The 57671-nt window shown below is 32.6% G+C and carries 56 protein-coding genes and 7 pseudogenes (1 of these 63 cut by a window edge); 21 read left to right on the forward strand and 42 right to left on the reverse strand.

The window, feature by feature from the left end:
* A pseudogene (locus B5P40_RS16455) lies at nucleotides 1-173 on the reverse strand (exosporium leader peptide-containing protein); the annotation flags it as partial.
* Nucleotides 174-496: 323 nt separating this feature from the next.
* Between B5P40_RS16455 and B5P40_RS16460 the strand changes: the two are divergent.
* Nucleotides 497-947: pseudogene (locus B5P40_RS16460) on the forward strand (BclA C-terminal domain-containing protein).
* Between the two features lie 322 nt (nucleotides 948-1269).
* Here the strand turns inward: B5P40_RS16460 and B5P40_RS16465 are convergent.
* Nucleotides 1270-1827, reverse strand: a complete 558-nt coding sequence (locus B5P40_RS16465) for a helix-turn-helix domain-containing protein (RefSeq protein ID WP_113709479.1) — start codon at nucleotides 1825-1827, stop codon at nucleotides 1270-1272.
* Between the two features lie 118 nt (nucleotides 1828-1945).
* Here B5P40_RS16465 and B5P40_RS16470 point away from each other — a divergent pair, with 118 nt between their 5' ends.
* Both B5P40_RS16470 and B5P40_RS16475 read left to right on the forward strand, forming a co-directional pair.
* Nucleotides 1946-2530: a LysE family translocator gene (locus B5P40_RS16470; protein WP_078176188.1), complete on the forward strand. Its 585-nt coding sequence runs from the start codon at nucleotides 1946-1948 to the stop codon at nucleotides 2528-2530.
* Nucleotides 2531-2704: 174 nt separating this feature from the next.
* Complete coding sequence (locus B5P40_RS16475; RefSeq protein ID WP_002031983.1) at nucleotides 2705-3565, forward strand: hypothetical protein; 861 nt, start codon at nucleotides 2705-2707, stop codon at nucleotides 3563-3565.
* Nucleotides 3566-4282: 717 nt separating this feature from the next.
* On the opposite strand, the gene B5P40_RS16480 is transcribed toward B5P40_RS16475, so the two are convergent.
* Both B5P40_RS16480 and B5P40_RS16490 read right to left on the reverse strand, forming a co-directional pair.
* On the reverse strand, nucleotides 4283-4813 hold the full coding sequence (locus B5P40_RS16480; RefSeq protein WP_003189202.1) for a hypothetical protein: 531 nt from the start codon (nucleotides 4811-4813) through the stop codon (nucleotides 4283-4285).
* A gap of 271 nt (nucleotides 4814-5084) precedes the next feature.
* Nucleotides 5085-6182: a YheC/YheD family endospore coat-associated protein gene (locus B5P40_RS16490; protein WP_002165834.1), complete on the reverse strand. Its 1098-nt coding sequence runs from the start codon at nucleotides 6180-6182 to the stop codon at nucleotides 5085-5087.
* A 123-nt stretch (nucleotides 6183-6305) separates the two neighbouring features.
* On the opposite strand from B5P40_RS16490, the pseudogene B5P40_RS16495 reads away from it, so the two are divergent.
* Nucleotides 6306-7525, forward strand: a pseudogene (locus B5P40_RS16495) (ATP-grasp domain-containing protein).
* A gap of 262 nt (nucleotides 7526-7787) precedes the next feature.
* On the forward strand, nucleotides 7788-8075 hold the full coding sequence (locus B5P40_RS16500) for a tyrosine-type recombinase/integrase (RefSeq protein WP_206772143.1): 288 nt from the start codon (nucleotides 7788-7790) through the stop codon (nucleotides 8073-8075).
* Nucleotides 8076-8140: 65 nt separating this feature from the next.
* Here B5P40_RS16500 and B5P40_RS16505 read toward each other — a convergent pair whose 3' ends face one another.
* From B5P40_RS16505 to B5P40_RS16520, 4 genes are all read right to left on the reverse strand, one after another.
* Nucleotides 8141-9937 (reverse strand): ABC transporter ATP-binding protein, encoded by a 1797-nt coding sequence (locus B5P40_RS16505; RefSeq protein ID WP_002165835.1) that lies wholly within the window; start codon nucleotides 9935-9937, stop codon nucleotides 8141-8143.
* The gene (locus B5P40_RS16510; protein WP_016092610.1) at nucleotides 9930-11684 is read right to left on the reverse strand and encodes an ABC transporter ATP-binding protein; all 1755 of its coding nucleotides are present in this window, start codon (nucleotides 11682-11684) and stop codon (nucleotides 9930-9932) included. Before B5P40_RS16510 ends, B5P40_RS16505 begins: the two co-directional genes overlap by 8 nt.
* A 593-nt stretch (nucleotides 11685-12277) precedes the next feature.
* The gene (locus B5P40_RS16515; protein WP_113709480.1) at nucleotides 12278-13162 is read right to left on the reverse strand and encodes a GNAT family N-acetyltransferase; all 885 of its coding nucleotides are present in this window, start codon (nucleotides 13160-13162) and stop codon (nucleotides 12278-12280) included.
* Nucleotides 13163-13422: 260 nt separating this feature from the next.
* A complete protein-coding gene (locus B5P40_RS16520; RefSeq protein WP_113709481.1) occupies nucleotides 13423-14109 on the reverse strand; it encodes an MOSC domain-containing protein in 687 nt (228 codons plus the stop codon).
* A gap of 154 nt (nucleotides 14110-14263) precedes the next feature.
* Here B5P40_RS16520 and B5P40_RS16525 point away from each other — a divergent pair.
* Nucleotides 14264-15173: pseudogene (locus B5P40_RS16525) on the forward strand (LysR family transcriptional regulator).
* Nucleotides 15174-15268: 95 nt separating this feature from the next.
* On the opposite strand, the gene B5P40_RS16530 reads toward B5P40_RS16525, so the two are convergent.
* The 5 genes and pseudogenes from B5P40_RS16530 to B5P40_RS16545 form a co-directional block, all read right to left on the reverse strand.
* Nucleotides 15269-15532 (reverse strand): hypothetical protein, encoded by a 264-nt coding sequence (locus B5P40_RS16530; RefSeq protein WP_078176183.1) that lies wholly within the window; start codon nucleotides 15530-15532, stop codon nucleotides 15269-15271.
* A 54-nt stretch (nucleotides 15533-15586) separates the two neighbouring features.
* A pseudogene (locus B5P40_RS34370) lies at nucleotides 15587-15712 on the reverse strand (C45 family autoproteolytic acyltransferase/hydrolase); the annotation flags it as partial.
* 95 nt (nucleotides 15713-15807) lie between these two features.
* Complete coding sequence (locus B5P40_RS16535; RefSeq protein WP_002085644.1) at nucleotides 15808-16413, reverse strand: PRK06770 family protein; 606 nt, start codon at nucleotides 16411-16413, stop codon at nucleotides 15808-15810.
* Between the two features lie 256 nt (nucleotides 16414-16669).
* Nucleotides 16670-17311, reverse strand: a complete 642-nt coding sequence (locus B5P40_RS16540; protein WP_113709573.1) for a DEAD/DEAH box helicase family protein — start codon at nucleotides 17309-17311, stop codon at nucleotides 16670-16672.
* Nucleotides 17312-17328: 17 nt separating this feature from the next.
* Entirely contained in the window at nucleotides 17329-18225 is an 897-nt protein-coding gene (locus B5P40_RS16545) for a CPBP family intramembrane glutamic endopeptidase (protein ID WP_113709482.1), read from the reverse strand.
* A 382-nt stretch (nucleotides 18226-18607) separates the two neighbouring features.
* On the opposite strand from B5P40_RS16545, the gene cspD reads away from it, so the two are divergent.
* Together cspD and B5P40_RS16555 are read left to right on the forward strand one after the other, a co-directional pair.
* Entirely contained in the window at nucleotides 18608-18811 is a 204-nt protein-coding gene (gene cspD / locus B5P40_RS16550; RefSeq protein WP_002012849.1) for a cold-shock protein CspD, read from the forward strand.
* A gap of 85 nt (nucleotides 18812-18896) precedes the next feature.
* Nucleotides 18897-19082, forward strand: a complete 186-nt coding sequence (locus tag B5P40_RS16555; protein WP_000286202.1) for a cold-shock protein — start codon at nucleotides 18897-18899, stop codon at nucleotides 19080-19082.
* Nucleotides 19083-19125: 43 nt separating this feature from the next.
* Here the strand turns inward: B5P40_RS16555 and B5P40_RS16560 are convergent, their stop codons facing one another.
* Nucleotides 19126-19677 (reverse strand): GNAT family N-acetyltransferase, encoded by a 552-nt coding sequence (locus B5P40_RS16560; RefSeq protein WP_002031946.1) that lies wholly within the window; start codon nucleotides 19675-19677, stop codon nucleotides 19126-19128.
* 230 nt (nucleotides 19678-19907) lie between these two features.
* Between B5P40_RS16560 and B5P40_RS16565 the strand changes: the two genes are divergently transcribed.
* Nucleotides 19908-20456 (forward strand): hypothetical protein, encoded by a 549-nt coding sequence (locus tag B5P40_RS16565; RefSeq protein WP_016092619.1) that lies wholly within the window; start codon nucleotides 19908-19910, stop codon nucleotides 20454-20456.
* A 65-nt stretch (nucleotides 20457-20521) separates the two neighbouring features.
* On the opposite strand, the gene B5P40_RS16570 is transcribed toward B5P40_RS16565, so the two are convergent.
* The 5 genes from B5P40_RS16570 to B5P40_RS16595 form a co-directional block, all read right to left on the reverse strand.
* Entirely contained in the window at nucleotides 20522-21922 is a 1401-nt protein-coding gene (locus tag B5P40_RS16570; protein WP_002031950.1) for a protoporphyrinogen oxidase, read from the reverse strand.
* Between the two features lie 60 nt (nucleotides 21923-21982).
* A complete protein-coding gene (locus B5P40_RS16575; RefSeq protein ID WP_113709483.1) occupies nucleotides 21983-22711 on the reverse strand; it encodes an alpha/beta fold hydrolase in 729 nt (242 codons plus the stop codon).
* Between the two features lie 114 nt (nucleotides 22712-22825).
* Nucleotides 22826-22975: an aspartyl-phosphate phosphatase Spo0E family protein gene (locus tag B5P40_RS16580; RefSeq protein WP_002012842.1), complete on the reverse strand. Its 150-nt coding sequence runs from the start codon at nucleotides 22973-22975 to the stop codon at nucleotides 22826-22828.
* Between the two features lie 241 nt (nucleotides 22976-23216).
* Nucleotides 23217-24167 (reverse strand): hypothetical protein, encoded by a 951-nt coding sequence (locus B5P40_RS16585; protein WP_113709484.1) that lies wholly within the window; start codon nucleotides 24165-24167, stop codon nucleotides 23217-23219.
* A 486-nt stretch (nucleotides 24168-24653) separates the two neighbouring features.
* Nucleotides 24654-25271 carry a helix-turn-helix domain-containing protein gene (locus tag B5P40_RS16595; RefSeq protein WP_002031957.1) on the reverse strand — a complete coding sequence of 206 codons (618 nt, stop codon included), beginning with the start codon at nucleotides 25269-25271 and terminating at the stop codon, nucleotides 24654-24656.
* Nucleotides 25272-25385: 114 nt separating this feature from the next.
* Between B5P40_RS16595 and B5P40_RS16600 the strand changes: the two genes are divergently transcribed.
* A complete protein-coding gene (locus B5P40_RS16600; protein ID WP_113709485.1) occupies nucleotides 25386-26276 on the forward strand; it encodes a DMT family transporter in 891 nt (296 codons plus the stop codon).
* A gap of 201 nt (nucleotides 26277-26477) precedes the next feature.
* Here B5P40_RS16600 and B5P40_RS16605 read toward each other — a convergent pair whose 3' ends face one another.
* From B5P40_RS16605 to catA, 5 genes and pseudogenes are all read right to left on the reverse strand, one after another.
* Nucleotides 26478-27383, reverse strand: coding sequence for a DUF2935 domain-containing protein (locus B5P40_RS16605; RefSeq protein ID WP_002109881.1), 906 nt, complete (start codon nucleotides 27381-27383; stop codon nucleotides 26478-26480).
* A gap of 305 nt (nucleotides 27384-27688) precedes the next feature.
* A complete protein-coding gene (locus B5P40_RS16615) occupies nucleotides 27689-28201 on the reverse strand; it encodes a GNAT family N-acetyltransferase (RefSeq protein ID WP_113709486.1) in 513 nt (170 codons plus the stop codon).
* A 186-nt stretch (nucleotides 28202-28387) separates the two neighbouring features.
* On the reverse strand, nucleotides 28388-29332 hold the full coding sequence (locus B5P40_RS16620; RefSeq protein ID WP_003189157.1) for a GNAT family N-acetyltransferase: 945 nt from the start codon (nucleotides 29330-29332) through the stop codon (nucleotides 28388-28390).
* 37 nt (nucleotides 29333-29369) lie between these two features.
* Nucleotides 29370-29894 (reverse strand): GNAT family N-acetyltransferase, encoded by a 525-nt coding sequence (locus B5P40_RS16625; protein ID WP_113709487.1) that lies wholly within the window; start codon nucleotides 29892-29894, stop codon nucleotides 29370-29372.
* 224 nt (nucleotides 29895-30118) lie between these two features.
* A pseudogene (catA, locus tag B5P40_RS16630) lies at nucleotides 30119-30769 on the reverse strand (type A chloramphenicol O-acetyltransferase).
* A gap of 201 nt (nucleotides 30770-30970) precedes the next feature.
* Here catA and B5P40_RS16635 point away from each other — a divergent pair.
* Nucleotides 30971-31153, forward strand: a complete 183-nt coding sequence (locus B5P40_RS16635) for a DUF4021 domain-containing protein (RefSeq protein ID WP_002012828.1) — start codon at nucleotides 30971-30973, stop codon at nucleotides 31151-31153.
* Nucleotides 31154-31201: 48 nt separating this feature from the next.
* Here B5P40_RS16635 and B5P40_RS16640 read toward each other — a convergent pair whose 3' ends face one another.
* Nucleotides 31202-33433 carry an MMPL family transporter gene (locus B5P40_RS16640; protein ID WP_113709488.1) on the reverse strand — a complete coding sequence of 744 codons (2232 nt, stop codon included), beginning with the start codon at nucleotides 33431-33433 and terminating at the stop codon, nucleotides 31202-31204.
* Between the two features lie 122 nt (nucleotides 33434-33555).
* On the opposite strand from B5P40_RS16640, the gene B5P40_RS16645 reads away from it, so the two are divergent.
* A complete protein-coding gene (locus B5P40_RS16645; RefSeq protein WP_078176174.1) occupies nucleotides 33556-34179 on the forward strand; it encodes a TetR/AcrR family transcriptional regulator in 624 nt (207 codons plus the stop codon).
* Nucleotides 34180-34305: 126 nt separating this feature from the next.
* Here B5P40_RS16645 and B5P40_RS16650 read toward each other — a convergent pair whose 3' ends face one another.
* Both B5P40_RS16650 and B5P40_RS16655 read right to left on the reverse strand, forming a co-directional pair.
* Nucleotides 34306-34959, reverse strand: a complete 654-nt coding sequence (locus B5P40_RS16650) for an MBL fold metallo-hydrolase (protein WP_078176173.1) — start codon at nucleotides 34957-34959, stop codon at nucleotides 34306-34308.
* Between the two features lie 82 nt (nucleotides 34960-35041).
* Nucleotides 35042-35449: a GNAT family N-acetyltransferase gene (locus B5P40_RS16655; RefSeq protein WP_002127326.1), complete on the reverse strand. Its 408-nt coding sequence runs from the start codon at nucleotides 35447-35449 to the stop codon at nucleotides 35042-35044.
* A gap of 673 nt (nucleotides 35450-36122) precedes the next feature.
* Between B5P40_RS16655 and B5P40_RS16660 the strand changes: the two genes are divergently transcribed.
* Nucleotides 36123-36563, forward strand: coding sequence for a MarR family winged helix-turn-helix transcriptional regulator (locus B5P40_RS16660; RefSeq protein WP_002127325.1), 441 nt, complete (start codon nucleotides 36123-36125; stop codon nucleotides 36561-36563).
* A 45-nt stretch (nucleotides 36564-36608) separates the two neighbouring features.
* The gene (locus B5P40_RS16665; protein WP_078176172.1) at nucleotides 36609-37430 is read left to right on the forward strand and encodes a class I SAM-dependent methyltransferase; all 822 of its coding nucleotides are present in this window, start codon (nucleotides 36609-36611) and stop codon (nucleotides 37428-37430) included.
* A gap of 376 nt (nucleotides 37431-37806) precedes the next feature.
* Here the strand turns inward: B5P40_RS16665 and B5P40_RS16670 are convergent, their stop codons facing one another.
* The 6 genes from B5P40_RS16670 to B5P40_RS33510 form a co-directional block, all read right to left on the reverse strand.
* Nucleotides 37807-38310, reverse strand: coding sequence for a GNAT family N-acetyltransferase (locus B5P40_RS16670; RefSeq protein ID WP_002012819.1), 504 nt, complete (start codon nucleotides 38308-38310; stop codon nucleotides 37807-37809).
* A 154-nt stretch (nucleotides 38311-38464) separates the two neighbouring features.
* Nucleotides 38465-38935, reverse strand: a complete 471-nt coding sequence (locus B5P40_RS16675; protein WP_002127321.1) for a DMT family transporter — start codon at nucleotides 38933-38935, stop codon at nucleotides 38465-38467.
* A gap of 19 nt (nucleotides 38936-38954) precedes the next feature.
* On the reverse strand, nucleotides 38955-39647 hold the full coding sequence (locus tag B5P40_RS16680) for a Crp/Fnr family transcriptional regulator (protein ID WP_002127320.1): 693 nt from the start codon (nucleotides 39645-39647) through the stop codon (nucleotides 38955-38957).
* Nucleotides 39648-39665: 18 nt separating this feature from the next.
* Nucleotides 39666-40091 carry a DMT family transporter gene (locus tag B5P40_RS16685; protein WP_002127319.1) on the reverse strand — a complete coding sequence of 142 codons (426 nt, stop codon included), beginning with the start codon at nucleotides 40089-40091 and terminating at the stop codon, nucleotides 39666-39668.
* Between the two features lie 181 nt (nucleotides 40092-40272).
* Complete coding sequence (locus tag B5P40_RS16690) at nucleotides 40273-40722, reverse strand: DUF2798 domain-containing protein (RefSeq protein WP_229180808.1); 450 nt, start codon at nucleotides 40720-40722, stop codon at nucleotides 40273-40275.
* On the reverse strand, nucleotides 40640-40876 hold the full coding sequence (locus tag B5P40_RS33510; RefSeq protein WP_232301881.1) for a hypothetical protein: 237 nt from the start codon (nucleotides 40874-40876) through the stop codon (nucleotides 40640-40642). Before B5P40_RS33510 ends, B5P40_RS16690 begins: the two co-directional genes overlap by 83 nt.
* 111 nt (nucleotides 40877-40987) lie before the next feature.
* Between B5P40_RS33510 and B5P40_RS16695 the strand changes: the two genes are divergently transcribed.
* Both B5P40_RS16695 and B5P40_RS16700 read left to right on the forward strand, forming a co-directional pair.
* Entirely contained in the window at nucleotides 40988-41590 is a 603-nt protein-coding gene (locus B5P40_RS16695; protein WP_113709489.1) for a DUF2441 domain-containing protein, read from the forward strand.
* A 33-nt stretch (nucleotides 41591-41623) separates the two neighbouring features.
* Entirely contained in the window at nucleotides 41624-42577 is a 954-nt protein-coding gene (locus tag B5P40_RS16700) for a nucleoside hydrolase (protein WP_088032936.1), read from the forward strand.
* 163 nt (nucleotides 42578-42740) lie between these two features.
* Here the strand turns inward: B5P40_RS16700 and B5P40_RS16710 are convergent, their stop codons facing one another.
* Entirely contained in the window at nucleotides 42741-43622 is an 882-nt protein-coding gene (locus B5P40_RS16710; protein WP_113709490.1) for an MBL fold metallo-hydrolase, read from the reverse strand.
* A gap of 376 nt (nucleotides 43623-43998) precedes the next feature.
* Nucleotides 43999-45312 (reverse strand): hemolysin family protein, encoded by a 1314-nt coding sequence (locus tag B5P40_RS16715; protein WP_016092639.1) that lies wholly within the window; start codon nucleotides 45310-45312, stop codon nucleotides 43999-44001.
* 473 nt (nucleotides 45313-45785) lie between these two features.
* Here B5P40_RS16715 and B5P40_RS34375 point away from each other — a divergent pair.
* Nucleotides 45786-45887, forward strand: a pseudogene (locus B5P40_RS34375) (ArsR/SmtB family transcription factor); the annotation flags it as partial.
* An 11-nt stretch (nucleotides 45888-45898) separates the two neighbouring features.
* On the opposite strand, the gene B5P40_RS33515 reads toward B5P40_RS34375, so the two are convergent.
* A complete protein-coding gene (locus tag B5P40_RS33515; protein WP_242473741.1) occupies nucleotides 45899-46597 on the reverse strand; it encodes a DUF7003 family protein in 699 nt (232 codons plus the stop codon).
* Nucleotides 46598-46946: 349 nt separating this feature from the next.
* Nucleotides 46947-47717, reverse strand: a complete 771-nt coding sequence (locus B5P40_RS16735; protein ID WP_113709491.1) for a class I SAM-dependent methyltransferase — start codon at nucleotides 47715-47717, stop codon at nucleotides 46947-46949.
* 141 nt (nucleotides 47718-47858) lie between these two features.
* Between B5P40_RS16735 and B5P40_RS16740 the strand changes: the two genes are divergently transcribed.
* On the forward strand, nucleotides 47859-48596 hold the full coding sequence (locus B5P40_RS16740; RefSeq protein ID WP_088292253.1) for a ZIP family metal transporter: 738 nt from the start codon (nucleotides 47859-47861) through the stop codon (nucleotides 48594-48596).
* A gap of 82 nt (nucleotides 48597-48678) precedes the next feature.
* Nucleotides 48679-50379, forward strand: coding sequence for a pyruvate oxidase (locus B5P40_RS16745; protein ID WP_113709492.1), 1701 nt, complete (start codon nucleotides 48679-48681; stop codon nucleotides 50377-50379).
* A gap of 44 nt (nucleotides 50380-50423) precedes the next feature.
* Here B5P40_RS16745 and B5P40_RS16750 read toward each other — a convergent pair whose 3' ends face one another.
* The 4 genes from B5P40_RS16750 to B5P40_RS16765 all read right to left on the reverse strand — a co-directional run bounded on the left by B5P40_RS16750 (nucleotide 50424) and on the right by B5P40_RS16765 (nucleotide 55188).
* Complete coding sequence (locus tag B5P40_RS16750; RefSeq protein ID WP_113709493.1) at nucleotides 50424-51428, reverse strand: ABC transporter permease; 1005 nt, start codon at nucleotides 51426-51428, stop codon at nucleotides 50424-50426.
* A gap of 1 nt (nucleotide 51429) precedes the next feature.
* Nucleotides 51430-52296: an ABC transporter permease subunit gene (locus B5P40_RS16755; protein WP_002031892.1), complete on the reverse strand. Its 867-nt coding sequence runs from the start codon at nucleotides 52294-52296 to the stop codon at nucleotides 51430-51432.
* Between the two features lie 227 nt (nucleotides 52297-52523).
* On the reverse strand, nucleotides 52524-54407 hold the full coding sequence (locus B5P40_RS16760) for an ABC transporter permease (protein ID WP_002168431.1): 1884 nt from the start codon (nucleotides 54405-54407) through the stop codon (nucleotides 52524-52526).
* Nucleotides 54408-54420: 13 nt separating this feature from the next.
* A complete protein-coding gene (locus B5P40_RS16765) occupies nucleotides 54421-55188 on the reverse strand; it encodes an ABC transporter ATP-binding protein (RefSeq protein WP_113709494.1) in 768 nt (255 codons plus the stop codon).
* Nucleotides 55189-55576: 388 nt separating this feature from the next.
* On the opposite strand from B5P40_RS16765, the gene B5P40_RS16770 reads away from it, so the two are divergent.
* Entirely contained in the window at nucleotides 55577-56059 is a 483-nt protein-coding gene (locus B5P40_RS16770) for a DUF2975 domain-containing protein (RefSeq protein ID WP_016102056.1), read from the forward strand.
* Between the two features lie 10 nt (nucleotides 56060-56069).
* A complete protein-coding gene (locus B5P40_RS16775) occupies nucleotides 56070-56288 on the forward strand; it encodes a helix-turn-helix domain-containing protein (RefSeq protein ID WP_002141696.1) in 219 nt (72 codons plus the stop codon).
* Between the two features lie 165 nt (nucleotides 56289-56453).
* Here B5P40_RS16775 and thrS read toward each other — a convergent pair whose 3' ends face one another.
* Nucleotides 56454-57671: the 3' portion of a threonine--tRNA ligase gene (gene thrS, locus B5P40_RS16780; protein WP_113709495.1), read on the reverse strand. Its footprint extends 702 nt past the window's final position; only the last 1218 of its 1920 coding nucleotides appear in the window; its start codon lies beyond the right edge, outside the window; the stop codon is at nucleotides 56454-56456.

The following is a 57671-nucleotide window of genomic DNA, read 5'->3' on the forward strand; positions in this document are numbered from 1 at the left end:
CCGGTTGCTCCGGTTGCTCCGGTTGCTCCGGTTGCTCCGGTTTCTCCGGTTGCTCCGCTTTCTCCGGTTGCTCCGGTTGGAAAATTAATAGACGGAAGAGGTGGAAATGTAGGACCAATATTTTTAGAATCCATAACTTCCTTAGACATTGGTAATTTGTCATATCGATTCAAATTTGCATCTCCCTTCTATAGTATTTATTAAATGTTAGATGTTCCGAAATGTTAAAAGAATTATCTAAAAAAATACTATTAATCTCTCGATTAAAATCTTTGTACAAAATCAAATTTAATGTAATTTACTAAAAATGAATGTATTTTAAACAGCATGCCGTTACTATAAAAAATATTATTAATAGAATATATGAAAAGTATCTCCTTTATCATAAAAATGAGGTGATTTTAATTAAAAATAAAGATAGAGAAAATCCCCAAAATAATGACATACAATTATCCTTCCTTATAGACTAACTAGTCCTACTGGTAGTACTGGACCCATGAGTAATACCGGACCCACGGGTAGTACCGGCATAAACGTTACAACAAATTCTATGTTTGCAAATAATACAGTGGATGGAACAGTTTCAGTTGTACTAGGGTGGTACTAACATACTACTCTCAAACAATCAAAGCCTTGATAGCTTTGCAGTCAATAGTGCAAATGATTTATTTACAGTCCCTGTAACGGGACGTTATTATCTTTCTTATCAAATTAATACTACAATTGCACTTCTTGCGGGTTCAAGACTACTTTTAAACGGATCTACATCACTTCTGAGCTCAATTCTATCTCCTGCCCTATCTACTTCAAGTTATAATAATAATTTAATTACAATATTAAATGCAGGTAATACTATTTCTCTTCAATTATTCGGTCTCTTATCAATTGTCAATTTAATCGGTGGTGGATCAACTGGCGCCTCTCTAACAATTATACGAGTTGATTAATAAATGATTCATTTTTTCTTCTTAGCTTTAAATGCCATTCCCCTATATAGATAGTAGAAACTATCTATACTAAATATTCCGGATAAACATTATCAATTTACTCTATACGCTATCAATGTTAAGTTATTTATGAAGACGGTTTCTCCTTTACGAACCATCTCAATACGTATTTGAGAAATATTCTCCAATCCTATACGCGAGAGCAATACTGTGTTGACACTCAAATGAGTGTCTTTTTTTTAAAATTGTAATAAATAAAACCATCTCTTATAGATGGTTTTATCAAAACATATCTCTTTATATTCTAAATAAAATAGCAAGTTTATGAAGCTGGATAATAAATGGTCATACTTAACCGAGTTAGCGTTCGTCCGGAATTATGATAAGAGTGCGGTCTATCCGCCTTAAAGCGAATTGAATCTCCGCTATTTAATGTATATTGACAATTATTTATTTCAATTGTCAATTCTCCCTCAAACACCGTTATAAATTCTTCGGTCCCTTCTTTATGGCCTTCCGAACTTAATTTTCCTTCCGTTTCAATTTCAACAGTATAGATTTCAAAATGTCTATCATCTTGAAAAGGAAAAGAAGGATACACTTTATATCTCCCATTGTCTTCTGATAATACTTGAACATCGTTTCGTAAAACCACTTTCGTATCAGGCTGTGGATTATTAATTAAAGACGTAAAAGACACTTTTAAACCATTCGCTATCTTCCATATTGTTGTTAGTGTCGGGCTTGAATCTCCTCTTTCAATTTGTCCAATCATCGTTTTACTCACACCTGTTAATTGGGAAACCTTTTCTAAACTTAATTTTTCTTTCTCACGTATTGCCTTTATATTTTTCGCCAAAATAAGTTGAATTTCTTCCATAAAAAAACACTCCTACACTATATACAATATAACGACCGTTATGTATAATAAAAAGCACACGTTATATTGTTCTTTTCGGTCATTATAACATACAAAAAAATACTTAGGGGGTTTTGAAATGCCTTTATTTTCTTTTTTATTATTTGTTTTTATTAGTAGCTTCACACCCGGTCCTAACAATTTTTTAGCTATGACATACGCAAATCAACTTGGTTTGAAAAGGAGCATGCAATTTTGCTTTGGAGTAGCTTTCGGTTTTTTCCTCCTCACTTCTTTATGTAGTTTCTTTAATATAGTACTAATTAATATTTTACCTAAAATCGAATTACCTTTAAAAATTTTAGGAGTAGCATACATGTTATATTTAGCTTTTAAAATACTCACTAGTAAAGGCAGTACGGATCCCGATGAAAAAGATAATAAAAACTTATTTACAGTGGGGATTTTTCTTCAGTTTGTTAACCCTAAAGGGATATTATTCGGACTGACTGTAGTTTCTACTTTTATTCTCCCTTACTACAATTCATATTCAAGTTTTCTACTTTTTTCATTATTTCTAGGTGTAGTCGGTTTAATGAGTACATTTAGTTGGAGCCTGTTTGGTTCAATGTTCCAAAAACTATTATTAAAACATACTCAATTATTTAACATCATTATGGCTGTTTTATTGGTTTTCAGTGCTATATCAATCGTTATAAGCTAGCTCTATACTCATTCTAATTCTTATATTTTGTTTAACTGAACCAAACGCTACAGTACGTATATCTTAAGCTTTTTCTCTTATTCTCCTAAATAAAACTTTTTTCTACCTTGTACAAACAGTTTTTATCCTCATTAAATACAATATATAGACAAATAAAAGATAGGAGATTAAAGAATGGCTGATTTTTTTTATAAACATGGTAAAAAGTACTATAAAAACTATTCATATTCTCACAATAAAAAAGAGAACTGTTTCACTAAAACGCATACGATTGCTGGCTCAAATATACCGTTAGATATTATTGTACCAGCTAACACTTCAAGAATAGTTTTTGAAGATGCTACTAATAATCACAATAAAACATTACTGCAGTTTCATGTTCCTGGTACTTCTGCACCAATTGTTGTAACTATTCGTACAAGAAATTCTCGTAGACCGATTACCGCTACAATAGCTTCAGGTGAAACAAGAATTCTTCAAGTAGAAAATTTTGAAAGCCTCACTCTCACAAATAATAATAATACAAGTAGCGACATTGGTATTTTTATTCAAAAAACGTTTTGCATCTGCTGTGATGACCAAAATGATTACTATGCAGAACAATCACATTCTCTTAACCAAAAGAGTAACTGTTTTATTGAGACTCATACCATAGCCGGTTCGGGAACTTCCTCAACTGGAAATGTACCTCTAGATATTATCGTACCCCCTAACTCTTCAAGAGTGGTTTTTGAAGATCTTACTATTAATCACAACAAAACATTACTTCAAATATCTGTTCCTAACGATTCCGGTCCCATTGAAGTAACTATTCGAACAAGGATTTCTAACACACCAATTATCGCTACGATAGTTCCTAATGAAACAAGGATTTTTCAAGTAGAAGATTTCCAAGAACTTACCCTCACAAATAATTCCGATTCCTTTGATTTTATTGATATATTTATCAATAAAACGTTTTGTATTTGCTGTGATGACCAGAACAACCCTTGCGATGAATGTAACCATGAATACGACAATGATTATGATTGTTAATTTTAATGAAAAAGAAACCTTTTTATAAAGGTTTCTTTTTCATTAAAACAACTAACATCCGATAATATACGTACGTACGTACTTACTTATCTACCGTTTCTCGTTTCTTAATAAAATAGCATTTTTGTTTATAAATTTTACACATTTAAAGTAGACAAGCATATGTTATTATATGGAGATTTCCTCCACTCATAAGTTTCTTATCTTTCTAAGAGTACGTTTATAGGCGTGCTCTTTTGATTTTTTATCCAATAACGATTTTTATATCCACACGCTTCTTACTAAGCTTCATTGCTAAATAAGGTTGGATTTATTTTTTCTATTTTTGAATGTATAATCCAAAACTTATTACTAGAAACTGTACAAATACTAATAGCTCTTCAAAAAAAGAAGCACATGCTTCTGTGGCAAAAGACAATTCGAGTTGACGAATTTGATTTTTCGCATCATCAAAATCAGAAGCTACAACTTTTTATTAAATACAACTTCAGCCTTATGACCTTGTAGTATATATTGACAATACTTTAGCTAGTCATAGAAAACCTTATGGATCAATCGCAGTATATAAAAATCCAAATACTTCTCAACGGATAGGATTATGGACAGTATATGATCCATCAAGATATTTAATATATTCCTAATTTGGTTGGGTAAGTAATAGACCAATTAATCCATAATAAGAAAAAGAGGCTGCGAAATAATTACAGCCTCTTTTCTTTAATCGCATTTTTCTATTTGGTCGCCTTCTTCACCTGCATTTTCTGCCGAACTATCCGTTCCGCCTCCTACTGCATGTTGCTGTTTAGTATTAGAACTTTCGATGGCAGCGTTGGTTCCCGCTGCACTGTCTTCTCCACCACCACTTGCCACTTGAGTAGCACTAGCCTGTTCCTTACGGGTTTTATTAATTTGATTATTGATGATAAGTACAAATTCTGCCTCTTCATCCGAAGTTTCTTTTTTCATTTTATGCGGCTCAATCTGGTCCCCACTAATTCCTTTATTTATGGCTTCGCCTCCAGCGCCCACCGTTTCTTGCTGTCGGGTATTCGATGAATCGATTGCTGCATTACTTCCTGCTGCACTATTTTGTCCGGCTCCACTGGCAATTTGTGTTGTATTCGGTGCAAATGTAATCTGATTATTAATGACAATGACAATTTTTCGTTTATCAGCAAGATTTCCCAAATTAATTTCTTCTCCATCTTTTTTTACAAATCGAAACGTGATTTTTTCATTGTTTTCCATATTCTCCCCCCTTTGTAGTATTAAATGACTGGAGAATGATAATGGATTGGACAAGCGTATTTTTTTATAAATATGTGACCCCGCCCACAATGAAGGATGTATTACCAGGTTCCGGTATTTACCTCATATTAGGTACGTTGGCTTGGCGACAGTCCAGCATCCGCCGAATTTCGGAATGCATGGAGAAAAACCTTATAGGAGATATAGAAAGAGAGATTAGTAGAAGCATTGGTATATAAAGGTTTCTAGGTTTCATTATATTTTCCTTTTCTTATTTATATTTATCAGCCAAATATCTAGCATAGTGAACTAAATTTCTAGCTACATCTAATTCAAGATTAAATATATTAGGTACCCCTGGTCTCCAATTCACCTCAAATAACCACAATTTTTGATCCTTATCAATCCCTACATCAATTCCTAACTCATCAAATAGTATATCCTTATATAAAGAATTAAAATGGTTAGAAAAAGTTACTGCAAATCGTTCTAAATACCTTTTAATATTATACCAATCGTTATCAAACTCCGCTTTTAAAAAAACATCTAAATACGTACTATAACCACCCTTAGCCATATTTGATACAATACTTCCTAATGGACCTATTCTCGGGAATATAGAAGTAACAACCCACCTGCCTTCCCCATTTCTTTGAACATGCAATCGAAAATCATAAACATGACCAGATTTCATTTGACATGAAATAAACTGTTGAATTATGTAACCTTGCTCTTGAATCTTATCAGATATAAAGCTCCGTAATTGTTTTTTATTAATAGATGAAATTTGTTCTGACTCATTCATACTGTAATTCATCCCATTTTTTTCAATGAAAATTATACCACTACCTTGATGTCCAGAAATTGGTTTAATAATAAGTTTTTCATAACGATTAATCATGTCAAAAAACTTATTAACATCATTTAATTCATAAAAAGGAATAAGATATTGCTTAAATTTTTTCGCTCTATTTATTCTGTTATATACACTTAATTTATTTCCAATTGAATGACTTGTAAAAGGAACTTTTTCATGTAGATAATCATAGATTTGCTGATTTTTATCACTAACATGAACACTTGCATTGTAAATAACATCTGGAAAAGAAAATTCTTGTTCAATCCACTTACCATTTTCATAAGTTTTACCTAAAATCTTCTTCGTTTCTATATTTACTTTTCCTAAAGTAAAATAAAAAAATTCCACACCTTCAGCTTTAGCTACAGCAGCATAAGTATATGCTTTCTTTACGTCATTCGGATCTTTCCGATGATGAAGCATACCAATTATAGTCATGTTAGTTCTTCTTCCCTTCTTTCTAAAGATTTTTTTCAAAACAAATATCAAATTCATTATATATATATTCATGTTCTTCCTCATTCAACCATTTTTCGAAAAATCCAGAACAAGCTTAACCTCATTTTAATATTCTACCTATAGAAATAATAAACCTGAGATTTTATAAAATGATAAAGGTTAAGGTGACATAAAATGGATACTATCGTTTTCATTGAAACAAATAAATCTGGATCAAGTAGGGAAGCAATCAAAGCAGCTGAAAAACTTAATTTCTTTACTGTTTTATTAACTAAAAAAACAAAATTTATTAATGAACGCACTATATTCCCTGATGTACATCAGATGATTTTCACTGATATAAATGATTATGATAATATAATTACAACAATTGAAAAATTAAATACATCAGGAAAAAACATAAAGGGGATCTTTAGTTTTATTGACCCTTTTGTTTATGTGGCTGCACGTTTATCAGAAAGATTTTGCTCAAATATTGTATCTACTAAAGCTATCCATCATATGGAAAACAAAATATTAACTCGTAATGTACTTAAAGAATTACCAATCTCACTCAACTATTTAATTTACAAACCAACAGAATCATTATCATCTTTTCTTGAAAAACTAAAGAGATAAATTTCCCGCTTATTGTAAAATCCCCTAAATCAACAGGATCCAAAGATGTATTATTAGTAAAAAATAAAGATCAATTAATCTTATCTATACAAAGTCTTTTAAAAAAACTACCTAATGAAGAAATTCTACTTGAAGAATATATAGATGGACCTCAGTACTTAGTTGAAATTTTAGTTCAAGATGGAAAAGTCCATATTATAGCAGTAATTGAACAAGAAATTACACTTTTTGAACGTTTTATTGTTACTGGTTATTCTTTACTAGGACAGGTAGACAAAAGACTATATAATAGTCTTTTCAATGCAGTTAATTCTGTTATTCAGGCCTTTAATATGAAAAATGGAGCGTGTCATCTAGAACTCCGGAGAATAAAAGATGTTTGGAAATTAATTGAGATAAATCCCAGAATATCAGGTGGAGCAATGAATGACATAATTGAAATTGGACATGGAATCAACTTAGTGCAAGAGACTATTCAGTTAATGTTAGGAAATAAACCTTCACTAAATAAAAAACATTATAAATATGTGTACGCTCATTACCTAACAGTTAAATCTAAAGGAAAACTAATTCGAGTTACAGGGAAAAACCGTAGTTCTAAATATCCTGGTGTAGAGAAAGTTTATATAAAACCTAAAAAAGGAACTATCTTAAAACCACCTACATCAATGGGACATCGATGTGGATACGTTTTAGCTGCAGCCTATTTTAAAACAGAAGCTAAAAAAATAGCTTTAGAAGCAGCTAAAGAAATTTCATTTGAAATCCAAAAATAATAAATACGACATATATACACCAACTGATGAAAATATACTAAAAATCATATTTCTTATAATTTTAATTTCTTTACTAAATAGACGACTCCAAAATGTTTTAATTTATATATGATAAAATATATCCATCGCCGATATGTCCAAACATGTAATTTTCATAGCAGAAAAATTACAAATATACTTTTACAACATGATTCAAAAATCAATGAAGGAATGTTTTAAGTGAAAGGACATATTCGAAAAAGAGGAACAAAGTGGTGTATTATTGTCGATATCGGAGCTGATTCAGAGACAGGAAAAAGAAGACAATAGTGGTTTTCGTGATACATTTAAAGCCTATTTGAAAAAATCCGAATTAAAAAACATTAGATTTCATGATTTACGCCATACTCATGCAACGCTTCTTTTAAAACAAGGAGTACATCCAAAGATTGTAAGCGAACGATTGGATCATAAGGACGTTTTCATAACCTTAAATCGCTATTCACATTTTTCACCTAGTCTGCAAAAGGACGCTGTTAAAACATTTAGTGAAAGACTATTCGGATGGTAATGTTTGCAAATATAAAAAATGAGGTTTCTCTTTTCTAGAGAAACCTCACCACATCAATGTTTTTGTTAAATTTTAAACTGACTCGTATACAAATCAAAGTAAAACCCACCATCTTCCATGAGAGTTTCATGATTTCCTCTCTCTAAAATACTTCCATCTTTTATTACAAGTATTTGATCTGCTTTTTCAATCGTTTTCAGCCGATGAGCGATTACAAAACTTGTTCGCCCTCTCATTAAATTATTTAATCCAGATTGAATTTGTAATTCTGTTCTCGTATCAATATTAGATGTTGCTTCGTCGAGAATTAATATATCTGCATCTGCTAAAATCGCTCGTGCAATCGCAAGGAGTTGTTTTTGTCCTTGACTTAAATTCGAACCTTCTGAAGCAATTTCCGTTTCATATTGATTCGGTAGATGTTTTATAAAAGAATGTGCTGATGCTGCTTTTGCTGCTGCAACTACTTCTTCATCACTTGCATCTAAACGTCCATATCGAATATTTTCCATAATCGTTCCTGCAAATAAATACGTATCCTGTAAAACAACCCCTATTTTACTCCGTAAAGAATTAATATCATAATCCTTTATATCTTTTTCATCAATGCTAATTTGCCCTTTTTGAATGTCATAAAAGCGAGTTAACAAATTAATAATTGTTGTTTTTCCTGATCCAGTTGGACCGACTAAAGCGATTGTCTCCCCAGGATTCGCCTCGAGACTCACATCTTTTAAAATCATGTTGTCCTGTGCGTATCCAAATGAAACTTTCTCAAGCCTAACATGTCCTTGTAAATTTTGTACAAGTACTGCATCTTTTTTATTTTGAATTTCTGGTACTTCATCCATAATTTCAAAGACACGTTCTCCTCCAGCAACTGCCGCTTGAATCGTATTCATTAAAGTTGCAAATTGACTAAGTGGTCTTGAAAATTGTCGAGAATAATTAATAAAAGCTGCAATGACACCTACTGTTGTCATTCCGTTTAATACCATTACCGATCCAGTTCCAATTACAAGCCCCATTCCTAAGTTATTAATAAAGTTCATACTTGGAAAAATAAATGCTGAAAACGTTTCAGCCTTCGTTGCTGAAATTCTTAGCTGTTCGTTAATTTCATTAAAGTTATGTACGGTTTCTTTTTCTTTTCCGTATAACGTAGTTACGTCTGCGCCTGTAATAGCTTCCTCAATAAATCCATTTAATTCTCCTAAATCCTTTTGACGTTTCGCAAAGTTTTTCCCACTATAAGCAACTAGTTTTTTCGTAACGAAAAACATAATAGGTACTGTAATTAAAGTTACAATCGCTAAAATCCAATCTAATGAAAACATCGCAATTGTTACACCTATAAACGTTAACGCTGATGAAATGATTTGCACAACACTTTGTGTCAAAGCTTGATTTAAGTTATCAATATCATTTGTCACACGGCTCATTAAATCACCTTGAGAACGTACATCAAAGAATCGTAGAGAAAGTGTTTGGATTTTTTCAAAAATATCTTGTCGTATTTTTTGTATAGTCTTTAATGCAACATTAATCATTACAAATGTTTGTAACCATGTTAATAATACGGTTATCCCATATATTGCAATGAGTAGCATGCACATTCTGGCTGTCCCGCTTAAATCCTTCGGTACAATGTATTCATCAATGATGACCCCCATATAATATGGCCCAAGTAAACCTAGTAATGTCGTGATAAATACAAGAATAATAACGAACATAAGAGATGCTTTTTGATACCCCATATAGTTCCATACTCGCATTATAGTTCCTTTAGTATTCTTAGTTTTTCCCGTTTTCGGATTGTTACGTCCACCTTTATTTCCAAATTGTCCTTGAAAATTACGCACGCTCTTCCCCTCCTTCTTGCTGCAGGCTACCACCTTGGGAAAGATAAATTTCCTGATACACTTCACAAGTTGCCAATAAATCCTCATGCGTACCATTTCCAACTAATTCACCGTTATTCAAAACGAGGATTTTATCAGCATCTATAATAGAAGATATTTTTGATGCAATTAAAAATGTCGTTGTGCCACTATATCTTGTCCTTAATGCTTCCTGTATTACAGCTTCTGACTTCGCATCAACTGCCGATGTAGAATCGTCTAATACAAGAATAGATGGCTTTCTCACTAGGGCTCTTGCAATAGATATACGTTGTTTTTGACCACCAGATAGATTGGTTGCACCTTGTGTTAAGTTATATTCATAAGAGTCTTCCAGCTTATTGATAAACTCAGTCGCACAAGCAGATGAAGATGCTAATTCCAATTCATCATAAGTTGCATCTTCTTTGCCATAACGTAAATTCTCTTCTATACTGCCTGAAAAAAGAAGTGCCTTTTGTGGAACGAAGCCAATGGAAGCACGAAGTTTTTGCAAATCGTATGCTTTCACATTAACATCATCTATACATATTTCACCTTGATCAACATCGTAAAGTCGTGGCAATAGTTTCGCCAATGTAGATTTACCACTTCCGGTCGATCCAATAATCCCTATTTTTTCACCTTTACGTACAGTAAAGGAAATATCTTTTAAAACATATTCATTATTTTTCGTATAACTATAGCTAACATTTTTAAACTCTACATTACCACCCACTTGTTTTGGTTCATATACGTCGCCTTCAGTTGTAATATCAACTTCAGTATGTAAGACTTGTTGTACACGATCAGCTGATGGAAAAGCACGGGCAATTTGAATAAATACCATACTAATAGACATAAGTGACATTAAAATGATATTTAAATAGTTAATAAAAGCTAAAATGGCCCCTACTTGGAGTGTACCGTTAAAAACTTTCTCGCCACCAATCCATAAAGTTGCTACAATTCCGCTATTTACAACTAGCATAATAATTGGCATCATCAATGAAATAATTTGTATTGCACGAATATTTATTTCAGTTAAACTTGTATTAACTTTCTCAAACTGTGCGATTTCATATTTTTGTCTTACATATGCTTTTATAACACGTACACCGGATAAATTTTCTTGTAGCTTTGTGTTTACTTTATCTAATGCTTCTTGTACTCGCTTAAATGAACCGCTCGATTGACCTGCAATCAATACAATTGCAACTAATAATACGGGTACCACAACAAGTAAAATTGGAAATAGGTCTCTCGCTGTTACAAAGACTATAATGATACTTCCAATAAATAATAACGGTCCACGGACAAGTACACGTAACGTCATCGTCATTGCCGATTGAATAGATGTAATATCATTTGTCACGATTGTTAATAATTTACCTGTTCCAAATGAATCACGATTTTTGCTAGAAAATGTTTCTATTTTTGCAAACACATCTTTTCGTATGTCTGTAGCGAAATTAACAGCAGCTTTTGTAGAATACATCATACAACCAAGTCCTCCAACTAAACCGATTGCTGCTGCTCCTATCATAAGAAGCCCCATTTTTATTACATAATTCAAATCCCGGTTTGCAATTCCAACATCAATAATATGTTGCATTATTGTCGGTTGAATTAAGTCCATCGCAACCTCAAGTACCATAAATAGCGGTCCAATAATAGCGAAGAACATGTATGGTTTTAAATACTGTAACAACTTGCGAAATGATTTCATACACAATCTCCTTTTTTCATGAAATTACCATCGAATAATTTATATTCCTCCTTATTTGAGCGATATAGTCTGTAATTTCTCCATTAGTCCTATTATATTAGGTAAATTAATATTTAACATTATTAAATGATAAGCATTTATGACTTCCCGGTCAATAAATGTGCTTTATCTTACGTAAATAAAAAACCACATTCTTAATAGAAAGAATGTGGTTTTTTATTTATATTTGTTCAATTGTAAAATTCAATCGCGAATCATTATTTTAGATGAATTTCGGTTTGGCATAGCCAAAAACTTTTGCTAAACTAGCTTTATGGAGTTCTTTGATAACTTGATATAGAATAGAAGGTTGCAGGAAGAAAATAGCGTGCGAAAACCAAGCCATTCGGTTCCTGCGTAAAATATCAACCGTATAAAGAGAGCATCCAAGCGTTGGACATCTAGGGGTGGATCGCCCCGAAGTAACGCTCATGGAGACGAAAGGTTACTTTCGTCGTGGAACTGAGAAGCTCCCACTTCTAGCTTTGCTAAGTGGTGAGTAGTTCACTAGGATTATTACCTTTATCCTCCATCAAAAGCATCTATATAAACATTTAAAACTCCGTTAAAACTGGGAATTTATGTCCTTTAAAATCTAATTCTTTATTACTTCGAACCATCAAATATTTACTAGACTGTAATTCTGTATATTGTACATCATCAATCCCTAATTGATCTGGGCAAAAATAAAATTCAATCTCTGTAAATGATTCAGAGATTTCCTCACATAGTTCATCTAAAATCGGAAGTACTGGAGCAAATACTCCATATAACTTTAGCTTTTCATTTTCTACTTCATAAACAATAATCGCATCTAGTTTCTTAGAATAATACAGTTTCTCATTCCATTTTAAGTCATACATTTTCAAATAAAATGAAGATTGATAATTTATTGTCGAAAACATATTAGAAAGTCTTTGACTATTTTCAATGATTTCATTTATTAAACTTCTATCCTCTTCATTATAAAAATCTAGCTTTCTAAGTATAGAATCTTTATTATTCTTTATATCATACGGTATAGTCATCAGATATTCCTGCACCACTTGAAATCCAAATGATTTATATAGTTCAGGGGTTTCAGTAAACAAGAAAGCACATTCACATTGCTTATCTATTTCTTCTAGCATCTTATTAAGCAATTGTGTCATTAGCCCTTGTCTACGAAAATCCGGATGTGTCATTACCGATTGAATACCCGCTGCATTTATTTTTTTACCGTTAATTAGTAACGGGAGTGAAAATACCGCAACATTTGCAATCGCATTACCATCTTGTAAATATGAGAATGCTTTAAATGTATTATCCCAATATCCTTTCTCTGAAAAATCATGTAATGTTTGACTCGTAATCCCAAACACTTTTTCAAATAAAGGAAATAACTGCTCTCTGTTCGGTTCTTCAAATAGAATATTTGCAATCTTTTCAACATTACCCATGTTGTACCTCCATACGTCGATTCCATTAAATTATATAAGCTTATAAGACCTACCCAAAAAATAGTCCTTATAATTCAATATAATATCATAAAACATAAAAAAATCATCTAATTAATTTTATGTTTTGACTCTTTAAAACTAAGTCGAATAAACCAATATTGAGATTGCTGAATATTAATAAGTTTATTATATAAAAATAATGCTTTCTAACTAGCTTTTACTAATAGAAATGCACCATTTATAAAAATATTATTCACTTATTATTTCGTTCCTTCAAGTCGCTCCTTCGTACTAATTTCTTCGCCCCTAATACGCTTTTCAAACGTCTTTCTCCAACTAGTAGACAGTGCATTTACTTCTAAAATCCTTTTTAATCCTTCAGAGTTTTGTTTTTCTTTATGCATTATGCGATTCGCAAACGAAACTGACACACCTTTTGGATCAGGCTTCAACAATTTCAAAGTATCTACCGGTAATATCCATCCTTCTTTTAATACTCGAAAATAAAAACCTGTGTATCCTGTATCTTGAAAATATAATGGTAGCTTTGGAATATTATATTTCTTTGCTAATTTAAAACAAGGTTGTCTTGGCTGCGTTACTTGTACAATCGCTTCTCCGAGGTGAAACGTGTCACCAATACAAACATCTTCTTCACACATTCCGCTTACTGTTATATTTTCACCGAAAGCCCCATATACAAGTTCCTGATTCAATTCTTTTTCCCAGTACGGATAGTGATCACCAGTATAAACACAAACCGCTTTATCTACCCCTCCATGATGAACTAAATCCGCCTGTCCATCTCCATTAAGCTTTAAAAACGATAAAAAAACAGGTTCCTTTACTTGCTTTTTATTTATCCCTGTTTGAATTAACTTCCCACCATACATAACCTCTTTTGGCAGTCCTATATTTAGAGATAGGACTTCATATGCTTTAGTCATTTTAATCCCTCCTCTTACTCACGACACAACTTTTCAAACTGATAGATAACTTGAGAATCCACTTCTGATAAAATGATTATAAATCCTACAAAACCATTGTTCAATTCAATTATTTATATAATAATGATAGGTATATCCTATGATTAAACTTGAGGTGATTTCAATCGAATTACGACAATTAGAATACTTTTTAGCTGTTTCGAAAGAATTACATTTCACAAGAGCAGCCGAGAAATTAAATATTTCACAACCTTCACTAAGCCAACAAATACGTGCATTAGAACATGAAGTAGGAATGCCACTTTTTGATCGAATTGGTAAAAAAAATATCTTTAACTGAAGCAGGAAAAGTTTTATTATCGCACAGTAAAACAATCTTCCACGAAGTCGAACAAGCCCGCTCTACCATTCAAGATTTAAACGGATTACAACATGGATCCTTAACAATCGGCTCATTGTTAACCGTCGTAAATTATTTACTGCCACCAGCCATTTTAAATTTCAATAATTTATATCCGAATATTGAACTTTCTGTATTAGGTCTTCGTACAGGGGAAATTCGTGAAAAATTATTACAAAATGAATTAGATATTGGCATTACATTTCTTCCAGTGCAAGATAAAGAGATTGTTTCTATCCCACTATATAAAAGTGAACTTACATTAGTCGTGCCAACCGGTCATACTTTAACTGAACATGATCGTGTATCTATTGCAGAATTACAGAACTATCCTCTAATTCTTTTACCTAAAAATTTCTTTTTAACTGAACTAATTACATCCCATTGTCAAAACTTTAACTTTAAACCAAAACCAATTTTAGAAATTAGTACAATGGAATCTTTAATTCAAATGGTCTCAAAAGGAATGGGAATTACAGTGTTACCAAAACCGTATATAGACTTTTTGCAAAGTGAGCACATACAAGCTATTAAAATTGAAAACCCCACTCCAACAATAGATATAGGACTTATTTATAGAAAAGATAAATATATGTGCGCTTCTACCCGGGGATTTATTGAGCAACTAAAAATAACAGTACATTCTCTACAAAAAAAAGCATAAAAAGAGATTATCCAATGAAGCCGCTGCACAACGACCTAATAGAATAATCTCTTTTCATTATGAAATAAAATCGATACGTATAAACTCATATAATTTTAGTGTACCTTTTTTGAGATTGGAATATATTTTGTAAAATATGCCCCTACTAGCAACAATACAATTGAGACTAACCAAGTAAAAATACCGCCAAAACGAAACCAATATGCAAACAAATTTAAGATTGCAATTAAAAAGCAACAAATAGAAGTTAATGCACTTTTTAATCCTTTTATCCCTGCTTTTTTTCTTTTTTGATATGTTATATACATCGAAACGACTAGAAAAAGGATTAGAACAATTGGTAACATAGCTTGTAGCAATGGCAATCCCTCCTGTCTATTTCCGCTCCTTCAACTTTACCACATTATCCCTTTTTAATCTTTAGGAATCAACTCACTTTTCTCTTCTTTCCAAAAATCAGTATATTCACTATTTTTAAAGTTGACATTCACTTGAGAAAACGTAAGGATTAGAGAAACTAGAAAAGTAAGCGAGTAATAACAAAAATGAGTAACTGCTCTAAAAAGCAATTACTCATTTTTGTTAAAACATTTGTGTTCATAACAATACAGGTGTTTCAAAATCAATATGTATATTATTTATTAGCTTGTACCTCACCTGCAATTAATTTACTACCTGAATATGTACCTTTTTGTATAAAAACTTGATTAATTAATTCTTTTTGCTCCTTTTCTGACATTACTCCTTTCCCTTCTCCTAAATTCCCACTTTGTAATTTCCAAATCTTGTTGTGGTCCACATCAACCTTTTCATATTTTCCTTGTTTCCATCGTTCTAAAATATCCACATATGTACTTTTTTGTGCAACATCATTACTATTTATAATTTCAAGTAAACTTTCAATACGTTCTTGTGTAATAAAAATATAGCCCCATTTTTGATCAGCTTTCGTTTTTTGATGTGCCATTTCATGTAGTGCTGTCTGTATGTTCTCATCTGTCCACTTAAAATTTTTATTAAAACCACTATTCGGTAATGAATGATTGCCATTTTCTAAAAGCTTTGCATCTTCAGCTTTTACATTACTATCAGCTAGCACTTCTACTGCCGGAGCGGCTGGTGATGCCTTTTTCGCAGCTGGTTTACTATTATTCAGATAATACAGCATACCATACGTTACACCTACCCCGATTACCGCCATACCAGCTATAATTCCTATGATTTTAAATAATGTTTTCATCTTGCTTGTTTCCTCCCAAATATCTCTGTTCTTACTACCTCATTATTTCTTATATAAAACAGTTCCTTCATTCAAAATAGTTCATCCCATCCCCTATCATATTATTTATATATATTTCCTTATATTGTATTTCTTTTTTCGTGAAATTGAAAGATTATTCTGTTAAAAAATAAAGATATTCTACAAAATTTCCCTTTATATTTATATGGAAACAAAAAAACAACGAGCGCCTTCTAAAACACTCGTTGTTTTTACTTTATGCACGATTTTCTTTTAACCACTTCGTAATAACATCTAACCTCGAAACATCAAAACGTCTTTCTTCACACATGTTTAAGCTGTTTAAACTTTTCACAATTTCTAATTCATTCGACTTTATACTTTTTGCTTCAATCAATTTACAGTACCCGTCTGTGACGGTATTGAGATTTTCATAATAACGCTGAAATGCTTTAGATATATGTAAATGTTTTTCAAAGTTTCTTCTTTTTTTCGTCCCATCAGACTCTTTCCGTTTTCTAAGCTCTTCATCACTTGTATATAAATAAAAATATTGATCTGGAAAACCAATTTCTCTATTTATCATCTTTTCTTTATAAAAGTTTTCTATTAAAGATAACGGCTGATTAAATATATCAAAATGAAAACACCAATTATAACTAAGTGGCTGATATATATCCCCATCGAGTATTACTAATTCATATTGCTGCGACTTCTGCACTGCTATTTTCCAGCGCTCTACTTGTTTTTCAAAATACCATGTTCTATGTTCATTTTCTGGTCTTTCAAATAAAAAATTCACTTCAGGTATAATATAAGCACCATAATTTTTTTCCAATTCACGACACGTGCTGCTCTTACCAACGGCACTTGCTCCCTCGAACGCTATAATCCCCATTGTTTCTCCCACTTTCATTAACTAAAATCTCGTTGTTTCGCTCTTCTCCCCCATAACTGTCTCCATAAAACGATTGAAGCGATAGAAAGCATTATTGTTGTAATGATACTACCTTCAATACCAAATGAGCCTCCATGAAGCACTTCTGACCCATTTGTTACAGGTTTAAACAGTGGTGTAGAATACATTACCATTCCACTTACTGCAAAACCATAAATATTAAATTGCGCCCAATTCCACAGCGAATGCCACGCGCATATCCCCCAAAGACTACTGTCTTTCAAAGCGTAAAAAGCTGCAAATACACCAACTAATATTATATTCGATATTGAAAGAATTGTAATACCTGGATTAAGTAAATGAAGAAAACCAAATAAAAAGGACGTCACTATAATCCCAACCCATATACGACTTCTAACAGAAATAACTGGAAACAACCAGCCTCGTACAATAATTTCTTCCGTTGCACCTTGTATTAAAAAAGCAATTAAAGATCCTACAATACCAAATATGGCGGTTGCCGTAATTTGTTGCATTTGTAGTTTTACACTCCCTGTTAATATAAGCACAATTACTGGTATTGAAATGAAGACAAATCCTATTAACGCACCTCTCAAATACTTTCTCATCCATTGCACTTTCCAAAAACCAATGGATGAAAATGACCTTTTCTCTACAAACCTAATCCATAAAAAAATAAAAAATATAGCCCCACCAAACGTTAATATCATCTCAATATTATTATAAATTGCCTTTACAAATGATGTATCCGCTTTCGGTAAAAACAGCATAAACAACATGAAAAATTCACCTAAAGTTAAAAATACAATTGCAAGTATAACAGCGAAAATAGGATGAACTTTTCTTCTTCCTTCTTTTGCTGCTTCAATTATTTTAAATTGTTTATTTAGCAATATTCTATCCTCCTTATTATTGTAATCATCTGTATTCTTAAAATATATATCGTTTCCCTTAAACATATTTTTTAAAATAAATGATTTCTGTTTGGAATAAATTCAGATTAGGAATAATATATAAATAAAAGAGATGTCTTCGTGCCTTTTACCAGTATCACCCAATTCATTCACTGATATTACCAGCACTTGCTATTTCCCACCATTTGTTGTAGGATAGTAATTAAGGTCAATTTAGTACTATATTTTCTTTGCATATTATCAAGTATCAATCAGGAATGTTTTGTACTCCTTATGGATTTTTGATAATATGTGAACTTTTATTTTCAATCGAATAAGGCCGATCATATTGTAATCTTTTTAAATTTTAGGAGGCATTACCATGACATTAACAGGTAAAGTAAAATGGTTTAACAGCGAAAAAGGTTTCGGTTTCATCGAAGTTGCAGACGGTAGCGATGTATTCGTTCACTTCTCAGCTATCACTGGCGACGGCTTCAAATCTCTTGACGAAGGTCAAGAAGTTAGCTTCGAAGTTGAAGACGGTAACCGTGGACCTCAAGCTAAAAACGTTGTAAAGCTATAATTCAATCAATAAAAAGGTTGTTACCAGCTCGGTTAACAACCTTTTTAATATATAACTAAAATTTTTACATAAAAGGAGTGGTTACATGTATCGCAATCGAAAGAACGATGTAGCAGAAGTACCACCAGAACAAACCCCTGTTTGGGAATGTGAATCAGAGGATTGTTTAGGATGGATGAGAAAGAACTTTTCATTTGAAGAAGAGCCTAAATGCCCTTTATGTAAAAGTAGTATGAAAAGCGGAGAACGTTTATTACCTAAAATAGGTTGATTTTTACAAGCCCCTCTTATTTAAAATAAGAGGGGCTTTTTTATTAATAATGAATATCCTCTACATCTGTTCGTACAATAGAATACATTAATGCATCGTGTTGTTTATTTCCTTGATGAATGTATCCACGTAACAGCCCTTCTTGTTGAAAACCTAATTTAGATAACATATTACACGAAGTTATATTTTCAGGATATGTAATAGCTCCAATTCTAAATAAACCTAAATCTCGAAATCCATAAGTAATAATTTCTCGAGCAGCTTCAGAAGCATAACCATTCCCCCAATAACGAGGATGCAAATCATATCCAATCTCTGAGCGTTTACTCCAAAGTTGTAAATTATTTAATCCAATTGTTCCTACTAAATTATTTGTGTCTTTTAATACAATCCCCCAACGCATTGCCTTTTTCTCAAAGTAATTTTTTGAAAAAGATTCAATCATACGTGAAGCTTGTCCAAACTCAGTAAAAGAATTCATACCGTAATAACACGTTACCTCATCTAATGAGAATATTTCATATATTTTTTGACAATAAGATTGTTCTATTTCAACTAAGCGCAAGCGTTCTGTTTCTAACATAGGAAATACCATAGGATCACTCCTTTCTCTCTACTCATTTATTATAGCAGAAAAAATATTTATAATTAGGAAAGTCCTTAATGTCCCACAAATCAAATATTTCTAGCGATGTTTATCCTATTAATAATATATAACTTCGTTGTATTTATTAATTCCCCTCTAAAAACCACCCCTAATTTATACCTTCTCATGTTAAAATATAGAAAAACAGTAAATATTTCTTACGGAGGTGCTTAAACTTTATGTATATTTTCATTGGCTTATCCCTCTTGCTCATTTTACTCATTTTTTTATTCGCAAAAAAATTCACACCAAACTCATTTATGATGACAAGTTTTAAAGGAAATAGCTTTAAGACATTTTCAGTTGGTATATTAATCGCTGCTACACTCTCTCTTTCATACGGAATGTATCACGCAGCAACATATCAACCTAGATATTTAGATATTAAATTGCAAAATCAAAATTTCACTGTTTTTGGTAATGTTGGTGAGTTTGGTTATTTCTCAGAAGAATTACTAAAAAAAGATGCAGAAGTTGAACTGTATTTTGTCTCTTGGGAAACAATACAATTAAATAATCCAGAAATAATAGTAGACTACCCTTCAGGCAAACAGGAAACATGGAAGCCTAATATAACATTAATTCCTACAAATAAATTAAAAGAAAAACATAGTATTAAAGAACTTTATCGGCTCTCACCGTATTCCTTTGAAGAATCTGGAAAAATAACATTAACTATTAAAGAGAATAAAGCCAATCATAAAAAGATTGCAATTAATGTGAAATAATTACAAATAAAATGTCCCTCCATTATGTTGGAGGGACATTTTATTTACATATGTATTCAATATTATTATTTTGACTGTTCATTCAATGTCGTAATTATTTCATTGGCAGTATTCTTTCCGTTTCCAATACAAGCACCAATTCCTACACCGTAATATGAAGCACCAGCTAAGTATACATTAGGATAAAGCACGGCCAATTTTTCTTGTAATGATTGAACAGCTTGATTATGTTCTAAATGATATTTCGGCATTAAATCTTTCCAATTTGTAACTTCAATTACTTCCGGTTCACCTTTAATTCCGAGGCTCTTTTCAATATCATATAAAGCAACTCGTACTAATTCTTCTTCACTATAACTTTTGATCGTTTCATATACTGGATTAGTGCTCTTATAAAACATTCTTACTAATAGCTTTTGTTTACCAGATGTATGTTTCCACTTCCTGCTTGTCCATGTGCAAGCATCACAATGTAAATCACTGTTTTCCGTTACGATAAAACCTGTGCCGTCAGCCGGTAGTTGTTCATCTAGTATGTCAAAACCTAAGTAAATACTTATAAGCGATGAATTTTTAAATTTATTAAAATGCTCATTTAACTCATTAGACTGTAATAACGTTTGTGCGATATCATGTGGAGCTGCTAAAACGACATAATCAGCTTGTATTGTCTCATGATTTGCAAAAGAAACCTCATACCGATCCCCTTTTTTACTTATCACTGTTGTTACAGCACCTTTATTAATGACAGTCTCCGTCAGCACTTCTTCTAAGCGATTAATAATCGTAGATAGTCCACTTTTAAATGATACAAACTTTTTATTTCCTGCTGACTGAAATTGTTTTTTATTCTCTTCAAAACCTTTAATAATACTTCCATATTTATTTTTATACTCAAGTAAATATGGTAACGTAGATGCCATTGTAAGCTCATTCAATTTACCAGAATATACACCTGACAGCACAGGTGCAATTTGTCTTTCCACTAATTCTTTCCCTAAAAAGCTTTCTAAAAATACAGCAAGTGATGTATCCTTTGTAAACTCCTTATTTTTCGTAATAAAATCTTTTAAAGCAACGATTTTCCCTTTTTTTGAGACTAGCGTACTGCTAAATAATGATTCAACACTCATAGGAATCCCAAATATAGTGTCAGCAGGAATTGGATGTAATATGTTATCAGAGTATATGTAAGAAATACCTGTTTCGTTATATACCATTTCATTTTCTAAATTTAAATCTTTTACAAGCGGCAAAACATGTTCATTACGAGCTACAATAGAATCTGCTCCAGATTCCATAATAAAATCATTTTCTTCCACACTGTGGATTTTACCACCTAAATACTCTTCTTTCTCAATAAGGATTAAATTTAAATCTATATTATAATCCTTCTTTAATTTTTCTAAATAAAACATAGTAGAAAGTCCAGTAATACCTCCACCGATGACAACGACTGTTTTCATATTTGCTGCGCCCCTAACCGATACAATTAATAATTCCTTTATTATTATAACCAAAAATTATCATAGTCGACTAGCAGCTTGCGCATTCTGTAAGAAATTAGACAATATATATGAATATATTTTAGGCTGATCATTATGCACTAAATGACCTGCAAACGGAATAACAGCAATATGTATATTGTTGTTTAATTGTTTAAACGTTGTAGCGGCTGTAACTTCATCTGCTGAATCTCCCCCAACAATACACAGTGTAGGTACTTGAAGATTAGCTACATCACCTGTTTCATGAAATGGGTACCACTCCTTAACTTGCCACGATTTCAGCAACCCTTTCCAATCACTTTTTACATGAATTTGATTCATATAAGTTACAACTTCTTCATTTTCCATCAACTGTTGATGACACTTTACTTCATACTCCTGAGACTCTTCCCAATTATCTCGCTCAATAGGAAAGATACCTGAAAAAGTTAATGTCCTCACTTTATCTGGATATTTTTTTGCAAATAATAAAGCGGCTATCCCCCCTAGTGAAACACCCGCTATATGACAACTATTAATTTGCAAATGTTCTAGTGTATCATTCAAATCATCAGCAGAGCAAAGAAAATAATTATCTAATGTACCTCCTGATTCTCCATGTCCCCTCAAATCAGGACGAATTACTTTATATTGTTTTTCTGTAAAAAATTCTACCTGTTCTTCAAACTCTACTAAACCTGTCATACCACCAGAATGTAAAAGCACACTTGGTTCCCCTTCACCTGAAATATGCGTATGTAGTATCATTTATCCCCCTCCTTTGAAACTGAATATTCTATTTATTGATAGTATATCGAATATATTTCTAAATTACCAAATAAAAAAGAACTATAACATATTCAACTCACGTCATAGTTCTTTCTATTTTAAAAACATAAACCAGTTTATTAATTTGTCAATTTCTTGGCTGAGTGCTATTACTTTTTCATGTTGAAGTCCATAATTTGAGACTAGATTCAATAATTCTTCTTTTTTCAATTCAATTATTTTTTCTAACTTCACTAATTCCATGTCGTCTTTATTCGCTCCAATTTCAAAATATATGTATTTTAGTATAGCCTACTTACATAATAAGTAAAAGTCTCATGCTAATGTAAAATCTTACATATTTGAAAAAACAACATACTACTAACAAAAAAAGAGACTTAAACTAAGCCTATTATTACAGGTCATTATAATTTTCTACCATTTTTTATAAATATGTTAGTTTATGAATGTGTACCATTTACTATTAATTTAAAGTTAGACACTTTTACTCATTAATAATACAACAGAATTTCTCAAATGTTTTATCTTTATATTCTGGAACCCTTGTTAAGTGATCAAAATAACTATATGAAAATTTAAATATGTGTCCAAAATCCCAATTAAATTCGCTGTAGTCTTTAAGCCAGAATGCATTATCTAGCGGAAGTGTATCAACTTGTTTTGCTTTTGTAAGAGGTAAACGATCTACAGTAGAATTCAATATTATTTGGGCATTCGGCATTAAATTGCGACTTTTTCTAAGTACATAAACTAGCTTTAATAGTGGTTTTATTCCTCGTTGAAATAATTCTATATGCCCTAAGTCATATAATATATTAATCGCATGTGAGAAGGTAAGCATATGACCAATTAAATCGTGATGTGATTCTGCCTTATATATAACATTGAATTCAGATAATTCATTTAAAATAAATCCAGATAATTGCTTCGGGTTTTTAATTTCGCTTTGAATCTCCTCATTATTTATAATGAGTTGCTTTACTTCTTTAGTTGTAAAACCAATCCAAGATCTACCGGGAATTGTTTTTTGAAACGATAATATAAGGTTTGCTATATTATTAATATCTTGCTCACTCCCCCAATGACTTAACTCCTTAATGGCTAGTAAACTTAAAGAAGCGTAAATTACATTATGACCAACCCAATGGAGTTCATCAATCGTTTGTTCCAAAGATTTAATTATCGTTTCTTCAGCACTTTGATAATCGACACCTTGTTTATTATCAATTGTTTCGCCTAACCTTTGCTTATGGAGCATCATTTTCGCTTGAGAATAAATGTTACAGGCAGTTTTTTCATCAATGTTATTGTTTTTCGTAAAAAAATAACTAGCAATGGCAGCTGCTCCGAAATGTGCATGCCAAATATCATTTGTTTCTTTTTTACATTGAGATATAATTGAAAGCCCATCTTTTAATACACTTATATTTTCCATCTCTCTTATCCCCTCTAAACCCTAATAAAAATGGTTTTTTAGCATCTACAAAGTCGGCAAAAAGCCAGGTGAAAACTCTTGAAAAGTTTCCTCCTTTACAGTTATAAATTAAAATTGCCCCTGTCGCTCAACCAGAATTAAATTTGCTTCTAATAATATTTTGAGATGATACTTATTCATCCCTAATGCAGTCTCAATCTTCCACAATTGTGTTTGTTTTGATTATGAAATAAATAACGAACAATCTCTCGTTTTACTCCTGCCAAAGCCTTAAAAATTTTCACTCTTTGTTTATCTGAATTATTTGGTTTGATAGTCATGGAACTATCTTATTTTTTTGTCAAATCTCTCATCTTCTTAAACATACAAAGTGAAAATCAAATGTGTATGTATTTATAGATAGTTGTTTTATTATACACGCGAATCTTTATGTAATTGATACTTTCTATTATGTTACCACTTAGTATGTATCCTTAAGCTACTTCCTTAGCTTAACGAAGGTGTTAATACAAATAAGATGTGATTCATTTCATCACTCTTATTCAAAAATCTATGTTTCACGTTCGGTGGAATACGCACAACATCTCCTTCTTCTAAAAAATATTCATTCCCTTCCAATTCCACATACACTTCCCCTTTCATTACAACTGCAATTTCTTCCTTATCTTCGTGGGAATAGTGACTTTCTGTTGTATTTGCATATCCGTTTAAATCCATCATTAACATTTCAATGCGAGCTTTCATAAAATCTGGTGTTAACACATCATAAACAATATGATCATTATTTTCTCGATATACTTTTTTCCGATCTTTCTTCTTAGAAATAAGTGAGTCTGTATCAATATCATTAATAAAAAGAGTAAACAGCGGTACATTTAATGCTTTCGCTATTAATTCCAATACATTTAAAGAAGGATTGGCATGTCCTCTTTCAATTTGACTAATAAGTGAAGTACTGATTCCTGCATAATCAGCAAATTCACGAATTGTCATATTATTTTTCTTACGATAACTTAAAACAGTTTGACCTAGCCGATAATGAATCATTGTTACAACTTCCTTTCGTCCATCATAATACATCTTTTGTCCCTTTTGTGCTGACATACTAAACAGTGGCAATTAATCCTTCCTTATTTCATCTTAGGCTTATATACTAACTTTTGTACATTATATTATATACAGTTCATTATAATAAACAACCAATCGGAGGGACAAACTTTGAAATCACCTATTCTTTCATATTTCATCTTATTTTTTGGCGTGTTCGCCTTATCTACTTCAGCTATCTTCGTAAAAATAGCCGATGCCTCTGCAGCAATCACTGCTTTTTATCGATTATTGTTTGCTACGGTAATTCTTTTACCGTTTCTAATATTTAATACAAACAATCGAAGCGAACTTCGCTCATTATCAAAAAAGCAATGGGGATTTGGACTCTTATCTGGATTATTTCTAGCAGCTCATTATGTACTATGGTTTGAATCATTACAGTATACTTCCATAGCAAGTTCTACAGTTATCGTAACGTTGCAACCTTTATTTTCAATGGTCGGTGGTTATTTTTTATTTAAGGAACGGTTTACGAAAGGTGCAATTATAGGCTGCCTTATTGCAATTTCAGGAAGTATCGTGATTGGGTGGCAAGATTTTCAAATTAGTGGAGAAGCTTTATACGGCGATATTTTAGCTTTTATTGCTGCTGGCGTCATAACAGCTTACTTTTTCATTAGTCAACATGTTCGTAAAGACCTATCCCTAATACCGTACTCGGTAATTAGTTATAGCAGTAGTTCACTCTTTCTCGGTATATTTGCTTACACACAGCAGTCACCTTTCTTCAATTACACTGCACAAACATGGTGGTCCTTTATAGGTCTGGCATTCATTGCAACGATTTTAGGACAAACAATTTTCAATTGGTTATTAAAATGGATGAGCGCTACTGTTATCTCGATGAGTATTTTAGGAGAAACAATTGGAACTTGTATTTTAGCCTACTTCATTTTAGATGAAACAATTTCTTTACAGCAAGGACTAGGAATTCTACTTATTTTCATTGGATTAGCATCATTTTTATTACAACCGAAACAATCAAATCACAATTTATAAAGTGAAACTTTAATCAGTAGGGTTTTTGTTCATCCCCCGCTGATTATTAGCCTTCACCAATCTGGCGTTTACGGGCAGTTGATCTCCCACCTAACTTCTTTGCTCCAGCCGAATTTTGAGGTGGGAGTTTTACTGCCCACAAATAGCGGGATAAACAAGAAAAGCATGGCATTAGTTTGCCATGCTTTTCTTGTTTATTTATTATTGTGGGGATTGTTCCACCTGCTTTTGCTTTAGCCTTTGCTCCAATACATGAATCATGAAGAGGAAATGCTCTGCCTCTCTTGTAACATGATCAGCAAGCAATGGATTAATAACACTTCGAATTTGGCATGTTTGAATTAACTCTAATCCTGCTTTTTTGAAATTCCTTAACTCAACAGTGGCGTTTTCACTATCTTTATTCATTTTGCCTATAATTGGATATGTCGGTTCTTTTTGATATAACATTGATTCAACATCTCTAGCTTGGTTAAGCAGAATTTCGAAATCATCACCGAATTTCAACGCTGTATGAACAAGATTTCTTTCCGATTGATCCAATAATGATCCAATAAAACGTGAGTGTTCCATCATAATACGCAGCCAGAAAACATTCTCACTAATAATCGCATCTTGAATAGGATCCATTTTCCCTTCGTTAAACTTTTGAAGTGTCCGCATAAAATATTCTGCTTCTCGTGCAACATGATCCACTAAAAGTGGGAAATTAAACCCTTTCACTTTACAATTGATGATTAAAATTAGTAAATTTCTTTTATAATTACGAAAAGCATACACTAACTGAATGCTTTCTTCATTTAATTGCCTAACTGCTTGAACAGTTTGCGGAATAGTAAATGCTTTTTGCAGCTGCCTATCAAACTGATTATAAAATTGTTCTACCTGCTGAATTAAATTTTTATCGTTACGGTTAAATCCCTCACCAAGAAACAAAGCATGCTCTTTCATAATACGTAACCAAAATCTATTTTCAGTTATAGATCGTTCAATAAATAATTGTTCTGTTAATGATTCAGGTGGAGCTGCTTTCAATTCCGGTGGCAACAGCATAGCCCGCTGTGGGTCCATAATAAAATGTCCAGGAATAGGTTGGTCTGTCGACATTACAATCACTCCTTGTTCCTTGAATGCGCAATTATGCTATGTATGAAAATAAATAAAATTTAAATATACTTATGCGATGGTTTTTTCAAGGTTTTTGAAATTTCCACATATGCATTCCCCTTGCACATAGAAATAGATTCTATTAAGTCATATGCTTTCCAGATCAAGATGATTCCTAATGCTTCATCCGTTAAAACATTCGTTAAATAAAAATTGCTCTTTATTTTTAACAAACTAAAAAAGCATGGCGTCCTTTTGCCATACTTTTTTCAAAACAAATCGATATTTTCGTTCAATTTACACCTCTATTTATTATGTACAATCAAACCATTTGGTCTAAAACGACTCATCATGATTTCGTTAACAAATTTCCCATGAGCCTTCAAATTCCCAACCTTTACACCTTCTTCTTCAAATCCAAATTTTTCATATAATACTTTGGCTCTAGGATTCGTTTCTAATACACCAAGCTCCACTCGCTCTAACATTAGCCAATTATCAGCTAAATCAAGCATTTTTGTAAGAAGTGCTTTTCCAATTCCCTTATTGTGATATTCACTATCTACTCCGATGAATAAATCACCCGAGTGAGATCTTCGTCCTGGACTTTGGGTTAAACCGACAAATCCAACAACTTCTCCATCATATTCTGCTACAAATTCAAATTGATTCTGTGCTAAATTTCGAATTCTATTCTCCATTGCATCTACACGCATACTAGGTAGGAAAACCATATATGGTAAAACATCCTCTTGAATGCATATACGATGAATTGCTCTAGCATCTTGTATTTCTACTGCTCTAACGTTAATCTCCATCTTTCTCCCCTCCATTCAAATATTCATATTCTAATATCCCATATTAAAATCCTGCCAACCCTTATTTCTTTGTGTTATTTTTATATAATTATTTCGATATAATATTCGCTTTTTGAACATCATCTCTTATATTCCCTCTCGTTCAAAATGAAAAAATCACTTAGAAGATACTAAGTGATTTTTTATTTAATTTTTCACCCTATTATACAACTCAAGCAGTTCTTCTACTGAAATACCATTTATTTTCATACCGGTAATATCACAATTTTCTATTTCAATATTTTTCAGATTACTACTACGTATTGTAGTACTTTCCAAATCACATCTATCAAATGAAATAGGATCTTTATCCTCTCCAAGGCTTGTATCTCTAAATTGAACTCCACCTAAAGTCACAAAATTAAATTTACTGCCAGAAATATTTAAATCTGCATATGAGGAATTTCTAAAATTAATATTTCTAAAGGTTGATTGACTTATATTACAATTACTCATATTCATATGCATTATATTACTACCAACAAATGCACTATTTTTTAAATTTACTTGATAATATTCTGTATTAACCAAATTACAGTTTTCGTATTGACCATTTTTCATATCTTTATTTTTAATTAGGTTCTCTCCAACTGCATCTACATTTTTTCTTTTTACATAGCAATACTCATCTTCAGATTTAAAAATTATTTCATAGCCCATTTTTTTATAAAAATGATGATTATTAATTTGTCTACTAGATGTTTCAAGATCCCAAATCCTTATGTTCGGAAATTTTTCTTCTATTAACTTAATAACCCGCGATCCAATTCCTTTTCCTTGAAGAAAAGGCTCTACAAAAATACGATCGATTCTTCCGTACGATTTACCAGAGATCGTAACTATAATTCCCCCGATTACTTTTTCATCCATTATCACTTTGTAAGTATCCAATTCTTCAATTGAATATTTCATCATTTCAACTGAAGAATATCCTGGCGGTTGAATGTTATAATCAATTACATCACCTTGGCCGTATAACCATCGCTTTGCTTCTTCATCAAATGTTCTTTTCATTATTTCTGTTAACTTTTCAGCATCTAAAATTGTAGCTTTTTCTATAGATATTATTGTCATTTTTGTTTTCCCCTTCATTGTTATAAACCGATAACTTTTGTGAACGATATAGTTATTAATTTACTTTTGTCTTTAATATTTTTCCCATTATTACATATGGGGCATCACTTTTACTTGGGTGAAATGGCTCTAATACATCCACCCAATCCAATCTTTTATATAAAGAACGCGCTTTTTCATTGTTTATTTGTGTTGTTAAAATACTCGTTCTATTTGAAATCCCTTCTAATAATTCATTATGTAATTTCATTCCAAGACCTTCATTTCGATATTGTGGGTGAACTGCTAACTCTACAAATTCAAAACAATCTTGTAACCATTCGTCTGCTTGTTCTAGATTTAACGCTTCTCTCATTAATTGATTATAGTACTGCCCTTCTAATGAGCGATAACCATAAGTAAAACCAACTACCTCATTTTCATCATTTATTGCTACTATACCTTTAAAATCTGCATATTCTATATGTCTTTTCATTCTCTCAATCATTTCAGTAAAATTTGTTTTCTCAAATGCTTTACAATACAATTTTGCCATATTATTAATTAGGATTTCATCTTTTTCAATACGTATGAGTTTCACTTTACCTTCCCCCTATTAAAACATTTGAACCCTTAAATAATTATAAAATAAAGAATTTTAAAATTAATCACTCTCTTTACTATTAAACTACAAATCAACCTATATTTTCCACTGTTACTTAATATGAATGAATAAAAAGAAGAGAACATGTAATATACATATGTTCTCTTCTTTTTATTTTAACGCTTATTCATTTTCAATTTTATATAATTAATACTTAGATATTACTTAAGCCACTCGTTACAAGTATTAGCTAGCTCCTGTAAATCCTCTATAAATCGACTCGCATGATATCCATCACAAACCGCATGATGTACTTGCAATGAAACAGGTAGCATAACCCTGCTTCCATCATTGAAATATTTCCCACAAGTAATAATTGGTAATAAAGAATCACCATCATTATTAATATTTAAATTAAATCCTGTAAAACTAGTCCAAGGTATACCAGAAATTGAAAAAAAATTTGGCGGAATATTTTCTTTCGTGAAGAAACCATGAACATTAGCATAACATCTCATATCCTCTTCATAGTTTTTATAGAAAATGTGGAAATCGCTAGAATAATCCGTCCATATACTTGAAAAAGATTTATCATCTTTATGAAAGATTGTATAACTAGGTATCATTTCCTCCCAATATCCTAAAACTCCTTCATCATTAAAACATGTTCGAAATTCTGTATGTTTATTTATCACTCTAGAAATTACATAAATAAAAGTCGGATAAAATTTAATTTCCTTTTGATGTATTTCCTCTAGCATCATCGTAATATCAACATTCGCTGTCATACTAAACGAACACTTTAATTTTAAATAATGTTCAAAATACTACTCTCTATTCCAATTTTCTCTGTCAATTACATGAAACTTCATTTTAATAGCCTCCTAAAATTTTATTTTTATTTTAGAAGGCTAACTTTCTTGTTTTCACCACACTTGTTCACTCCTTACAGTTTAAATTTAATACTAAGCTTTTTATTTAACTATATAACATCTGCAGAAATTCGTTCACATATTTCTGGAAATCCATCCACATACTATTAATAAATCAAATGACGTTTGGAGGATTCAAACATGAATGACAAAAATGTAAATAAAAAAGAAAATGTTATCGAAAACACTACATCTATTCAAAATAATAATACTGCAAATCTTAATATCGAAGAACAAGCAATGAACGGCTTATATGGAATGCCCGAAACAACCATTGAAGATGCTGATCACGTTGTAACTGATGATTTGACTTCAAAAAATTAATGAACTACATAGAAAAGAGCCAAGGAAAATATCCTTGGCTCTTCTCTATTATATATCCAATTTTTTTACTTCTTCTCTCTTTTTAGAAAGTTTCCCTGGCCAAAAAGCGAAGCGTCCTAAAACGACTGTAATCGCAGGTACAAGCAGTGGTCTTACAATAAATGTATCTAGCAATACACCGATTGCTGTCACAATACCGAATTGAACTAAAACTTGAATTGGCAATGTACCTAATACTGCAAATGTTCCTGCTAAAATTAAACCTGCGGATGTAATTACACTACCTGTTTGTATAACACCATTTTTAACTGATTCTAAATGATTTTGTTTCTTTTTATTCTTCCATATTTCAGAAACCATAAAGATATTATAATCCTCTCCTAAAGCAACTAAAAATACGAATGCATATAACGGTATCGCACCTTGTATCGCGGGAGCTCCCATACTGAAATGCAGTAAAATCCAGCCTGCTCCTAATGCAGAGAAGAAAGATAAAACGACAGTTACAATTAAGTAAATCATCGCAACGATTGAACGTAAATACACGAGTAAAAGTAAAGCGATGATACTAATCATAACCGGAATAATAACCGCTTCATCCCGTTCAGTAATTTGCTTTGTATCATATAAGGAAGCTGTTTCTCCGCCAATCCATAAATGATTCTCAGCTTTACTAATTCCTTCATCTTTTAATACCTTTTCTACACTATTTTTCAATTTAGGGATTTGATCTAATGCTTCAATTGAGTAAGGGTTTTCCACTAAAGAAACTTCATACATTTGCAATTGATTATTTTCTTTTCCCTTCATTGGCTCTTTCACTTTATTAACAAAAGATAATTTCTCTATTTCTTGTTTAATAGGTAAATCTTTTCCGTTTGAATCAACTACAATCTTTACTGGCGCTAATTCTCCAGCTGAAAAATGATCCGTAATTAATGTAAATCCTTCGCGTGATGGCATATCTTTCGGGAATGATTCTAATAAGTCGTACGTGTATTGAATACGCGGTACAAATGAAGCCAAGCCTCCTAATAAAAATACGGTTAGCATAATAATTGTCCACGGTTTACGTACAACAATATCCCCAAGTTTTTTACTAAAGAACCCTTTAGTATTTTTTACTTTTACTACTTTCTTTTTCTTTCTTGCAAACTCTTCATTCATTTCAGCTGTTCTCGGTATGAACGGGAAAAATGCAACTCTACCGAAAATTAATAATAATGCTGGAAGAATCGTTAAAGCAGCGATTCCCATAATGAAAACAGCCACACTAAATGGAACTGCGAATCGATGAAAAGCTCCATAATGAGCAAGTAATAACGTTCCTAACCCTAATACTACAGTAAGTGCACTCATTATAATTGCTCCACCTGATGCTTTTATCGCAAGTTGCAATGCTTTATACTTACTTTCTTCTTCTAGCAAGTACTCTTTATATCTTGAAATAAGAAATAAACAATAGTCCGTTCCTGCTCCAAACAGTAAGACAGTCATAATCGATATAGCCTGTGCATCTACTTTAATCCATCCATTGTCTGCTAAAAAGCCCAGTGTCGGACTGATAATTCCGTATGCAAAACCAACAACGAGTAAAGGTAAAATTGCTAAAATTGGTGAACGGTACAGTAAAATTAATAAAACCAATACTAGTAGTACAGTAGCAACTAATAATTTCACATCAGCTTGACTAAATAAACTTACCGCATCCGTTTGAATACCTACAGGTCCAGATAATCGAACATGTAAACCAGAGTCGGTAATTTTTTGTTTGAACGGATCTTCATCCACTTTACTATTCACTATTTTTCGTAACTCTTCTAAATTACCTTTTAATATATCCGTTCCAGCAGATTTATTAAAAAATATTGGTGTGACAAATGATGTACCATCTTTTGATGCACTTTTTGATAATACTTGCTCTGGAATTGTATCAAATGGTGGTAACAATGATTGTTCTTTTAAAGGGTCCGTTTTTAACTCTTTATAAACGTCCTGTATTAATTTGTAGTCTTTTGACTCTAATCCACCATCCCGATGCCATACAACTAACAACGGGTTTCCTGCATTATTAGGAAATTCTTTTTTCATAAGTGCTTCAGCTTGCTGTGACATAGCTGTTTCAGGTAAATTTTTCGGATTCGGTTCTTTCGTACTGTTTACTTGTGGTAACGTAAATGAAAGTACTAATGTAATAAGAATCCATACCGATAAAGTTATCCATTGCGTATTCTTCCCTGCTACAAGCCTCCCTAACATATGTAACGGGTGCTTTTTCATAAAACCCCACCTTCCTTTTTTCCTCCAATATTAATTATATATACTGGTTGGTTAATTAATCAAGAATGATTAAAAAATTATGTTATAATTATCTCAATAATAAATGTCAGGAGCGAATGTATTTGGATCAAAAACAACGTCCTCTCGGAAGGCCTCGTCAAAATAAAAATACAAAGTCTACAAAAGAAATCATTTTAGAAGTTGCAACTAGGTTATTTCTCACTCAAAATTATCAAGTTGTTTCAATGGATGAGGTCGCGAAAGAATGTGGAGTTACAAAAGCAACTGTCTACTATTACTATTCAACAAAAGCTGATCTATTTACCGCTACTATGATTCAAATGATGGTGCGCATAAGAGAAAATATGGATCAAATACTCTCTACGAATAAAACTTTGGAAGAAAGATTATTGAACTTTGCTACAGTATACTTACACGCAACGATGGATATTGATATGAATAATTTTATGAAAGATGCAAAACTTTCTTTATCTGAAGAACAATTGAAGGAATTAAAAAATGCCGAGGATAACATGTATGAAGTATTGGAAAAAGCACTCGATAATGCGGAGGCCCTTGGAGAAATACCTAAAGGAGATCCTAAATTTGCTGCCCATGCTTTCGTAGCTTTATTATCAATCGGGAATTTTAAAGATGAGAATCACAATCCTACTCTTGCAAATATAGATGAATTAGCAAAACAAATCGTTTCGTTTTATTGGAATGGGTTAAGTCATCAAAATTAAATTGATTATATTTAATAAAGAGCACGTTTGAAATTCCTTCAAACATGCTCTTTATTAATTGAAGTGTTTTATTTATATACTAGCAATTAGATTATACTTTAGCACCGATTAACAAAAGATTCTTATCTACAGCTTTTGAATTTGTGCATTTATATTCCCCTTACTTAATCCACCATGGTAACAAACTACAGAATCAATTTCTAGATTTAAATACTTCTTCAAAGAATTTTGCGCTTCTTTTATATCCAAAGTAGTTGGGGCATGAATTCCCCCTAAAATTCCGTTTACGCTATACATTGAATCCCCAGCGATAAGAGTTTTACTTTGTCTCAAATATAAACTAATATGACCAGGAGTGTGCCCTGGGGTATGAATAATAAGAATACCACCGCAATATGGAAGTTCTTGGCCTTCAACCAAAGTATCATCCACTTTTCCTTTTGGTGGATTCTCTATATTTCCATCTTTCAATAAAGGTAAATCCCCTTCAATATATGGCTTATCTAGCTCGTGAGCATAAACTTTAATATTACTTCCACAGTTCTGCAACAACTCTGGAAGGCTACCTATATGATCTATATCCTGATGTGTCAAAATGACAACTTTTAGCTTATCAAACGATACCCCAACTCTCTCCATCTCTACTTGTATATCTTCAATTTGTCCAGGGAATCCAGTATCTATTAATACTGCCATTTCATCATCCCATATAAGAATTGGGTGAATAATAAATTCTTGAAATTCAATGTGTAGCATCTCTACCCCTTTAGCAATCTCCATAAAATTATTCTCCTTTATAACGAAATTTTTGAAATCTAAAAATTGGCCTGATAAACAAGTAATTCTAAATTACAAAGCCCCGCTATCGTTTAATATGTTTCGTCATACCAATCGAAAATCCCTCAAATCCAATTGATTCATAGTAAGATTTTAAATCTTCAACACACATAAGTTGTGGAATAACTCGTTTTTGTTCACAGTGCCGGATTAATCGTTCCACTATTTCCTTTCCAACGCCCATGGACTGATACTCTGGCATTACACATACACCGCAAATAATGCCCGTTATTACACCATCTGATATTACTCGTCCCATCCCAATTAATTGTTGCTCTTTAAAAGCATATATCACATACCAACTTTGTTTACACATTTGCTCTAACTCATTAACCGATAATTCAAGAGAATTCCATCCTAAAGATTCATACATAGTTAATAATTCATTGAAATCTTTAGGGGGTTCAATCGTGTAATTTAAAATAGTTTTCATGTAAATACTCCTTATCATCCTTTTTGTTTTTATTCCATAAAATTTTTGACCGTCGTTAAACTGACTAGAACAATACTTCAATAAAAAAAAATGAAACTCCTTCTCTTTAAAAACATAAGGAACTTAATAAGATTGGTACCATATATATTTCTCTATTTAATATTTGTTTAATATATCAACTAATGGTGAGTATAAAATATATACATTTCAACCATCACCAAATACTGAATCTAAATTACAATTATACGAAAAAGAAGGTATCTCATCTTTGTGAGATACCTTCTTTTATATCAATCCATCATTATATTATCAACCAAAAATCATACAGCTACATACGATAAGAACAAACAAAACTAATAAACTATTTGAGAAATAACCCATAGAATACTACCCCTTTATTTCATTATGTAAAAGATTTTACCATAAAATTATTAATAGTATAATGACTGAAAAAGACATTGGCTTCATTAGTTTTTTATGTATAAAGTAATATTTTATAATCTTTCTACTCACCGCTCATAAAAAACTTTAACTTTTCCTCTACTGCATCTCTCACGATTTAAATAACATTGATATTAGTAAATAAACAATTACTAATATCAATGTTATTATTTGATTTTAAGTAAAAATAGTAATAAAATAATTACTAAATTGATAAAGGACACGAAAAATAATGACTAATAAAGAATTAATAAACGAATACATGAATTTATTATTAAATATGTCAGGTACTTTCAAATTATTATCAGAGAAATCCACTGAATTTACACATTTAGAGCAACACATAGTTGAGTATATTGCCCAGCAAAAAGTCGCTGTAAATTTAAAAATGATTGCTAGTTATTTAAACATACCTAAACAACAATTAAGTGTAACCGTTCGTAATTTAGAGCAAAACGGATACATTGTAAAAAAACAAGATACAGTAGATAAACGAGCTGTTTTAATTTCCTTAACAGATAAAGCTGAAAAAGTACATTATGAAAGATGGAAACAAATTTATAATAATTTCACTAGTAATCTTGAAAAACTCAGTGAAGAAGATCAACGTGATTTAACTTACGGACTGTATAAAACAAATAAAATGCTATCAAAAATGCTAAATAACGACTAATCATATATATATGATATTTTTTTATTATTAAATGGAGGACGTTTCATGGTTAAAGAAATAGATTTACAATCAGTTCAAGGTACTATGCTTATTCCACTATGGGGACGAGCATATGGTAGTGAGAAAAACAAGGATATTTTAGATGATACGGAAGCTATTCGGATTATTAAAGAATGCGACTTTGATTTCTCTAAAATAGCAGATACATTTGGCGAATATGGATGTATCACTTACATTACCCGTGCAAGAAAAATAGATGATACTATTAAACAATTTATTAGAAAACATCCGAATGCTACTATAGTAAATATCGGTTCTGGACTAGACACTACTTTTTCAAGAATTGATAACGGTACTATACAGTGGTATAACCTTGATTTGCCTGATGCGATCGCTTTCCGCAAAACATTAATTGAAGATACACCACGAAATATAAGCATTGCCAAATCATTTTTTGACACTTCTTGGTTCAACGATATAAAATATGATCCAAAAGACGGTATTCTTTTTATATCAGCAGGTGTGTTTTATTACTTTAAAGAAGAAGAACTGAAGGAGATATTTGTCGCTATGGCAAAACGTTTTCCTGGAGGCGAGTTATATTTTGATGCCGAATCAAAGTTCGCACTGACACTTTCGAATGCTACTGTAAAAAAATCTGGTAATAACGGCGCTATGATGTATTTTTACGTAAATAATCCAAAGACAATAGAAAAGTGGTCTTCTAACATAAAAATATTAAGCTGCTCCCCTTTCTTTAAATATATACCTACAAATAAAGATTGGGATGGAAGTACACGAATTATGATGCGGATTGTAAATTTAATAAAGATGTTGAAGTTCGTTCATATACGGTTTGAAAAATGATAAATCTATAGCTTATATATTAATCATATATAAAAGAAGACCTCGATTTTATTAAATTCATATAATAATCTATAGGATAGTTAGTCCATTATGAGGGCTAACTATCCTTTTTTATTTACATAATGAATGAAATAAGTAAACAATAAATATTTAGTTTAATCAGTATAATAAAGATATATAACTTGAAACGTTCGATTGGTTTTTGGGGGAGGGCATAGCCTCGGTGCGAAGGCAACACTCCGCTTTCGAGGACATGCTTCAGTTATAGTTTGTCACTATTTGAATTATAAATCAGTTATTTTATCTTTATCTGGATTCTTGCCCAAACTAATGACCTCTTCTCCTTTTCAATAGTTTCGAGTTAGGTCCGGGATTTCTAAAGGTCGCGTACGTTCCAAACAATCTCACCGCGCTCGTCCCACGTACTGTGATGCCTCTTAAATCCTATCTTTTCTAACACCCGGAAGGACGCAACATTCCAAGCGCCTACAGTCGACCAAAGTCTGTGGCGCCCCGTAGCAATCGCAGCGTCCAGCACAACAGATGCTGCCTCAGTCGCATAGCCTTTGCCATGAGCACTGCGGAACAACTCGTATGCGATCTCCGGCTCTTCCAGTGTGGAACGACCGATAATCAAGCCACAGTATCCGATGAAATCACCTTCGTCTCGTCGGCGAATAGTGAGAAGGGAAATGCCATTTTCGCCTGCTCTCTTACGCATCTCTATAAGCATGCTACGAACGGCGTCAAGGGTTGGCATATCCACACCACGTTCGCCAATTAATTTTCTCATCCAGACTGAATCGGATTCCTCCCACATACTCAGATCAAGTCGTTCAGTTTTCAGCTGGAACTCCATAGCTTTAAATAAAGCTGTCATAGTGGAAACCTCCTAGTTATGTCACTGCACTCATAATATAATGTACACCATCTTCCAACATGTACTGAATCACTTATTTTCTCTCCTTATCGCTCATTTACTACCACCTAAATGTATATGTTCTAATTATTAACACCTTTTTCCTTTAAATTCTTTAGGCCCTATCCTCATTTATAGTAATAGCTTTCTTATTCGAAAAAAAATTTTTAAAAATTCCTACCCCTACAATTAATAGACCTATACCAATTAATTTATTTATTTGTATAGGTACTCTCTCCATTCCAAACAATCCAAATGTATCAACACATAATGCAACAACTAATTGAGTAATAAGGCTAATGAGCACCGTATAAGCTGGACCTAAACTCTTTATTGCACCCATTATACAAATAATTAATCCGATACCAAACAATCCACTTATATAAAATAAATAATTTGCAGTATAAAAGTTCACGCTTATACTTTTCTCTGTAATGATATGAAATAAAACAGAACTTATGAGACCTATTCCAAGAACACATGCAGTTGTTAACCACTGTCCTACAATTTCATTCACTTTCGTATTAAAAACAGATTGTAAGCTAATTAATATTCCAGCTAATATAGCTAAACTAAATCCAATCATAACCCTTCTCTCCCTTTCATTACTCATATATATTATCTTTAGCAACTTCCTTCATTCTAGAAAAATCTTTAATTACAATAACTCCATTATTCTTTTCAATTAATTTTTCACTATAAAATTTTTGTAAAACTCGAATTACATGCCTATAACTTACACCTATAAAATCTGTAATACTTGATACAGAAGTTGAATCTAAATCCTCTTTATACATATTCCCATTACTATCCGTTGAAATCGAAAGTAAATAACTAGCTACACGTACTTCTACCGGATAAAGTAAATTTAGAGCTGTAAAACGAGTCGATATTTTTAACGTGTTCGCAATGTTTTCAAGCAAGAACTTCATAAATATAGGATCATGTAATAACTTATTTCTAATAACTGTATTAGAAATGGAGATTGCTACAACATCTGAACAAGCTTCAACAACATTATGTGCTTTGCTATTTTGTATTAATTCAATATCACCAACAATTGCTAATGGATTGATAAAGCGAAGGATTAGTTTCTTTCCTTCTGGTGTAATCGTGTAAACTTTTACTTTTCCTTTAATAACAAAATATAAACGATGAATTTCATCATCTTTATCGCAAATAAGCTTGCCTTTTTCAAAATGATTTACTTGAAAATTGTCAGTACTTATTCCTGAAAAAATTTCAAGTATATTATAAGCTTTCAAATATTGAATAATTAAGTCTGATTTATTATCCACTTACAGTCCCTTCTTTCCTTACATATTAAACACAAAAATACCTAAAATCATTACTATTGTCCCCACAATATGGTATCTCTCCATTTGTATCTTTTTTATATGAAATAATCCTTTCATTTCAATAACAGTAGCTGTTAATAATTGAGCAACCATAAGTGTTCCAGCTGTTAATGTAACTCCCATTGAATATATCGCCATTGTTTCCGCACAAATAATCAACCCACCAAGTGCGCCAGCTGCTAAATATACTTTTTTTACACCCTTTAAATCCGTTACTTTCTCTTCTTTCTTTAACAAAAATATAGTTGTTGCAATAAGAAACCCAATTAAATGCGTCATAATACTCGTCGACCATATACCGATATCTGAACTAAGTTTCGCATTAAACGTACCTTGAAGTGTAATGAATACTCCTCCAAAAACTGAAAGTAAAATACCTTTCAAAAAAATCATCTCCTAATCTTCTATCTATGATTTAATTAAAAGCTACAATACTACAACGACAAAAGGACAAATGTCACATCAATATGAAAATAATTAGTAATGTACACGAAAAAACACATCTCAAAATATGTGAGATGTGTTTAAAACACTTCATCCGTATATAATATTTTAGTAATTAAAACTATGCTACATTAACAGCTTTATTCTTCAAAACAAACTTTCCAAATAAGAAACGTACAAGAGGTCCCATTATTATTAATTGAAGTGGGTACGCCATAATGAAATTTTTAATGAAAATCGAGAAATAAATTGAAGCGAATGAGTCACCATGTAACCCATTATGTAAATACATCATAGCCATTCCGTAAAATGACATAAAGAATACCATTCCGATTACCATTGTTGTTGCCATCGCAATAATCATGTTTACTTTTTTTGATTTATCAAATGGTAATGCAAATACAATCTTTTTCGCACACGGTCCTACGATACATATTTCAATTAATAGCGCAATAATAAATCCAATTATTAGTTCTAATGCGATCTCCTTAATATGAATTGGCCCTCCTGCTCCATTCATTAATAAATTGTAAAACGTCATAACGATAACCATCCCGAGGCACATCATCATACCAAATTGGAGGTTTTCCTTTCTTGTTGTTGGCAATTTTCATCATCCCTTCTCTTTGAGTCTTTGTCATTATATCGATATTGGAAACTCCTTCGTAAGTGAACATTTTGTGAACATTTTTAAAGCGTTTACGTGCATTTCTTCCACTCTTCACTCCAATCCTCCCACTTTATAACTTTTTACTTACAAAGGTTTTATATATTTTGATGTTGAATTATTACATTTAATATTGAATTATATGATAATTACTACTAGGAGGATAACCATGAATAACGCAGAATTTTACGCATATCACATCGTTACAAGGAAAATAATGAGTATTGGACAAATCATTCACTTTGACAAAAATCAAACTAATACCCTCTATCACTTCTTTTTTGAAAGAGAACAATTAAATTCTAATGATGAAGACTCCATTCAAATTTTAAAAAGGCATTATATCAATGAAGAATTACATATAAATAATGAAAATGCTAAAGTAGTTCTGAATTATATAGATCAAACAATTAGAGCAGTTAGAGAAACGATTGTGGAAATGGTTAGGCTGCAAGAATTTCCTGAATACCCGTCAAGGTTGTCTTGCTTATATGCTGCCAAAAGCTATGAAGATGCTTTGAAATGGAAAGCTTTATTTGATTCTTATAATCGAGATGTTTTACAGATTGTTAAACTACGAGTGATCGGTAGTTCTTTTGAAGGTGACGGAATTCTTTTACCGAAAGAAGATGGTATTCCTTTCGCTCAAAAAATGGAACAAGCTAGAGAGTATTGGAAAGGAAACGTTAGAAATGAACTTCCTGAGTTACTGATTAATGGGAGAATTGAAGTGGTGGAAATTATTGATGATTTTTCATCAATTAAAATTTAATTCCTGGTTAAATATTAAAGAATGGAGATTAAAATGATGAAAAAAGTGTACTTCAATCATGATGGTGGTGTAGATGATTTAATATCACTATTTTTACTACTCCAGATGGAAAATATAGAACTTACAGGTGTTTCAGTTATTCCTGCAGATTGTTATTTAGAACCAGCAATGTCTGCCAGTCGTAAAATTATAGATCGCTTCGGCAAAAATAATATTGAGGTAGCAGCGTCCAACTCTCGTGGAAAAAACCCATTTCCAAAAGAATGGCGGATGCATGCATTTTATGTAGATGCTTTACCAATTTTAAATGAGTTTGGGAAAGTTGTTACACCTGCATCAAAAAAACCTGCACATCATCATATAATAGAGACTCTTCTACAAACTGATGGAAAAACAACTTTATTATTTACAGGGCCCCTGACTGACCTTGCTCGTGCACTATATGAATCTCCAATAATCGAAGATAAAATTGAACGTCTCGTTTGGATGGGCGGTACATTTCGTACTGCAGGCAATGTACATGAGCCAGAACATGACGGAACAGCCGAGTGGAATTCATTTTGGGATCCCGAAGCAGTAGCTCGTGTTTGGAATGCTAATATAATCATTGATTTAGTAACTCTAGAAAGTACAAACCAGGTTCCGCTAACTATAGACATACGTGAACAGTGGGCAAAAGAGCGTAAGTATATTGGTGTTGATTTCCTTGGTCAATGCTATGCAATGGTTCCCCCTCTCGTTCACTTCTCAACGAACTCTACTTACTATTTGTGGGATGTATTAACTGCTGCGTTTGTTGGGAAAGCTGATCTTGCAAAAACAAAAACGATTACTAGTATCGTTCATACATACGGACCCAGCCAAGGACGTACAGTGGAAACTGCTAACGGAAGACCAGTAAATGTCATTTATGATGTAAAACGTGATGCATTCTTTGAATATATTACTGAATTAGCTAAAAAAGCTGCTAATCACAACCAGTGTTGAAAGCCGTATAAACCCAGTTGATGAGCCAGCAAAGAAATTTAGAAATTGGTTGGGACTAAATATTTAATTATTAAAAAGAGTATTGAATTAATTTTCAATACTCTTTTTGTGCAGTTACATTGCATTTGGTCAGAACAAGCATCAATTGATTTAGAGTTAGGTTTTACAGATTAACCATTTCATAACCATTTACAAAGTACGTTATTGTTTCTAGCTCATCTTCATTTAATTCTCTATCTAGTTCTTGTTTATATGCTGCCTTTATCTTCTCTTCATCGCCTTTATGAGTTTCCGTATAAGTTCCTACTGTTTTTAATAAACGAATCTCTCGTAAAAATTCATTTCGATCTATAGCTTCCCCATGTGAAAGAATATAGGTCTCGGCATCAAATTTCTCTAATTCTTGTATCAGTTTAAACGTTCGTTTCGTTGTATAGTTCCGCTTTGCAGAAAAGATATCTGCATATATACAGTCTCCTAAAAACAAAATCTTTTCTTCTTTAATATAAATAACAACAGAGTCATGTGAATGGTCTCCGCCCACATGCTCTAACACACATGTCACATCACCAAGGTCTAATTCAAGTTGTTTCTGAAAGGTTAAGGACGGCGGAAGAATTTGAATATTTCTTGGTTTTTCACTGAACTCTTTTTTTATACAGTCCGCACAAAATTCAATTTCTATACCTTCTTTCACTCGTGCGTCCAATGCCTCATCCGACCACTCATAAGAAACAAGTGTGTTCATCTCTTTTTTTGTTTCAAAATGTGCGATAGACAATGCATTTTGTAATACAGGCAATCCAAAAATATGATCCCAGTGCCAATGCGTTAATGCTACAAAATCAGGATTTGAGATATTTTGCTCTTTTAGCATTTCTAAAAACAATTGTGTATGTGCTTCTGAATTACCTGCATCTATCATCAAAGTCTTTTCTTTTCCAACTACCATTCCTAAGATAGGTCTATCAGTCTCGGAAACAGGTGTCATATACCAAAATGAGTTTCCTATTTTTTTAATTTGCTGCATAACTATTGCCTCCATTTTATGAGTGTGTAACAATTTCCAGCCGAGAAAATTCTTTATTTTGTATTTTGATTACTATTAAATAACAATGTCAGAAATAAAATCATTCTACATTTTTTATTATCTAGTGAAATACAAATACTAATTTTGACAAGGGCATCCTTTCTCAACATTTGTTGCTTTTAATCTATTTTACGCTACGAATTTACATGTAAATTATATTACAATTTGTATAAATGAGATACATTTTACAATATCGAAGGGGTGTTGAACCTAGAATGCAAAGGAAACAATCATTCCCTATTTCGGTAATGTGTTAACAGGTAAAGAGTTGATCAATCAATGAATTTAATGAGGATGGCTACCATGTTATCAGCTGAATAAAAAGCAGCAACTATACAGTTGCTGCTTCCAACATTTCTTTTTGTATTTCAACACGTTTGATTTGGTGAGGGTCTTTAGAAAGAATTTTAAATGCATATCCTTCGCTATTTACTGTTTGCCCTTCCTGGATATCATAATTCTGCATCAGAATCCAACCACCAATCGTGTCAACATCACTATCATTCATATGTAATCCTAGTAAATCATTTAATTCGCTAATTAATACTTTACCTTCTACGACAAGATGCCCTTCATTCATTTGCTGGATTGGCGGACGCTCATCTTCATCATATTCATCACGGATTTCTCCTACAATCTCTTCCAGAATATCCTCAATGGTTACAATACCAGCCGTACCGCCGTATTCATCATATAACACAGCCAACGGAATACGTTTCTTTTGCATTTGTAGTAAAAGATTATGTATTGGTATGGTCTCAATTACTTCAATTACTGGACGCGTATACGATTGAATAGAATTGAATTCTTTTGTTTCCTTATTCATATAACGAATAAAGAAGTCTTTCACATTCACCATGCCAATGATTTCATCTTTATCTTCCCCAAATACTGGGTAACGTGTATACTTTTCATCACGGATTATTTTCATATGGTCTGCTAAAGAATTATCTACATGTAGCCCTATAATTTCTGTACGAGGGACCATGATTTCTTTCGCAATACGATTATCAAATTCAAAAATATTATTTACATATTTGTATTCAGCTTGATTAATTTCTCCACGTTCATAACTTTCAGAAAGAATCAATCGTAATTCTTCTTCAGTATGTGCTACATCATGCTCTGATGCAGGTTTTAAGCCGAACATTCCTGTTATCATCCTTGCAGAGCCATTTAACAAGCGAATAAACGGATACATGATTTTGTAGAACCAGATAAGCGGAGCCGAAAGTAATAAAGTAACCTTCTCAGCCTTTTGAATCGCGAATGTTTTTGGTGCTAATTCACCAACTACAACATGTAAGTACGTCATAATAGTAAAAGCAATTCCTAAAGATAATACACCTGCAATGGAAGGATTGATGTTCCACTTATCAAATAAAGGATGTAAAAGTCTCTCAATCGTTGGTTCACCTAGTGCCCCGAGTCCCATTGCTGTAACTGTAATCCCTAATTGACAAGCTGACAAATACTCATCCAAGTTTGATGTCACTTTCTTAGCTGCCAGCGCACCTTTCTTTCCTTCTAATACAAATTGATCAATCTTTGATCCTCTTACTTTTACAATAGCAAACTCAATTGCTACGAAAAATGCAGTACATGCGATTAAAACCACTACCATGATTAAATTAAATATGTCCAACTAATTCCCTTAGCTTCCTTGAAACTAAAGGATTCACCTCCTGATATATTTTCTCTTTCCAGACCTACTTCATACACATTGACATGAGATTGTATAAAATCTACATTCTCAAAATGATGAGGGGTACTCTGAGAAAATCGAGGTCATTTAGCCACCTATCCGAGTCAACATCTGAGTCCAATACATTTCCACCGCCTTGATTAAATTATCTATATGTTAGCATGAGAAATAAATCCCAGTCAACGTTTACATTTTGTATACCCTGAAATTCAAACAAAAAGCTTCTCTTTCCTGTGACATAAAACCTCTTAATGTGTGCATCAAACACTATAACATTTCCTTCGCTGCCACTAACTATATTATTTTTTTGTTCATTATTTACATTCCTTCTCACATTAAAAATAAAGCGAAGAAACATTTATCTATCTTTTTTAAAAATATTTTGACACACATATTAGTAATAACTAATACGATTGTTCAACTCAAATGATTTAGATGTGAAAGCGAAGTTCATACATGGCTTTACTGATAAAATAATGTTACAAATGCTTCAATGTATCATAGGTGGGGAAAAACAGTTTCTTATTTAAATGTCATCCTCTTCTTGTTTTTCAAAATCACTCCATGTCCACTTGGTCCAATCATTATTTACTTTCCCTACAGTTATCAAATTCACATTATTTAATTCAATCGCTTTAGCTAAACTTTGAAAGAATATGCTCTCACTCGGTTTTTGATCATCACTTATATCAGGATGTTCCCATTCTTCTGTTTGATAAAATAGATTTGGTTTAAATTCTGCATTGGTTTCATCTAATATGTCCGAGGGATTTACCCAGAATTTCTCCTTATATTTAGAAGTTAAAAAACGAATAAGTTTGGTAGGATGAAATGAATCTGTTTCAATTCCTAAACGCTTATACTCTTCTACAGTTGGTGTTAAAGTGATACGTTCTCCTTTCAAAAGTAACTCCATATGAAAAGGATCTACAAGGAAATGATCTTCATCATCGTACCAATATTCTTCATTTACAAGCGTTAAGATTTCATCGAAACATGAAAAGAATCCTTGCTGTCTCATGCTATTACTATACACATAGAAGTTATTCGATATCTCAAGGTTTGCATCAACGCCCACAACCTCAAATACAATGAGCCACTTGCCTTCCTCTCGAAAAACAGATATCCTGGATTGTGCTAAGTCAAAATTATAGTTATCAAGTACTGGAAAATCAAACTCCTCCGCGTACCTATCTAGTGTTTCAAGTATTTTTTTTGCTTTCATAACATTACTCTCCATAAAGTTAGTATAGTAAATTTTTATTACATTCGTTTTTCTTTATTTAACTCATAAACATTATCTAAATACCAGGACATTTTTTTATGTCCCTCTAAACTGGCAACCATCCAGTTTTATTTATTTGTATATTATATAAAACTCTAATGGCTCAGTAAACAACATTTGATTATGACCTTACCCTTCATTTTCTTTATACACAGTCCCCACCATAGCACTCCACTGCAGCTCCTCTTATTCTTCCTTACAATTAAAACAAAGACACATAGTCTATTGTTAATGTGAAATACAGTTTGATCATTTTTTCTAATAACTTACTATATAACAATCAGCATCCCTATCTTTTCTTCTGGCAAACTACCACCATAGAATAACAATCCCCCTGCAACTCATTCCCCTCCCAATCATTGTATATCTGTAACAATTCAAACCCATTCGCTACAAGTAATCTTTCTAATTCTTGCGGATACGTATACCGAAGATCTATTGTTGTTTTCAGTTCCTCTACTAGCGTATCCTCCTCATAAAACCTTCTTGTTGTTATGTAGTGCTGTATTTGTTGAATTGAATCATAATTCATCTCAGTATATAAATCACATCTTCTTCCCTTTTCATCTGTAATAGTTGTCCAATATTCTTCTGTAGATGGTTGTATTAATTCTTCCTTTGACGGAAAACGTGTATCAAATATGAATATACCATTATCAGTTATTACATTATGAATCGATGCTAATAATTGATTTTGATGTGTATTAGTAAGAAAATGTTGGAATCCATGTCCTACCATAAATGCTAACGGAATTGCTTCTTCGACGCTCAATTGCAAGCAGTCTTGCTGTAACCACTTTATATTCTTTAAACTCGCAGATTTACTCTTCGCTTCAGCAAGCATTCCTTCATGTATATCTATACCAATCATTTGATACCCTTTTTCGATAAAAGGAATAGTGACTCTCCCTGTTCCACATGCAATATCTAAAATCCATTCATTTTGTATATTTAGTTTTTGCGCCCATGATAGTAAAAACGGAAAATCTGAAAAACTTTTATTTTCTATATCATATCGTTTTGGATTTTTATATTCAGATAAGTTCCATTTTGTTTGCACTTACATTCCCCATTTCATTTTAATATATAAATTATAATGAATTTACAGTTTTTTCTCTATAATTAGTCATAATAATTTGGACTAATCTCCCTCCCCCATTAGTAAGCTGAAAACAAGGGGATAGAATTGGAGTGTGATGATATGGAACGTTTATGGATTCCTATAATCGTTACGTTTTTTTCGTTCGGTGGATTACTATTAGGAGGTGCTGTTGGAGTAGCAACACGCCAACTAATTGAAGAAAAGATGCATCGCTTATACGCATTATGTGGTGGGATTTTGCTTGGGCTTTTATCACTTGAAATTATTCCTGAAACATTTTCAAGCTATGAAATAATTGGGCCTATGCTCGGTATAGCTATCGGTATTTTAGTTATGAGCTTATTAGATAACTATTGTCATCATCCGATTATACATAAGAAAGATCAACAAGCATGGCAAACCTTCCTTTTTCTTTCTTTTGCTATATTCATTCATAATATGCCGAGTGGGTTTGCGTTAGGTACAGCTTTTATAAATCATAATGACTCTGCCATCCCTTTCTTACTTGCGATTGTCATTCACCATATTCCAGAAGGGTTAGCTTTAATTATTCCATTTCTTTTTACAAAACATAAATATATTTCATTTTTATTAACAACTTTATTACTTTCTCTTATCCTAGGTACCGGTACTGTTTTTGGCATTATGATGGACGGGAAAGCGCTCCATTTACAAGGACTTATTATGGGAAGCGCAATTGGTTCTCTTGGCTATGTCACAATTCACGAAATGCTTTGGAAAGCAAAAAAACAGCTATCTCTCCTTCCGTTTCTATCGTGGTCTATTAGTGGATTTTTACTAATAACAGCCTTCACTCTTTTCACTGGACATCATTAAAACAAATAAGTTATATCATTTGTATATTTTCCCTTTTTCTCCAAAACATAATAGTATCTACCTATTATAAGGAGGAACGATTATGTTTGGAAAAACAGCCGGTGAAGCATTAGTGGATCTTTTAATTGACTGGGGTGTAGAACACATATATGGTATGCCTGGAGATTCCATCAATTCTATAATTGAAGCTTTAAGGAAAAAACAAGATAAAATTAAATTTATTCAAGTTCGCCATGAAGAAGCTGGCGCATTAGCAGCGGCAGCATATGCGAAATTAACAGGAAAACTTGGTGTTTGTATGGCTATTGCAGGACCTGGAGCGATTCATTTATTAAATGGTTTATACGATGCAAAACTCGATCAAGCTCCTGTACTAGCAATTTCAGGACAAGTAGAAAGCGATTTACTCGGAACGGATTTTTTCCAAGAAGTAAACTTAGAAAGAATGTTTGATGACGTTGCGGTTTATAACCAACGAATAATGTCAGCTGAACAGTTACCTGCTGTAGTGAATCAAGCGATTCGAATGGCATATACAAAAAAAGGTGTCTCTGTTCTTACAATTCCAGATGATGTTCCAAAATTTGAAGTGAAAAATGGTGCGCGCATTACAAACTCTTCCTTTACATTACCAGAAATATTTCCGCAAGAAGAAGATTTAGCTGTAGCGAAACTCGCACTTAATGAAGCGAAAAAACCTGTTATTTTAGCCGGAAAAGGAGCTAAACATGCGAGAGAGTCTTTACTTGCATTTGCAGAACATATCGGTGCTCCAATCGTACTTACATTACCAGCTAAAGGGATTGTTCCTGATGAACACCCTCTTTGTATCGGTGGATTAGGATTAATCGGGACGAAACCTTCTTATGAAGCAATGAAGCATGCAGATACTTTAATTATGGTTGGTACTTCTTATCCGTTCACTGGTTTCTTACCCGAAAAAGCAAAAACACTTCATATTGATACAGACCCTGCACAAATTGGGAAACGTTATACGACAGATATCGGCTTAGCTGGTGATGCTGATAAAACATTAAAATGGTTAATTGAAAATGTAGAAAAACACGAGGATCATTCCTTCTTAGAGCATCATCAAGAAATGATGAAAAAGTGGGAAGAAAAATTACACACTCAAGAAGAAGATTCTTCTACTCCAATTAAACCACAACGAGTTATGCATGCACTGCAGAAAGTAGCAGAAGATGACGCAATTCTTTCAGTCGATGTCGGAAATGTAACAGTATGGACTGCAAGGCACTTCCGTATGACAAACCAGAAATTTATCATTTCTAGTTGGCTTGCAACACTTGGCTGTGGTTTACCTGGTGCACTTGCTGGACAAATTGCTTTCCCAGATAAACAAGTGTTTGCAGTTTGTGGTGACGGCGGATTCGGAATGACAATGAATGACTTCGTAACAGCTGTTAAATATAAACTGCCAATCGTTGTCGTTGTATTAAACAATAATAAAATTGCTATGATTAAATTTGAACAAGAAGTTATGGGAAATATTGAATTTGGTACAGACTTAACGAATCCTGATTTTGCAAAATACGCAGAGGCTTGCGGTGGTATTGGATATCGAGTTGAAAATTTAGATGAACTACTCCCCGCTTTTGAAAACGCAGTAAAACAAAATAAACCATGTATTATTGATGTAGTAGTAGATGTAAATGAAGCACCAATGCCAGCAAAAATCACATTTGGTCAAGCAGCTGGTTATACGAAACATATGATAAAGGAATTATTTGAAGAAGGTAAGATTGATTTACCACCACTTTAAACAAAAAAGATAGCTGAAAACAATTTGTCTTCAGCTATCTTTCTTTATTTTTGTACCTCTCTATGAAATGAAAAATCATTCACGGTAGGCTGTATTTGTTTCTCTACTTTCACCTCTTCCTTCTTCTGTTTCGCTCTTCTAACATTTCCTAATTTAATCGCATCTTGCATACTATTACTAATAAGATTTCCTGACAAAATTGTCATACTATAGAAAGCGATTGGTATAAGTACAATCCATGTATGAGTAGTTAAGTGACGGAAGTTTTGACCAATTAACCCTGTCCACTCTTTTGTTACACTATCTGCATCTATACCGCCAAAAATTATTGTTCCGCCAAAAAACAATCGCAACAAACCAAGATGCAAGAGGAGTAATAAAGTACTTACAAATTGCTGGGCTACTAATAAAAGAAATGATGGTAACATATGCGGCCATACATGGCGTCTCAACCTCTGCCACTTACTTCCGCCTAGCACAGTGGCCGCCAACATAAATTCTTCATTCTTAATACGTTTTACTTCTTGCGCCACGTACAACATAACAGTCGGTACAGCAAGGCACGCAAGAACTATAATTTGAAACGCAACCCGTAAATGAAACGGAGCAGCAGCCTCTCCACTTTCGAACATTAAAACTGCATTTAACATAAAATAGGAAATCATAATCATTGGTACAATACTAAACGGATCAAAAAAAGATGAGATTACTGGAAATGAGCGTTTACTGTACATACCAAGTAATAAACCAATAGCTCCTCCAATTACTACACGTAAAACTGCGATAACGACACTTGCACCAACTGTCCATTTCGCTCCTTCTATTATTAACTGGAACAGGTCACGGCCTTTCTCATCAGTTCCAAACCAAAATTTACTCGACGGTGAAAACGGAGCAGCGTCTAATTCTCCTTTTTCGTTATACATCATCGTTAGTTCACGAATATTCCCATCGAAAAACAGCGTATTTCCAATACTAACAATCATTAGTACACTCAAAAAAGTAACACCTAGCCAAAATCTCACATCTCTTTTTACAACTTGCCACATGTTACACACGCTCCTTTATAACATTTTGTAAAAGCGTATGTAATAAACGAAATAGTATAAAAAGCGGTACGTATAATAAAACTAAACTCACTGTAAATATTTCTAATTTTGAATTTTCTTTCACGAAAACGAACATACCGTACGTATTAAACAGCCATTCAATAATATATAAGTTTGATAACATAAATAAAATATTCGTTTTTGCATAATAGACTGTTGTTAACAGGACATTTCTTGAAATATGGTGCGTCAAAATATGTCTTAAACTTAGCCCTTTACTCTTAGCAAATATACTATAATCTTTCTCTAATTCTTCTCTGAAACGTAATAGTAGTAACTTAATAAATAATAATGTTGTAGGTAAAGTAAGACATATTATTGGTAACAGGCGAGCCCTTTCCTCTCCAAGTCCTGCAAATTTCACTGGCATAAAACCTGTCTTTTGAAAGATTATTACTACTAGAAGTTGAGATAATAAAATTAATAAAATGTCCGGAATACTTTCAAGTGCGACGAAAATCCCATTCCACATACGTTGCTTTGATTGAGAGCGCTGTAATACCCACACAACGATAAGATACGCAATGAGTAAAGATAGTATAAATGCCGAAATAAATACAAACATTGTCTCTACATAATGAATCCATATTTGTGGAAATAACTTTCTTGAATTCCGAAATCCATACGTAATTTCACCTGGTTGAAGTAACTTCTCTCCAAGAAACACAACTGTGTTCCAAAAACCGATTAAATCAATTTGTAATCCCTTAAATAAACGCGGTAGTGCCCCTAAAAATAGAATACAAATAAGCGCCGCAAATAATTGTAAACATGTAACCCCACACCACTTACCAATTCGAATGAACATAACTATTACCCCTTCTATTTAAATGAATATTCAGAAATGAAATTCATGTATAGTACCTATACCTTGTAAGGAGATACCCTTTCTCTCGACAAAACATATCGATTTCCGTCATTTCTCGGAAGTCATATTATATTTTTCGACCATTATCCAATCTTTTCCTTCTTTATAAAGAACATACTATTAAAAAAGCCCTTGTTTTCATACAAGGACTTTTCCATTAAACTGTTTTATTTCACAACTTCCTCTTTCGGCATTACCATACCTTTATAAAGTTGGACAGTAATCCAATAATAAATGAAATAAATTACTATGAAGATTCCTATTGGCATCCACACTTTTACAAACGGGTCAACTAATATAAAGCTGAATAAGTTAAGCCCTACTAACACGTGGGAAATTCCAATAATTGCTGGGAAGATAAATAAATATGAAATTTCTTTATATATACTTTTTGTTAACATACTACGTCTCACACCGATTTTTCGTAGCATTTCATAACGGCGTACATCACGAGAAGCGCCTGTTAATATTTTGAACATAAGAGAACTCGCCATCATTGCTAAAAACGCAATTCCAAGGAAAAACCCCATAAACATTGTTCCGCTCATGAAACTGTTCATGAACTGATAAATTGTCATTTTCGTATATAGTTCTACTTTTGCGCCTGTTGTTTTTTCAATTAATTCTTTTTGTCTCTTATCTATATCGAGCAACAATGGTTTATATTTTTTCATATCATCTACTTTTGCTAATGTTACAGTATGTTCTGTTCCTTGAATTCCTTTGTAATGCTCTTCATCTGCAATTCTTACCGGTTTTCCGTTAAATTGATTATGTGTAATTTGTATCTCTCTTACAACCGCATCTTCCCAATCTTTTGGCATACGAGGAAGCTTATTCGCTACTTCAGGAGCTTCCAAAGCAGAATAGACAGGTTCAGTTAAAGGTGTAGCCACACGTTTACGAGCAGGTTCTTTTAAAGTCTTTGTATCAAAATGATCTGAAATAAGTGGTGGTTTTTCAGTTAAGTCGTTACGTAAATAATAAACCGCTTCTCCATCTACTTTATACTTATACTTGCTTTCTTCAACAATTTCCATTTCTTTTAATGCCGCTTTATCTTGCTCATTTGGATCATGAATTACGACATCATATACACGTGAGAAATCTGTCATAATGCCTACATTCTTTTGAAACGCCATACCTGCTGTCATTGCACCTGCACCTAATGCAATTAACATCGCTACAGTGCCTAGTACCCTCGATAAACTAGTTACTCGAAAACGTAACTGTGCATAAGTAAAACTATTTAATCCCGTTTCATTTCGTTTTTTATTTCCTTTAATTTTCATTACAAAAAGTGGGAGCAACGAGCTAAAAATGAAATACGTTCCTACTGTCGTAACAATTGTCGCTATTATAAATCCTAGTTCAGCAAACATTTTTATATTCACCATAAAATAATATCCTGTACTTACTAGCAATACACCTAGTACTGTCATAATAACAGTGCGAGTCTTACTTTTCTTCACCTCATCTTGCGTTTCATCTTCACGTATTAACTCTAATTCTGTTTTACGTAATAATCGGAAACTATTCATTAAACCAGTAATGAAAAATAATATTAAGAAGAAAATAGATGTAACTAATATAGCTGGTGTGTACACAGATGCGTAATTACCTTTTGCTGAAATCTCCATTCCATTCATTAAAAAATTTCCTGCTACACTAGCAAGTACTATTCCTACTAAAATACCGATAATAATACTGACAATCCCCATACCAAAAGTCTCAATAAATAATAATTGCGCTACTTTTTTCTTTTTCGCTCCAAGCATCATGTACATACCGAGTTCTTTTCTTCTTAATGTAAGTAAAAAAGAATTGGCATATATGATGTAAAAAACTGTAATGAAAGAAAGCAATATTGCACCAACCCAAAAGACGAGCCTAATACTACCAATGAGACTATTATCTTTTGTAAATTCACTATTCATCGCCATCGTTTGGAACATGTAAAAAATACTAATACTAATGACTAGACCAATAAGTAAAACCATATAATCCTTTAACATTTTTTTCATACTATGACGTGATAATTTGAATAACATAGTCTCGCCCCCCTTACTTCAACTCAGTTGCTGAGCCCATTTGGGCAAGCACACCTAAAATATCTTGATAGAAATTTCCTCGTGTTCCTTGACGTTTTAACTCTTTATAAAGAAGTCCATCCTGTATAAATAAAATACGTTCACAATAGCTCGCACTAAATGCATCGTGTGTTACCATCAAAATACTTACATTGTGATTTTCATGTAAATCTTGCATCGCTTCTAATAAACTTTTTGCATTTTTACTATCAAGTGCTCCTGTCGGTTCATCTGCTAATACGATTGCCGGATTATGTACTAAAGCTCGTGCTGCCGCTGTTCTTTGTTTTTGTCCACCAGAAACAGCAGTCGGATATTTAGTTAAAATTTCAGTAATCCCTAATTTCGTCGCAACCCCATTTACTTTTCCAGTAATCTCACTTGATGGTACGCCTTGCAAGGAAAGTGGTAAAGCGATATTTTCATAAATTGATAAATTTTCTAGTAGATTAAAATCTTGAAAAATAAATCCTAATTTTTGAGAACGAAAATCTGATAATGCATTCCCTTTCATAGAAGTAATATTTGTGCCAGCTATTGTTACACTACCACCTGTCGCTTGATCAAGTGTACTGATCACATTTAGTAATGTCGTTTTACCGGATCCAGATGGACCCATAATCCCTACAAACTCTCCTTCTTTAATACTTAATGAAACACCCCTTAATGCTTTTGACTGATTCTCATTTCTTTTTCCATACGTTTTTTCTACACTTTCCACAGTAACTACATTTGTTGACATCTCTTTCACTCCATCCCTTTTGTATAGTATAAATTTCCCATATATTTCTTATATTTTTCTCATAAAAATTCTTAAGAATTTTTAAATTTTCCAAATGCAGATTGAGATACATAAGAAATACAAACGATTTCTCTGCTTAATATTCTCACTTTTCTAAAATCCTTTCATTCGATTTCCCTTACATTTACCTTACATTTTTGTAAGGTTAAAAAAACAAACCACTTCATAAGAGCATTTCTTTGGAATGAGAAATGCTTTTTATTGTTATCAAAATTCAAAAGATATTTCAATAACAATAATAATGAAATAAAAAACAATACATTTTTATTGCGAAACGATAAATAACATGATAAAATCATGTTGTTATTACATAAGTGAGGTGCTTTTTATGAAACAAGTTACGACACTCTTTTTAAAGCTAGCTATTACTTTTATAGGATTCCCAGTTCTTGCATTGTGCATATTTTTGGTGCCTAAGATTGGGAATTTTGCTGGAGAATTGTATCCAGATATTGCTTATATGAAATCTCTCGTTTTAATCGATATGTACGCGGCAGTGATACCTTTTTACTTTGCTCTGTATCAAGCTTTTAAACTTTTAAGCTATATTGATAAGAACCAAGCGTTCTCGGAATTATCGGTAAAGGCTTTAAAGAATATAAAATACTGTGCCATCACGATCAGTACCTTGTACTTGCTAGGTATGCCACTCTACTATCTCATGGCAAAAAAAATTGATCCTCCAAGTTTCATACCAATCGGATTGACCATCATTTTCGCCTCTATGGTGATCGCCGTTTTTGCTGCTGTTCTCCAAAGGCTTTTACAAGAAGCTATTAATATAAAATCAGAAAATGATTTAACGGTCTGAGGTGGAGAATATGGCAATTATTATTAATATTGATGTGATGTTAGCAAAACGAAAAATGAGCGTAACGGAGCTTTCGGAGAGGGTTGGGATTACGATGGCGAATCTTTCCATTCTGAAAAATGGGAAAGCAAAAGCGGTTCGTTTTTCAACATTAGAAGCGATATGTAAGACTTTAGATTGTCAACCAGGTGATATTTTGGAGTACAAAAGCGACGAATTCACTCAATAAATACAGACAACAACTTTCTTCAACCAATGGGATTAAATAGTGAAATTAAAATGAAGGGATAGCAATTAAGCTATCCCTTCTCTGCGTTTGTTATTGTTATTTAATATATCTTTAATTACTTTAAATTCAGTATTACATATTAATGGTGTGTTTTATTATCAATCTCTATTTCCTATTTTTAATTTCCTCTTTCATACTTTCCACAAACGCATCTAGTTCAACAACTTCTGACTTCTCTTCACCATATTTCCGTACATTTACAGCTTCGCTTTCCATTTCCTTATCCCCAATAACAAGAACATACGGAACTTTTTGCATTTGCGCTTCTCTAATTTTATATCCTAACTTTTCATCTCGTATATCTCGTTCGACACGAATTCCGGCTTGTGCTAATTTATCTACAATCCTATTTGCATATTTTTCATGCACTGCATTTGAAACTGGAATTACTTTCACTTGAACCGGTGCCACCCACGCTGGGAACGCGCCTCCAAAGTGTTCAATTAATATCGCTAAAAAGCGATCTAAAGATCCTAATACAGCGCGGTGGATTACAACCGGTCTTCTTTTTTCATTATTTTCATCTATATAATTTAAATCAAATTTTTCTGGCATTTGGAAATCAAGTTGGACTGTTCCGCACTGATGACTTCTATTTAAAGCATCTTTAATATGGAAATCAATTTTCGGACCGTAAAATGCACCGTCACCTTCATTTAATCTATATTTATAATTTAATGACTGTAATACATTTTCTAATGCCAATTCTGCTTGCTCCCATAATTTATCATCACCCATTGAATCTTCTGGACGAGTAGAAAGCTCTACTTCATACTCGAAACCAAAAGTTTTATACACATAGTCAATTTGCGCCAACACTGATTTGATTTCATCTTCAATTTGTTCTGGTGTTACAAATAAATGAGCATCATCTTGGCAGAAAGTACGAACTCTTAATAATCCGTTTAAAGCGCCACTAAATTCATGTCGATGCACTTGACCGAACTCACACATACGAATCGGTAATTCACGATAAGAATGTAATTTATTTTTAAACATAAGCATATGGCCTGGGCAATTCATCGGTTTTAACGCAAAACTTTTATGATCTACTTCTGAGAAATACATATTGTCTTTGTAATGTCCCCAGTGTCCTGACTTCTCCCATAATTCTTGATTCATCATAAATGGAGTACGCACTTCTTGATAATTGTACTCATTTTGAATTTCTCTTAAAAATGCTTCTAATTCATTGCGAATAATCTGTCCTTTTGGCAAGTAAAAGGGCATTCCCGGAGCCTCTTCCGAAAACATAAACAATTCAAGTTCACTACCTAATTTCCGATGATTTCTCTTTGCGGCCTCCTCAACAAAATGTAAATA

The organism is Bacillus sp. SRB_8, assembly GCF_003264205.1.
Classification (GTDB): Bacteria; Bacillota; Bacilli; order Bacillales; family Bacillaceae_G; genus Bacillus_A; species Bacillus_A mycoides.

Bases quoted from the DNA above. Each gene is read 5' to 3' on its own strand.
- B5P40_RS16565 (WP_016092619.1), top strand. From the start codon at position 19,908: ATGTATATTTTCATTGGCTTATCCCTCTTGCTCATTTTACTCATTTTT.
- B5P40_RS16755 (WP_002031892.1), bottom strand. From the start codon at position 52,296: ATGTTCATTCGAATTGGTAAGTGGTGTGGGGTTACATGTTTACAATTA.
- B5P40_RS16490 (WP_002165834.1), bottom strand. From the start codon at position 6,182: ATGAATATATATATAATGAATTTGATATTTGTTTTGAAAAAAATCTTT.
- B5P40_RS16475 (WP_002031983.1), top strand. From the start codon at position 2,705: ATGGCTGATTTTTTTTATAAACATGGTAAAAAGTACTATAAAAACTAT.
- B5P40_RS16675 (WP_002127321.1), bottom strand. From the start codon at position 38,935: ATGATTGGATTTAGTTTAGCTATATTAGCTGGAATATTAATTAGCTTA.
- B5P40_RS16745 (WP_113709492.1), top strand. From the start codon at position 48,679: ATGTTTGGAAAAACAGCCGGTGAAGCATTAGTGGATCTTTTAATTGAC.
- B5P40_RS16560 (WP_002031946.1), bottom strand. From the start codon at position 19,677: ATGGTATTTCCTATGTTAGAAACAGAACGCTTGCGCTTAGTTGAAATA.
- B5P40_RS16760 (WP_002168431.1), bottom strand. From the start codon at position 54,407: ATGTTATTCAAATTATCACGTCATAGTATGAAAAAAATGTTAAAGGAT.
- B5P40_RS16510 (WP_016092610.1), bottom strand. From the start codon at position 11,684: ATGAAATCATTTCGCAAGTTGTTACAGTATTTAAAACCATACATGTTC.
- B5P40_RS16555 (WP_000286202.1), top strand. From the start codon at position 18,897: ATGTATCGCAATCGAAAGAACGATGTAGCAGAAGTACCACCAGAACAA.
- B5P40_RS16695 (WP_113709489.1), top strand. From the start codon at position 40,988: ATGAATAACGCAGAATTTTACGCATATCACATCGTTACAAGGAAAATA.
- B5P40_RS16465 (WP_113709479.1), bottom strand. From the start codon at position 1,827: ATGGAAGAAATTCAACTTATTTTGGCGAAAAATATAAAGGCAATACGT.
- B5P40_RS16650 (WP_078176173.1), bottom strand. From the start codon at position 34,959: ATGGAGATTGCTAAAGGGGTAGAGATGCTACACATTGAATTTCAAGAA.
- B5P40_RS16585 (WP_113709484.1), bottom strand. From the start codon at position 24,167: ATGGAAAATATAAGTGTATTAAAAGATGGGCTTTCAATTATATCTCAA.
- B5P40_RS16580 (WP_002012842.1), bottom strand. From the start codon at position 22,975: ATGGAATTAGTGAAGTTAGAAAAAATAATTGAATTGAAAAAAGAAGAA.
- B5P40_RS16690 (WP_229180808.1), bottom strand. From the start codon at position 40,722: ATGATGATGTGCCTCGGGATGGTTATCGTTATGACGTTTTACAATTTA.
- B5P40_RS16520 (WP_113709481.1), bottom strand. From the start codon at position 14,109: ATGACTAAAGCATATGAAGTCCTATCTCTAAATATAGGACTGCCAAAA.
- B5P40_RS16670 (WP_002012819.1), bottom strand. From the start codon at position 38,310: ATGACAGCTTTATTTAAAGCTATGGAGTTCCAGCTGAAAACTGAACGA.
- B5P40_RS16655 (WP_002127326.1), bottom strand. From the start codon at position 35,449: ATGAAAACTATTTTAAATTACACGATTGAACCCCCTAAAGATTTCAAT.
- B5P40_RS16765 (WP_113709494.1), bottom strand. From the start codon at position 55,188: ATGTCAACAAATGTAGTTACTGTGGAAAGTGTAGAAAAAACGTATGGA.
- B5P40_RS16635 (WP_002012828.1), top strand. From the start codon at position 30,971: ATGAATGACAAAAATGTAAATAAAAAAGAAAATGTTATCGAAAACACT.
- B5P40_RS16770 (WP_016102056.1), top strand. From the start codon at position 55,577: ATGAAACAAGTTACGACACTCTTTTTAAAGCTAGCTATTACTTTTATA.
- B5P40_RS16710 (WP_113709490.1), bottom strand. From the start codon at position 43,622: ATGGAGGCAATAGTTATGCAGCAAATTAAAAAAATAGGAAACTCATTT.
- B5P40_RS16470 (WP_078176188.1), top strand. From the start codon at position 1,946: ATGCCTTTATTTTCTTTTTTATTATTTGTTTTTATTAGTAGCTTCACA.
- B5P40_RS16740 (WP_088292253.1), top strand. From the start codon at position 47,859: ATGGAACGTTTATGGATTCCTATAATCGTTACGTTTTTTTCGTTCGGT.
- B5P40_RS16750 (WP_113709493.1), bottom strand. From the start codon at position 51,428: ATGTGGCAAGTTGTAAAAAGAGATGTGAGATTTTGGCTAGGTGTTACT.
- B5P40_RS16620 (WP_003189157.1), bottom strand. From the start codon at position 29,332: ATGAAGGGGAAAACAAAAATGACAATAATATCTATAGAAAAAGCTACA.
- B5P40_RS16480 (WP_003189202.1), bottom strand. From the start codon at position 4,813: ATGGAAAACAATGAAAAAATCACGTTTCGATTTGTAAAAAAAGATGGA.
- B5P40_RS16700 (WP_088032936.1), top strand. From the start codon at position 41,624: ATGATGAAAAAAGTGTACTTCAATCATGATGGTGGTGTAGATGATTTA.
- B5P40_RS33515 (WP_242473741.1), bottom strand. From the start codon at position 46,597: ATGAAAGCAAAAAAAATACTTGAAACACTAGATAGGTACGCGGAGGAG.
- B5P40_RS16665 (WP_078176172.1), top strand. From the start codon at position 36,609: ATGGTTAAAGAAATAGATTTACAATCAGTTCAAGGTACTATGCTTATT.
- B5P40_RS16640 (WP_113709488.1), bottom strand. From the start codon at position 33,433: ATGAAAAAGCACCCGTTACATATGTTAGGGAGGCTTGTAGCAGGGAAG.
- B5P40_RS16605 (WP_002109881.1), bottom strand. From the start codon at position 27,383: ATGTCGACAGACCAACCTATTCCTGGACATTTTATTATGGACCCACAG.
- B5P40_RS16515 (WP_113709480.1), bottom strand. From the start codon at position 13,162: ATGGGTAATGTTGAAAAGATTGCAAATATTCTATTTGAAGAACCGAAC.
- B5P40_RS16570 (WP_002031950.1), bottom strand. From the start codon at position 21,922: ATGAAAACAGTCGTTGTCATCGGTGGAGGTATTACTGGACTTTCTACT.
- B5P40_RS16775 (WP_002141696.1), top strand. From the start codon at position 56,070: ATGGCAATTATTATTAATATTGATGTGATGTTAGCAAAACGAAAAATG.
- B5P40_RS16660 (WP_002127325.1), top strand. From the start codon at position 36,123: ATGACTAATAAAGAATTAATAAACGAATACATGAATTTATTATTAAAT.
- B5P40_RS16535 (WP_002085644.1), bottom strand. From the start codon at position 16,413: ATGAAAACATTATTTAAAATCATAGGAATTATAGCTGGTATGGCGGTA.
- B5P40_RS16575 (WP_113709483.1), bottom strand. From the start codon at position 22,711: ATGATACTACATACGCATATTTCAGGTGAAGGGGAACCAAGTGTGCTT.
- B5P40_RS16595 (WP_002031957.1), bottom strand. From the start codon at position 25,271: ATGTCAGCACAAAAGGGACAAAAGATGTATTATGATGGACGAAAGGAA.
- B5P40_RS16615 (WP_113709486.1), bottom strand. From the start codon at position 28,201: ATGGAGATTAACGTTAGAGCAGTAGAAATACAAGATGCTAGAGCAATT.
- cspD (WP_002012849.1), top strand. From the start codon at position 18,608: ATGACATTAACAGGTAAAGTAAAATGGTTTAACAGCGAAAAAGGTTTC.
- B5P40_RS16540 (WP_113709573.1), bottom strand. From the start codon at position 17,311: ATGGGGATTATAGCGTTCGAGGGAGCAAGTGCCGTTGGTAAGAGCAGC.